The organism is Flavivirga sp. 57AJ16, from assembly GCF_028736925.1.
In the GTDB taxonomy this organism is placed as follows: domain Bacteria; phylum Bacteroidota; class Bacteroidia; order Flavobacteriales; family Flavobacteriaceae; genus Flavivirga.
This window is the reverse complement of the sequence record NZ_JAQZAT010000003.1, coordinates 57,672-115,342: the sequence shown is the minus strand read 5'-3', so window position 1 is coordinate 115,342 and position 57,671 is coordinate 57,672. Positions and strand designations below refer to the sequence as shown.

Here is a 57,671-nt window from a genome sequence, read left to right as displayed (position 1 = left end):
CCATAGTCTTTGAGAAGTTTCTTTTCAAGGTGCTTACCATCATCAAAATAGATTCGTCGTGGGTGTTCATCGTAATACTTGCACCTAAATGCTCTATTTCTTTCTCAAGTTCCTCAGGGGTTTTATTGGCGGTACCTTGCATCATCATATTACTAAAAAGATTTGCCATACCATTCTTGTCCTCTGGATCAAATAAGTGACCTCCATCCAGAACAATACTAAAATTCACGATTGGAAGTTCGTCTTTTTCTATACCATAAACCTTCATCCCATTATCTAGGCCCGCTGCCCAAATTTCAGGCATCTTCAATGGGGGAGCTTCACCTATTTCAGGAGCGTTACTCCGGTCAATCTTAGAGGGGGTCTTTTTAACCTCATTGGCACTATCCATTATAGCCGTCTGAACATTTTCAGTAATTTCTTCTTCAACTATAGCCGCTTTTTGTGAACCTGAAACAGCAAGTTCCAGTTTACCTTTTGGGACAAAACTCGTTACAACGTAAGGTTTGTCCTTTACATACTTATTATAAGCTGCCATAACGTCTTCCTTAGTTATGGCCATGGTATGTTCTAGATCTTTCTTGAAAAACCCGGGATCTCCGGTATAATCCGTATACCGGGCCAATGCATAGGCTTTACCCATAACACCCATGTAACCGGCATAAAACGCCGTTTCAAGACGGGCTTTAATCCCCTCAACTGCAGCATCTGTTATACCGGTTTCCTCAAACACCTTTAATGCATCTGTAATAGCCACCTCAACACGATCGAGATCGACGCCGTCATTCGCTGTAATTTTTATCCCGAACGTTCCCGCTATCTGGCCTGAATTACTTTGCGCACCTATAGCCGAAGTAAGCTTGCGGTTTTTGACCAAAATCTGATATAAAGGGGATTTTTTTCCATTAGAAAGTATCTCTGAAAGAAAATCAAGTGCATAGGAGTCTTTTGAATACTGCTCTACAGTGGGCCAAACCATATTAAGCTGTGGCGCTGTCGCGAAATTATCTTCGTGATAAAGTCTTTTAACCTTATTAATAGTTACATTTTGAGGTTTAAGACGCTTATTGGTACCATGTTTTTTTATTTCACCAAAATATTTCTCAATCATAACCTTAACTTGTGAGACATCAAAATCTCCGGCAATCACAAGGGTGGCATTGTTTGGTCCATAAAATTTATTGTAGAACTCCTTTACATCTTTTAAGGTGGCTTTCTTAAGATCTTCCAGTTCTCCCAATACCGGCCAACTATAAGGATGTCCTTCGGGAAAGATATTTTTGGCTATTACATAGCTTGTATGCCCATAGGGTGTATTGTCTACCCCCATGCGCTTTTCATTTTGAACAACCTCTTGTTGGTTAACAAAGCTGGACTGCGTTACCGTATTAATAAAATATCCCATACGGTCGCTTTCCATCCAAAGGACGGTTTCCAAGGCGTTCTTCGGAACTGTTTCATAATATATGGTGCCATCCTGTACGGTGCCACCATTTAAGCTTCCACCGGCATCCTGAATGGTTTTAAAGAATTGATCTTGAGGAACATGTTCAGATTCCTGAAAAAGCATGTGCTCAAATAAATGTGCAAAGCCTGTTTTGCCCAAAACTTCCCTACTGGAACCCACGCCATATTGAATGGCCACTGCTACTATAGGATCTGACTTATCTATATGAAGGACCACTTTTAAACCGTTATCCAATTCATAGTATTCGTAATCTATTGATAAGTTGGGCACCATGGTATTTGTGACCTTTTCATCGGTTTGACCGGTAACAAGAAAAGGAATCATAACCCACAGCATGAGCAATGGTTTATAAATTAATGTTTTCATAATTAAATTTTGATTTGGTGATTGTTAAATGTTAGAAAGCCGGTCAAGATTTGACCGGCATCTCTTTAACAATCGTGTAGTTTAATAGGATGGATTCTGATCAACCACATTGCCTCCTACTTGTATGGAATTGGTTTCTATGGGTAAGATATATTTATCCGGATTTGTAGCTGTGGGTTTCACAGTGGTTACATCGAAACCATCCACAAAATGATATCGTACCAGGTCAAACCATTCTTCGCCATTTTCTATAGCCAGCTCAATATATTTCTCAATACGTACCGCTTCAAGAAACTCACTAAAACTAATAGATTCCGGATAGGTTTCAAAGCCATCGCCTCCGGTACTTGTGGCTCCGGCTCTTTCACGAATGGCATTCAATGCATCCAGAGCTTCCGGTGTTACATTTTCGGCGGACCGTGCTGCCGCTTCGGCATAGATTAAATATACTTCGTCCATTTTTAAATGATAAACCATTTCGTATAAATCTGCAGAACCTCTGGTAATGTATTTGTTGGTATCTAATCCAAAGGCAGCTCCGGCATCATAAATGGTTGAAGCTATCCGGTCCCCATCATGTGTAATATTTTGACCATTAATGGTAGTAAAATCATTAGCAACCTGGTTCAGTGCTCCGGTGACAGACATCCAAAAACCAGTAAAATTACCTATACCCAGAATAGATTCACTCTTATCGCCTTTTGAACCAAAAAGCACTTCTGGGTTATCAAAGACTGAGGTGCTTGTATTGTCAAACTGATCCATATAATTAGCGGCAAGCATAAAATTAGAACCGGAATTTTCAATAACATCCTTCGCTAAAAGTGCAGCATTTGGATAATCGCCTTTGTATAAAAGAACTTTAGCCTTTAATCCTTTAGAGTAGGTCTTGTTAGCATAATATCTGGCTTTAAAGGTTGGTGCATTTGCTATGGCTTCATCAAGATCAGCGATAATAAGATCATAGGTTTCAGCAACGGTGTTTCTTGGCAAAGCTTTGTCTGATCTCACAGGTTCTGTTCTTAAAACAATGCCATATTCAGAATTAAGATCATAGAATTGACCCCATAAGCGTAAAAGATAAAAATGACAAGTGGCTCTGATGGCTTTTGCTTCTCCTAAAATTTCAGTTTTACGAGTGGGATTCATGAAATCTTCACCGCTCAAAAGATTAACTTTCTCAATCAACCAATTGCAACGATTAATAATTTCATACATTCTGGCATAGGAAGCAACATTGTATGTTGCATCCGTAGAAATAGGATTATTAATAACATAAGAGTCCATTTCCGGAGTATCGTTAAAAATGAGGTTAGGTGTTCCTGTACCACTTAATATGGATGGTAAGAGAAATATTTGCGGCATGCCCTCAACACTTCCCCTTTGTCTAAAACCTGAATAAACCCCTATTAATGCTAGTTCTGCAGTTACTTCGTCCACAATGGCTTTATCTGCATCCAGTGCGTATTTTGGGGTTCTATCTTCCAATTCCTCTGCAATTTGACATGAGTATATATTGAAAAGTACGATCTGGTATATAATTCCTAAATAGATATATTTTATAAATTTCATAGAAATAGATTTAAATAATTAAAAGCTGATATTCACTCCAAAAGTAATAGTTCTGGCTTGTGGATAAGACACACCGCTATCCGTGATAGCATCGGTAGTAAGTCCGGCTCTCTGACCACTAACACTCTCCGGATCAATCCCCGGATAATTAGTAATAACAAATAGATTATTCCCGGTTAAAGACAACTTAACGTTTGATATTCCTGAAGAATCAAGCCAGATTGGGTTTACATTATAGCTAATTGAAGCGGAACGCAGTTTTATGTAAGATGCATCTTCAACAATGCGGGATGTTGTGACATGAGTTCCTGAACCCATTCTCGCATAATAGGCATCTGTATTGTCCGGTGTCCAGGTATTGTAAATATTTGTAGTTTTATTCATATCTGCATTGACTGTCGAAAATTCATCATCTGCCCGTCGCCATTGCCGGTCAACACCTTTAACAAAGTTAAAGTTTAGTGAAAAATCCCAATTTTTATAGGATAACAAATTATTCCATCCCCCAAAGTAATCGGGATTAATATCACCTAGAGGTTCTTGGTCATCGGCCGTAATTTCACCATCACCATTTAAATCACGGAATATATAATCGCCTGGTTCGCGCAATGAACTAAAATAATTTCCATCTGGAGCAGCTGTGTTCAGCGCATCGATCTCTTCTTGGGTCTGTGCAATTTTATCTACCTGATAACCATAAATAAATCCAATAGGTTGCCCCTCCATAATACCAATACTTCCGGAGGCCGACGTGTTACCTCCATTTAAAGCATCCACATTATTATCTATGAACGAAATATTGAATGATGAATTCCAATTAAAATGCTTTGATTGAATAATATCGGCTCCTATCAAGAATTCCCATCCTTTGTTTGTTACGTCGGCTATATTAGCATTCCAAACAGATGCACCGGTTTCTGCCGATAGAGGTACAAGGAGTATGATATCACTTGTTTTCTTTTCAAAATATACGATTTCGCCTTGTAATCTATTACTGAAAAATCCGAATTCAACTCCTAAATCCAGTTGGTCTGTTTTTTCCCAACGAATTTCTGTATTAGGTACGCCTTCCACTACGATACCATTGATGCCATCGTAATTGGATTCCCCTAGGGGCAGGGCACCATAATATGACAAATAAGAGTATGCAGGTAAATTATCGGAGCCTGTGCGACCAAGACTGGCACGTAATTTAAGTTGACTAAAAAGGTTATTGTCTTTAAAAAAATCTTCGTTATGAACATTCCATGCGAGTGCAGCTGATGGGAAAAAACCATATTTGTTATCTGGTCCAAATTTAATGGAACCATCATAACGAGCAGTGAATGTGGCCAAATATCTATTATCATAATTATAATTAACCCTTCCAAAAATTGAGTTTAGAGCATTTTCATTATAGTCACTTCTATAATTGTATACACCTTGTGAAGAGCCTATATCTGTAAGAATATCATCATCTGGGAAACCACTATAATATTGTGCGTCCAGCTCAAGATTAGAATAATCGTATGAGATACCGGCAACCACATCAAACGTATGCTTTTGAGCGAATGTATTCTTGTAATTTAGTGTATTTGACCAGGATGAACTTATCCCTGTTGTATTTTGCACGGTTAAAAGTGCTCCGGTCGTTCCATAAGCTAATTCACTAAATTGGGAATCAAAGGTATAAGATGGTAAGAATACAGTACTTTTATTATCATTCAGATTCAGGCTTAACTGAGAACGAAACTTTAGTCCTTTAAAAAGTTCGTATTCTCCATAAATCGAGCCTAGCAAATTTTTTGAAATAGCCTTATCCCTTACCTTTGCTGCATCGCCTAATGGATTGTATTGCGGGAAACCGTAACGTGTAGAAATACTTGTAAAAGAGCCATCCTCGTTATAAACGGGTTGATCGGGCCTAAAAAACCCACCTCGGGATAAGTTTGTAAGAGCAGATTGTCTATTAACTGAATAATTATATGTTATGTTTGTACCAATTTTAAACCTTTCAGATATGTCGGCTTCAACACTGGAAGAAAAATTGTATCTATGGAATTTATTCCCTGCCATCAATCCTTCCTGATCACTTGCACGCGCTGAGACCAAATAGTTAACCTTGCTCGAACCTCCGGATACTCCCAGATAATACTCGTTCCAAATGGCATTCTTATTGGTGGTCTCATCTTGCCAATCTGTATCCGCATTTCCAAACGTTACACCACTGGCAAGCCCTTGGTCTATTAAAAAATCTTCAAATTGCTGCGCATTTAAAAGATCATATCTATTCAATGTATTTTGTATAGTGGTATTATAAGAAAAATTTAACCGGGGAGTTTGATTTCGTTTTCCTCGTTTTGTAGTGATTACAACAACGCCGCTTGCCGCACGGGAGCCATATATAGCAGCTGCCGAGGCATCCTTTAAAACGTCCACACGTTCTATATCGGCAGGATTGATGGATAATAACGGATTTTCCCTGTTACCACTAACCCCTAGGCTCGCTGCATCCGAAAATCTGGGATTTATGGTAATAGGAACACCATCAACCACATATAAGGGCTGGTTATCACCTATAATCTGACTGAGTCCACGTATATTTACAATAGCACCACTTCCCGGTCCGCCAGCTTGCGCATTGACAAAAACCCCAGGCATTTGTCCTATAAGAGCACCATCAACAGTCTGACTTTTTACTTCCTGGATTTGCTTGGAATCCACAGAGGATACAGATCCTGTTAAATCCTTTTTTTTAGTAGTACCGTAACCTACAACTATAACTTCATCCAATTCACTAAGGTTTTCTTTAAAGATTAAATTAATTACAGTTTGATCCCTAACTACAATCTCTTGTGTAACAAATCCCAAAGCAGAAAACACCAAAATATTTTCTGGGTTGGGAACTGTGATACTATAGCTACCGTCAAAATCAGTAGATGTACCTTTTGCGGTTCCTTTTATTAAGACTGTTGCCCCAGGTATGGGTATCCCTTTGTCGTCAATTACTTTACCCGAGACATTTATTTGCTGTATGGTTTTGGCTTCTTTTACTAAAATAGTATTATCAGTAGTAAGAATTATGTTTAGATTGCCATTAGAAATACTTTGTTGCAATAATTTATTAGTACTAATAATGCCTTTTTTCACATGCACTTCTGAAAAATTTTTAAAGATACCTTCAGGGTAAATAAATTTAAAATCGGTTTGTTGCATGATTAAATCGAACACCTCATCTACAGTTAGCGTGTTATCTGCTTTTATTTTAATTTTAGAATTTTGAGACACGATATTGCTTGGCGTTAAGCTAAATAGCGATACACAGTATAACAAAATGAATGTCCTCATAAAGATTATTAAATGTCGCTTTCTAAAGAAAAAATCGACGTTAGTTAATTTAATTTCCATAAATTTGAGTGTTATTAGTTAGTTAAAATATTTTAATTAATTGGTAATTGAAAAGGGGGATAGAGTTTTATGCTTTCGAAGGTTTAAACTTTACTCCCTTTGCTTTGTTATTTATTTATCATAGGCGGATTGTTATTGATTATTATTATTATTATCTGATTTAATTTATTTTAGTACAATTGTCTTATCGTGTATTTCATAATTGTTAATAACCCCAGTGCCTTTTATGGCCGAAAGAATGTTCTCGATGGCTTGATTTTTGCCTAACACGCCTTTAAATGGAATATTTTCAAGATCTGGGTTTTCATAAATAACATCCATATCATACCATCTTGACAATACTGCCATAATTTTTTTCAATGCTTTACCTCTAAAAATGAAAATACTATCTTTCCATGAAACCTCCATATTTACATCCACAGAGTGCACAGTTAAGTTATTGGTACTGATGTCTAAATTTGATTGTTGCCCTGGTACGAGTGTTTGTGTTTTGCCTTGATGATTGACAGTTACTTTTCCTTCAGCCAAGGTGGTGTAAACATGGGTTTCGTTTTTATAGGCCTTGATATTGAACTCAGTACCTAATACTTCAACCTCCTGATTGTTACTATAAACTTTAAAATGTGAGCCTTTGTGTTCTGTGCTGTTGGTCACTTCAAAGTAGGCTTCACCATAAACAAGCTCAACTTCTCGCGTTTTACCTTCTACAAAAGCTACAGGATATTTTAATTGTGATTCAGAGTTTAGCCACACTTGAGTGCCATCGGATAACTTAACAAAATATTGACCTCCTCTTGGAACGGTTAGGTAGTTATATTCAATTTCTGGTTTTGCTGAAGCCGAAGCCTTATATATTATTTCTTTACCATTACTTTCTAAATTATCTGCAATATATTCTTGCCCTTTTTCTAAAGTGATGACAGTACCATCTCCTAAGGTCAATTTTGCTTTATCAGTACCAATTTTTATGTTGTTATTTACTATTATGGGCTCAATAACTTTTGTATCATCTTTATTAAAAATAAATGTCAAAGAAATTAGGAGAACAACAGATGCAGCTACAGCATATTTAAAAATGTTTCTTTTGTAAAATGGAATTGCTTTAACTTTTGTTGGAGTCTTTAGTGTGCTGTTATATGCTTTAAGGGAGTCAAAAATCAAATCTTTATTTAAAGTGTAGTTTATTTCTAAGTATTCTTTAAAAGTGTTTAGGTTTTCTTTGTTCTCTAGCCATAGTACCAAATCGTTCAATTCTGATTCTGAAGACTCATTGTTTAAATATTTAATAATGATATGTTCTAAACTTTTTTGCGTCATGTTTCCTAATTATTTTTTCGTAAATTCAACTACTCTACAATGTAATGTCGTTTAGATTTATAAAAACCACCATTATTAAATTTATTTTTTTGGTTTGGTAAATTTGTTATTTATTTGTTTAAGTAAATAATATAAAAATTCTATGGTACTTGAAGTATACAGAAAAACAGCTTTTAAAAGGGCTAAAAAAAGGAAATAGAGAAGTATATAAGTTCATTTATATTACTTACTACAACGAACTTTGTATTTACATCCGAAACTATACTGATAGTCAATCGGCAGAAGATATCGTGCAAAATATTTTGTTAAAGTTATGGGAAGACAGAAACCAAACTAAAATACATACTTCATTAAAAAGTTATCTTTTTAAATCGGTTTATTATAAATTCTTGGATTCCATTAGAAAGGAGAAGAGAATAAATGAAAGATTAGAAGCTTTACGGTACAATACGTTAAATGATATTCATGAAGAAGACAATCAAATAAGTGAGCAACGACTTATAGCTCTAAGAAAAGCTATAGACGATTTGCCTCCCAGATGTAAAGAAATATTTTTGTTAAGTAAATATGATGGATTAAAGTATATAGAAATAGCAAAAGCTTTAGGGATTTCGATCTATACTGTAGAAGGTCAAATCGGTAAAGCTCTTAAAACTATAAGGAAAAAATTATATGACTCTAAATATATCAATCTTTTTATTGGTATCTTTAAATAAAAGTGTGTTGGTTGAATTATTTAAAATAACCTGTCAAACTTGGTAGATGAATCCAAATACAAAGAAATTATTGAATTCATTTATCAACAACTCAACCAATAGAACCTATAATAAACCGTTTACTATATAAAAAAATGCTAATTTTAGCTAAACCAATGTCAGTTTCTCGTTTACTACCTTCTGATTTTTTGTAGGAAAACACTTGTTTTTATGGTTGGATGCTAAGGACAATATTAAGTGAAAGTTTAAATGATTATTTTAATTATTAAACCTCTTTTTTAAATATAAAGCCTAACTATTTTAGTTATTCATTCTATATTAACGTGAGTTCGATTTAAAACCTGTCTGCCGATTAGGCAGGCAAGGGCGTTTTTAACAATAAAATCACTAATAAAGCGATTTGTCGCCTTGAGTACTTCGACTATAGTTTATCTTGAAGTCGAAAGGCTCAGCATAAACAAAAGTCGAAAGGTCATTAAAACCTGCTATTTAAATGGGTTTCGACAGAGCCTGTGCTGAGTTTACCGAAGTACTCAACCTGACAGTCAATATTAATTTATTGATAGTCAGCTCAATAATATCATACTTACATCGAACTCACGTTATATTAATGAATTGATGAATCTTACGATTTCATGGGAATGACAATCCTGCCTTTGCCGGCTACGGAGTACCCACAAATAAATAAACAAAATAATTATTATGATCTTTTTGCCATTGCCGCAAAAAGACCCAAAAAGGTCTAGGCTTACCAGGATTCTGTAGAAAATGCTACGGAGGCCCCAGCCACAGATAAAAAGAACTCGCCATGTGGCCTTTGTTTATTTGCTAGCCCTTTTGTTTGCCATAAATGCAGGACCACCAATGATCCAATGCCTGGCTCAAACAGCTTTTTATCTCAAGGCCTTTACGCTGACCCCTTGATTTTTAACAGAACCCTGGATAGGCCGCTGTACCAGCCCCGTGACCGTTCTTTTTTAGTGCGGTCAGGTCCCTCTGCCCATTGTCGGGAAAAAGCCATTGGGCTGTCCCCGACCTTTCGGAAGGATAAAGCGCAAAAGCTTCGGAGCACAGGAGCATTGGCGTTGGACATTGCGGTGGGGCGACGCGAAGTTTTGGGCTTGGTTCTTCTCAAGCGAGAGCGTGAGAAGGAATCCCTCACGAAAGGGCGTCTTTTCTTTTGTTACTTTTCTTTGGACGAGCAAAGAAATCGAAGATTCACGAACACCTATTTATCAAATAAGATCAGTGAGCTAAAAGTAAATAAAAAGGGAAATAATACCAAATAAATTTCAAAATAACAGGTTAAATCCGTTTAGCTCACTATCATTTATTTTTATAAAAGGAGTTCAAGAATCTTCGATTACAATTTCCTTTAAATTTCAATAAAAAACATAACTAGGCTATGCATATGTTTTTTATCACCTCTAAAGAAAATATAATTCAAATTTATTACCAATCATTTTTAAATTCATTTGGTATAAGCTTTTGTTCTTTATATTGAAAAAAGATGTGGGTACACCGTAGCCTTTGCCGGCAGGTCCGATTTAGAGCGTCGAGGAATTCTTTTCGATTAAGGAGGTAAGGAAGTCGCATTTTACAGCAATCTATAGCCACTTTCTTTTTTTAAAAAAGTAAATCATACAAACAAAAATGACCACCATAATACCCCATAGGATAAAGTATGAATATTTATATTTGAGTTCAGGTATATTTTCAAAATTCATTCCATAAATACCTGCAAGAAAAGTCAATGGAATAAATATGACCGAAATAATTGTAAGCAGCTGCATTACTTTATTCATTTTAAAGCTAACTTCTGAAATAAAGAGATCTTGTAAGCCATTCAATATATCCCGATAGGATTCTAATGTGTCCATAATCTGAACGGTATTCTCATACAAGTTCCTTATAAAAATACGGCTGTCATCATGAACAAAGCTACTTTCTGTTTTATAAAAATTAGCTATGGCTTCCCTAAGTGGTAATATAGACTTTCGTAGGGACAATAACTCCTTTTTTAAACGGTGAATTTTATTTTTAGTACTATGGTCTACATTTTCTATCATAGTCTCTTCTAAAGTTTCAATTTGTAGTTCAATATTCTCTAAAGCATTATAATAGTTGTCAACAGTTTCATCTATCAAGGCATAGGCGAGATAATCTGCACCGCGGGTTCTTATTCGGGATCTATCTACATTTATGCGTTTTCTAACAGATTCGAACAAATCACTTTCGTCTTCTTGGAATGTTGCTATAAATTGATCGTTGAAATATATGGCAATATGTTCTTTTTTTAATTCTAATTTTACTGGATCGAACACTAATGAGCGAAGCAGTATAAAATTCCCTTTAGCATATTCCTCAAACTTGGGTCTTTGATTGATATCAACGACTGCTTCTAAAATTAAGGGATGGATATCAAAAGTACTGCCAAAAAAACCGATCAGTTCTGTATCATGCATCCCTCTTACATCATACCAATCAATTAAAAGCTCATCAGATTTGATTAATGTTGATTTTGAATGGTTGCTTAAAACCCTTTCTGTTAGATTATTGCTATCATATTGTACGTGGTGTATAAGTACTTTATCAACCTTTCTGTTTCCAGTAAATACTATTGACCCGGGTGCAAGCCCTATTTTTTTCTTTAGTTTACTCATGATACTTGCTTTTTAGTAGTCGATTTTTTTTTTTATAAGTAATGATAGTTGGGTTTATATTTATTCTTTGAACTTATTAGAGGTTTTTCAATTGGCTAAAAAAGACTGATTTTCACTATCGTTCTAAAACTTTAAATGAGTTCCTTTAATTAAGAAACCTTTCTTTCATATTACTTTAAATATTTAATTCACTTTATCTGAAGTGTATTTAAATACTAAAGTAGGTGTTTCTATTTTATTTAAAAAACCTAGTATAGTGCTGGGATCAATTAATTTTTGCAAAAAAAATCTTTTATGAGTAGTTAATACCAGACAGTTATAATTTGGGTAAATATTAGAAGATTCTTGCTTTTTGGGTTCAACCTTTAGTATATGCAAACGTAGGTTTAGATCTCGACATAATTTAGATACATATCGTAGTAAAGAGACTGAGTTTCCATCTACATTTCCTATAAGTAATATATGTTTAATGGGTATGCCTTTTAAAAGTAATTAATCACTAAGATAATAATTTATTTCTAGTCATAATGTAGAGCAAAACTTATTTTCAAAGTGGCTTTAGAGTCTTTTATTTTTACAAAGAATTGCAATGGGTTAGTTATATTGTTGTTTGCACAAGATATAATTGACTTGCATATGAGGTTTTTGAGAGGTAGATAAGAATTTTTTTTATTGTCAGGAATTAACATTTGATAAGTTATAGGATTTTTTTTATTTGATTGTGTTATCAGATTTTACATGTTATGATTAAAAATCATGTATTAAATTGGTGTTTGGGAATAGCACTATTTCTATTATAGCTGTTCGGGTAGTGATCTGTACTTCTACAAGACACCATGCCCTTTGTGGTAAGATGGTTTTTTATATCTCACAATGGAAAAAGCAAAGCAAAGGGCTTTATTTACTAGAGCGACTTCAAACCTTAATTGATTTTTCAGGACTACTTAACCAGAAATGTAAAGGTCGACTTAATACACACATTAACAAGAGTCTTTATCTTATTTCTAAAGCAGTTGTTCGAATGAGGGTGTTAGTGTTTGTAAATACAATGTTATTAAGTTTAGTAGTAAAGACTATGATCCATAAATGATGATTTCTATCCGGGAGATGACTAATCATTGGGAGTTTTCATTTCAAGATAATGAGATGGGAGTAGAACTTACAACCTCAAAAAAATATTTACAATTTTTAAGCACTTACATCTTTAGCATGAATATACAAGCTAGATATTGCTCATTGTTTAAAAATAATTTATTTACATCATGTATCATTATGGATAAGGTCTAAAACCAATAATAATACCAATTATGAATTAAAATACGCTATTCAAACTCATTCATTAATTTGTTTTATCACTTTACTCGTCATTTCCATAGCTTAGGCTATGCAAATAACACGCAGCAGGCAAAAACAAATAAGCAATGTCGTTTTCTGTAGCTCATTTTAATTCATAATTGGTATAAGAAGTACGTTTCGCTTTACATGATCAAAGTCAAATTATAAAAAACTAAGAATATATGAATCGAAAATTAAATTGTATTCTACTCTACTCATAGATGATGATATGCCTACTAATTATATCAATCAGATTATAATTAAAAAATCTGGATGTGTATAAAAATGTGTTGCCCTAGAAAGAGGAAAAGAAGTGTTAAAATATTTGAGGTCCAGAGAAAATGGGGCGTTTCCGCAACCAGAACTTATCTTGCTGGACGTAAATATACCTATTATGGATGGTTGGGAATTTATCGAAGCTTATTTACAATTCAACAAAGAAGGACAAGATGAAACAGTCGTGATCATGCTAACAACGTCATTGACTCCTGAAGATAAAGAAAAGGCAAATAGGATTCCCGAAGTCAAAGGTCTTATAAGTAAACCTTTAAATGACACAGCACTTCAAGACATACAGGATAGTTATTTTGTTGGTCATAGATTATAACAGGTTTAAATTAAAAAAATACTTTATGTAATCGTTAAAAATGCTCTAATTGTTTTAACTATTTACAATTTGAATTACTGTAATATAAAATGAAACTGTAGCTATACCTCTCCTCATTTTCACTTCGCTGAATGATTTTCTTTTAACAATTTGTACCTATTACAAATCTTAATCCGTATAACCCTTGTCCCTGTTTGCCCTCTAAAACCATTTTTAGGTTTAATGGTTGATAAAATGATGATGGACGCATCTAAAAGAGACATGCTGATTATGCAACATATTTTTAATATCACCAAAGCAAATGGGAAAGGAAACTTTGGTTTCCAGAATGTTGGACTATGGAAATGAGAAATAGTATCGCTTAGCGATAAAAACTAAACATAGGAAGGAGCTTATTCAAAATAATTTCCTTTTTTCTACTTTTGTTCAAAGTCAAGTAAGTATAAACTCTAATAAAAACCTATAATTGATAGAAGAGCTGCACATTTCAGAATTAAGATTAAAAATTGAAAGTTATTTTCCGATTTCAGATAAATCTTGGTCTTTGATTAGATCTATAATAACTTTTAAAGCCTTGGAAGCAGGTGACATATTGTTAAGAAATGGGCAGATAGCAAAAAACGTGTACTATGTTTGTAAAGGTGTGCTAAGGGCTTATGTTACTGATTATGATGGAAACATTTATACCAAAAATATTTTTCTTGAAAATGATTTTGCAGGCTCTACGGTTTCATGCCTTTTAACTAAACCATCAGACTTTGCTTTGGAAGCTCTGGAGCAAACCCTGCTTATTAGTATTAACTACAAGAAATATAGGGAACTTATTGAAAACAATATTGATTTAAAAAATTTCTATATTGCCTATTTGGAAAGAAACTGGGTTATTGACAAAGAGCAAAGAGAAGTTTCCTTGGTCATGGAAAATGCTACCGATAGGTACATTAAGTTGCTTGATAAACATCCAGATATTGACAAAAGAATACAAAAACTACATATTGCTTCTCATTTAGGAATTACACCTACGCAATTAAGCAGGATACGAAAAAATATAAAGAAAAATACTTAAATCAACATATGTAAAGGCACAGCTTTACCGCTCATTTTATGTTTGCATCATAAATCAAAATAAAAAATAAAATGGGTTTAATAGATAATTTAAAGTGGCGGTATGCCACTAAAAAGTTTGATGCCACTAAAAAAATTTCTTCGGAAGACCTGAAAGAAATAAAGACCGCAATTCAACTATCCGCTTCTTCGTATGGACTTCAATTATACAAAGTATTAATAATTGAAGATAATGGGTTAAGAGAACAATTACGATTAGTTTCCTACGGACAAAAACAGATAACTGAAGCTGCTTATTTAGTTGTTTTTTGTAATTATACAACAGTAACAGAAGCAGATATAGATGCGTACTTCACCTTAAAATCCCAAATGGAGGGAACGGACATCTCTGCTTTACAGGGATATTCAGATTTTATTAAAGCAGATGTTATGAACAGATCTGATATAGAAAGGGACAAGTGGACTTCGAACCAGACCTATATCGCTTTAGGAAACTTATTGAATGCTTGTGCAGAACTAAAAATAGATGCTTGCCCAATGGAAGGTTTTGAAGTGGATAAGTATAATGAGATATTAAATCTTAAAGAGCAAGGATTGAATGCCTCTGTAATTGCCGCCATAGGTTACCGTTCGGAAGAAGACTATACGCAATACAAGAAAAAAGTTAGGAAATCTATTGAAAGGTTATTTGCATAAAAAAATATAAAACAAGCATTTTTAATAGAAATATGAATAACTATATTGTATTATTTTTGGCATTTATTGGCGGTGTCTTTTTAGCCGTGCAAGGTGGTCTGAACGCTCAATTAGGCGTTTTATTAAAAAATCCTTTATTAGCGAGCCTGATTGCTTTTTTAAGTAGCGCCATTTTTGCACTGTTCTTTTTTGTAATCAATCTTAAATCGTTGCCTACAGCACTGCAAATAAAGGAAGTACCGTTTTATTTATGGTTTTTAGGTGGATTTTTTAGCGTACTGGGTATCAGTCTATACTACTATACCATTCCTAAGCTAGGAATTTCAACCATGATCTCCCTTGGTCTTTGCGGACAATTGATTTTTGCAGTAATTGCAGGTAATTATGGTTGGTTAAATTTGCCTATAGAACCAATAACAGTAAAAAGAATTTTAGGGATGCTGTCAATGGTTTTGGGAATCACGTTAATTAATTTTAAATGAACAGTATAAAATCAAATATAGAGAACTTAACTTCACTTTGGCAGACCGTAAGTGAGCCGTTTCATGCTTATTTCAAGGAAAAAGATTTCGAATATAGCTTCGTTGAAAATTCCGAATGGCCCAATAGATTATGGTTTAATGAAGAAATAGACCAAGATCAGGTAGCTGATGCAAAAGATAAATTGAATTTTTTGGCTTCTGGTTTAGTGCTGCCTTATTGGGATATTTATCATAGCGATTCGTTCAAACTACTTGAGGAAAATGGCTTTCATCTTAAATTTGAACAAATAGGGATGTCATTAAAAGCAGATAAGGTATTTGCTGAATTGGGAAACTTAAAATTGATAAAAATCACTACTAAGAAAGCGTTTGAATTATGGTCTGTTTTATTCGAAAAGTCTTTTGGGTATTTCATTAACCCCAAATTATTGAACGCATCATATCAGTACATTCATTATTATATAGCCTATCACTATAATGAAGCTGTAGGAACGGGGGTTTTGTTTAACACAAACAAGGTTTCGGGAATTCATTCTGTTGGTGTCATACCAGAACAAAGAAGACAGGGTTATGCAGAAGATATCATGAAACTTTTAATAAATGAATCAATTAAAATGAATAGTGAATATATAACCCTACAAGCATCAAATATGGGAAAGAATTTATATCTTAAACTGGGGTTTGAAGAACAATTCAAGATTAAAAATTACATCATGTAATAACGATAGGTAATTTTATTAGGCTGTTTAAAATCATAACCGATTTTCTATAAATGAGTTCAATAAGAGAATACAAATGGCCGAGTGTTTAGCAAGAATCGGGTTTTATAGTCTTTTAAAGAGGGGTACTTTTGTACCATAAAATTCAAGGAAATGGCAGATCAAGAAAAAATTAATTATAATCGAATTGCTAAAGCAATTGATTACATTAGAAAAAACTTTAAAGAACAACCTTCTTTAAACAATATTGCGGAAAGTGTACATTTAAGCCCGCACCATTTCCAACGTTTGTTTACAGATTGGGCAGGCGTGAGTCCGAAAAAGTTTATGCAGTATATTAGTATTGAATATGCCAAGCAATTATTAAAGGACAAGCAGGCCACATTATCTGATACCGCCCACCAAACTGGTTTTTCTGGAACAAGTCGTTTGCATGATCTGTTTATAAATATTGAAGGGATGACTCCTGGTGAATTTAAAAAAGGAGGAGAAAACCTTGATATAAACTATAGTTTTGCCGAAAGCCCTTTTGGACATATTATTGTGGCATCCACTTCAAAAGGTATTTGTCATATGGCTTTCTTCGAAGATAAAAGGGAAGCATTGTCAAGGTTAAATAGCCGTTTCCCAAATGCTAATTACAATCAGGTTGTTGATATTGCGCAACAAAATGCGTTGTTTATCTTTCAAAACGATTGGAGTAAACTCAATCAAATAAAATTACATTTAAATGGAACACCGTTTCAATTAAAAGTATGGGAGGCACTTTTAAAAATTCCAATGGGAAATCTATCTACGTATGGCTCCATTGCAAAAATGATCGATAAGCCCAAAGCTTCAAGAGCTATAGGGACGGCCATTGGAAGCAATCCCGTAGCCTTTATAATTCCTTGCCACCGTGTTATTAGGTCAACAGGGGGTATTGGAGGTTATATGTGGGGAAATACTCGAAAATCTGCGATCATTGGTTGGGAAGCTGCTAAAATGGACATATAGTATGGAAGGTTTAGTTTCAAATATAGAAGCCATTGATTGGAATAAAATAGATGCAGATATGCACGAAAAAGGATATGCTGTGGTTCCAAAATTCCTTTCGGGTATTTTATGTGAAGTGTTGAAAAACTTGTATAAAAACCCAAAGGGCTATCGAAAAACAGTTGTGATGGAACGTTATCGTTTTGGTTTGGGCGAATATAAATATTTTGATTACCCACTACCGAGAACAATTCAAACTTTACGGGAACATATTTATCCTAAGTTAGTGCCAATAGCCAACCTATGGATGAAAGCTTTAAAAATTGACAAACAATTTCCAATAGCATTTAACGAGTTACAGCAACAATGCCGCGATAATAACCAACTAAAACCAACCGCCCTGATCTTAAAATATGGAAAAGGAGGTTTTAATACCTTGCACCAGGATTTATATGGGGATGTTTATTTTCCGCTTCAAACGGTTTTGTTTTTGAATGAGCCAGATGTCGATTTTAAGGGCGGGGAATTTGTGCTTACGCAACAAATACCAAGGGCGCAATCTAAAGTTACTGTACTGCAACCAAAAAAAGGGGATATGCTTATTTTTACTACCAATTTTAGACCGGTAAAAGGTGCAAAAGGTTATTACAGGGTCAATATGAAGCATGGTGTAAGCGAATTACATAGTGGAGAAAGACATACTATAGGCATTATTTTTCACGATGCCATAAGTTAGTAATGATAAAGCATAAAGATATTTTGGACACCGTTTTAAGAGCAAAAATAAAAACGAAGCAAATTCTTTTTGGAGGCCATAAGCATTTGAAGATTTATGGCCATTTGAATTGTAAATCGGGCAAGCGAATGAAACGAGAGAACCGTGTGTTCTTTTCGACTGAAGAAGAGGCATTAAAAAATAATTTTCGTCCCTGTGGACATTGTATGAAGGCGGCATATAAAAAATGGAAAAATGACGTTGTTTGATATGGAAATAGACGCAACAAAAAATCTGCTTCCTAAGGATGGAACAGTAAATTATTATGGTAAATTATTAGAAGAGCAGGAAGCAACTTATTTTTTTAATACGTTGCTAAATACTATTGAATGGAAACATGATGAAGCCATTATCTTTGGTAAAAAAATAATAACCAAGCGCAAAGTGGCTTGGTATGGCGAAAAACCTTTTGAATATACCTATTCCAAAACCACGAAGCTTGCATTGAATTGGACCAAGGCATTGCGGGATTTAAAAACCATGGTTGAATGCAGAACAGGAGAAACCTTTAACTCTTGTTTGCTAAATCTTTATCATCATGGAGGCGAAGGGATGGCCTGGCATAGTGATGGTGAAAAGGATTTAAAAAAGCACGGTGCTATCGCATCTTTGAGTTTAGGGGCAGAAAGAAAATTTGCTTTTAAGCATAAAAAAAGCAAAGAAAAAGTAAGCTTAATATTAGAGCATGGTAGTTTATTGGTCATGAAAGATACCACGCAAATTCATTGGTTGCACCGATTGCCTCCAACCAGATTAATAGATATGCCCAGAATAAATTTAACCTTTAGAACGATTGAAGTGCATAACAATAATAGTGTACTTGGAGGATAAGGTGTTGATTTTTAATAAAGAAAATAAAAGGAGCTAATGGCTATACTTTATTATTACAAGAGGCAAAAAGAAGATCAATTAAAAAAAGTTTAAGCCACTTCCATATAAACCAATCCATAAATGAAATCAATCTAAAGCATTTTTAGTAACAAACCATCTCCAACCAATAATGGCCATTTGTAGCTTATTTGCTTTTGCTAAATCCAATCGTTGTTTAGAATAACTGGGTAAAATTATTTTATTAACCTTCGCTAAAAATTTAAATACTTGCTTTTGCATTTTATAAAAATAGTAAAACTTATTCTAGACTAAGTTTTACATTTAGTGAAATTTATATAATTGAGATGATAATTAGTACAACATCAATTATAAGTTTGGCAAGTGTTATCATATTTTTAGGTTTTAAAGGTTATTAAATAGGTTTATTATATCAATGTTTTTTGAAGATATATATTTACCAATATGTTTACCAAACGTTTTTATGAAAATTGATGAAATTGAATACGAAATTGTAAGTGAAAAAATGTAATTGATTGCTGTTTTTGAGTGACTTTCTTTAATAAAGTTTTATTTTGTAATTAAAAATGTGGTTTTTTGTTTTTAAATGAAATAATTGTAGAGGTATTTTGGGTGCTTTTTTTATTACCAAGGGGCTATTTATTTAAAAAAAGATACTTTTTGCCAGTTTCATCTTTTTAAAATATTAAAGAACAAAAAAAGACACCCAGTATTGAGTGTCTTAAATTTCCATAGTTTGGTATCGTTTTTTACTCTTTTTTAGTCGTAATTTCTACAACGCCATTTTTTCCTTTGTCTCTATATTTTTCTATTGCTTTTTCACCTTTTAAAACAATTATGCTTTCTATGTGTTCGGCAGGAAGTTTTTCTACTTTTTTTAAAGTAGATTTTTTTCCGTCAACAAATATTAACCCGATATCACTTTCTTTAATGTTAAGTTTAGCGTGTCCATTCAAGGTGATGCTCCCAGTTTTTTCATCGATGGACCCCTCGGTTCTCTTGTTCGCATTATTCATTTCAAAGGTGTAGGTCTTATTTGAATTTAAAGGTGTTCCGACTTTAAATTCAGTTTTCAAATCATTTTTAGTTGTTATGATTACCACCCCGTCTTTAGCCTTATCTCCATATAAAGCGGTGCTGGATTTATCTTTTAAAACTGATAAAGAATGGATATTGTTTGGATTAATAACTTTCATGTCTTCTTTAGAAATCTGTTTGCCATCTAAGATATAAAGAGGGTTGGCATTTTCGTTATTGCCATAACCAGTAACAAATTTACTTTTTATAGTTTTGGTAGAATCTGTATATGTGCTAGAAGTAGATTCTAAATTTGATTTCTTTATACCAAAATAAATACTATCTGCCGAAATAGTTTTGTTGCCTTGGTGGAATTTTGGGGAAATGCTTTTTGAAATTGAATGAGCTTTTGAATTGTTAATTATATACAAGGTATCTTCTTTAACTAAAAAAACACTTGATTTTTTGTTTTTATTGTTTTCGCGGTCAATAACCGCCTTTGTGTTAGATAGAAGCCTTCCTTTTACAACCTTATTTTCTATTTCGGTACCGAAACCAAAACCTTCATCGTTTTGGTAATATGCAAATGTTTTTATGGGTGTGTTACCGTTTAAATTAAAATTCCCTGAGCCTTTACTGTTTTTAAAAGAAGCAGCGATACTGGTAATCTCACCATTTGAGTTACGTTTTATTTTATTGAACTTTAAAGTTGTACCATTATCCTTAGCTTGTTTAATTGTGCTTTTAAAATCGGCATCTGTAAAATCTTTGGTTATTAACACTTTAAATGTTACTATTTCTTGGATATCTGTGTTAAGTTTTGTAGGTATTTGTTTTACTTTATTTTTAGGATTTAAGTGGGGTAATTTCAGGTTTTTTAAAAGTGGGGACTTTTTGTCAACAGAGCTAAAAACCGTTCTTGCAAATACTTTTCCGTTTTTATTTTTTCCCACTTCAATATCAGGAATAGGTTTGTTTTCATTTTCCCATGTTGCACCAGCACTTCCTTGTTCATTTTCTACTTTTATAGTCAACTTAATTATTACGTTATTACTGTTTCTTGCAACATTGTCAATTAGTAAAGAGACGTTGTTTAACTTCAATTGTTTTTTTAGTTCTTCAAAATTGTTTTCTGTAAAATTTTTATTGATTATTAACGTTTGTAATATTTTATGACGGTTTTCGGTCTTATCTTCTGTTTTGGCCACATAAATTTCCTTAGTATTAAAACCCATCAGGAACACAGCAAGCAAGGGCAGTACTAAAGCATATTTAAACAGGTTGCATTTTTTTGATTTTGATTTGTGTAACATAACGATTCGTTTTTTGATTAATGAATTGTAAAAATTATTGGTTAATGCCATTTGATGAGAAGGCATACTTGTTTTTAGCAATGTGGTTTGATAACTTTTTTTGCAGTTAAATTTATGTTGTGCTTTTTGATCTGCTATAAACTCTAAATTTTGTTTTACATTTTTGATGTAGAACCAGATAAGTGGATTAAACCATAGCACAATACAAGTAAGCTGTGTTAATAGGATATCTATAGAATGGTATTGATGTACATGTACTTTTTCGTGTGCAATAATCTGATCTAACTCAGTTTTGTTAAATTGGTTCGGATTATAAACAACCCAATTAAAAAATGAAAATGGCGAAATATTAGTATCGATTTTTATAAATGAAAAACCATTTTTCTTTTCACTTTTATTTTTAAAAATTAATTTAGCTAATGAGACCAATTGCATAATAAAACGGCAGGAAAAGAAAAGAACACCTGTTACATAGACTAAAGGAAGATAGTCTATAGCACTAAAAGGTGCTTCTGTGCTTTCGAGTGCAATACCCTCGCTAAAATTATAATTTGTTAGTAAAGTAGGCGTGTATTCGATATATATGGGAATTACTAAAAAAGGAATAATAAAAGAAGTTATTAAACCCAACAAAAGGAACCCTCTGTTAAACCCGAAAAAGGTGTCACGTTGCAAAAAAACTTTGTAGGTAAAATAAAAAATAATGGATACGGCACTGGCCTTTAATAAATATTCCATGGCTAGTTGTTTTTTTCAATGAGAGCTATAATCTCTTTAAGCTCCTCTACACTAATTTTTTCTTCCTTGGCAAAAAAGGACACCATATTTTTATAAGAATTATTAAAATAATGGCCTATGGCCGCACTCATAAATTTTTTCTTGTAATCCTCTTTGCTAACAACAGGATAGTATTGGTGGGTCTTGCCATAGGCGTTATAAGCAACATAACCTTTATCCTCTAAATTCCTAATAATAGTAGAAAGTGTGTTATAATGTGGTTTGTCATCTTTAATTTCAGCTAATACATCTTTAACAAAAGCCTTTTCTAGCTTCCATAAAATATGCATGATCTCCTCTTCTTTGTTTGTTAATTTTTCCATTACTGACTAGTTTTTTCCATTTTTTGTTGTTACACTACGTTTTATAGGTATTGGGCTTTGGCAACCTGATTTTCATGCACAGAAATTTTCAACAGGTTAAAAGAGTTTGAACAAAATATTTTATCCTAACCACATTACAAACATACAACTATTTTTATAGTTATAAAACTAAAAATATAGTTATTTAACTAAATTTTAAGTTTTCAACTAAAAAAAATCACTTTTATCCTTTCAACTTTTCATTTATACTATCTTCGCAAAAAAATATTTTTATGAGTATACTTTGGGTGGTCCTTGGTTTTGCATTGTTGGTAATAGGAGGTGAGTTTCTAGTACGTTCGTCGGTCGCATTATCATTTAAGTTTAGTATCTCTAAAATGGTCATTGGTATGACGGTAGTATCTTTTGCTACTTCAGCACCAGAACTATTAGTAAGTTTGCAAGCTGCATTATCAGGATCGCCAGCTATAGCCATTAATAATGTAGTAGGCTCTAATATTGCCAATATCGGTTTGGTGCTAGGTGTTACTGCTATGATTGGTGTTATAGTGGTCGATAAGTCATTTTACAAGCTTAATTGGCCAGTTATGATGATTTTCTCAATAGCTCTATATTATTTTCTTAAAAATGATCATGTCCTTACGGCTATAGAAGGTGGCATTTTATTTATTGGTCTTGTTATCTTTTTATATATATTGATTAAAAAAGGAAGGAAAGACACAAATATAGAGGAGGTCGATGAAGCTTTAGCGGTCGTTTCGAGTTTTAAAATATTTATTTGGTTAGCTATTGGAGCGGTAGCTTTATATTTTGGAAGCGAATGGTTAGTAGAAGGGTCGAAAGAAATTGCTCGTTCTGTTGGGGTTAGCGAAGCTGTAATTGGGGTATCTTTAATCGCCATAGGTACTAGTGTGCCAGAATTAGCAGCATCTGTTATTGCGGCTGCCAAGCAAGAAAAAGCCATTTCGTTAGGAAACTTAATAGGATCTAACATTTTTAATATAACATCGGTTTTAGGTTTAACGGCCATGATAAAACCTATTGGGATTACCGAACCTCAAATATTGTCTCATGATATTTTTTGGATGTTGGGCTTTAGCTTTATTTTAATACCAATAATCTTTTTGCCAAGGAAATTGCAAATAAGTAGAAGAAAAGGGTTCTTTTTAGTGGTAGCTTATGGTATTTTTATGTTCTTAATATTCACCAAAAACTAATATTTTATTTTTTGACTATGTGAAAAATGGCTGTGTTTTATTAGTACCCGCTTATTGCGTGGGAAAAGTTGCGAAGCCATGTATTCAAAATAGATGGTAGGGCACATCTTAGTCGTGGCAGGCTAACCCCTTTTTTTCAGCGGGATCTCAGGTTTGACACCTTTATTTGAGTTGTTTCAATTTTGTTTTCCAGAAGCTTTTATTTTATCAATAAACAATTGTAGTTCTTTGCCATACTTAGAATTTTTAACTTTTGGTGTTAAGCTATTATTTATAGTATCTAATAAATGAACTCTGGCGTTATAAACTTCTGAAAGGGCAAGATAAGGAGCTACTTCGCTATCCTTGTTATTTAATGCAAAATTTACGGTATATAGGTATTTTCTTTTTAATACATTATCCGACTCTTTTTTAAGCGTGTTGATTTTTGCTGTGTCTTTGTTTTTTTGAGCTTCAAAATGCTCCTTTATGATATCCAAATTTCTATTGTTCATTTTAGATATCATAGCTTTGTATTTTTCTAACGTTTTTTGTTGAGCGGAACCGTTAATTTTTGCATCAAAAACAAAGTTTTTTAACGTGGTATTGATCTCTGTGATGCCTTTATCTGCAAAAAAAGTAATTCTATCTTTCTCTAAACTATTTTTGTCTAGATCCAGAAAGAATATTTCTGGGGATTCTAAATTAGAATGCAACTCGAATTGAGGATTACCATTTACAACTAAAGAATCGACAGTTACTAAAACTGTATCTTTAATTTTTTTAAGGTAAATAGTTCCTTTTTTTAAATCTTTAATAGTTCCTTTAACTGTTAAATCATGCTGTTTTTCATTACAGGAGATTATTAAAAAAACAAAAATTAAGAATGAGAATCTTTTCATTTTAAAATTAATTTGAGAGCGCAAATATCTAAAAATATTATTTAAAACTAACCAGCAACTGAAGCTAATTCCATTAGAGTCGCACAGAGCAAGGCAGAAAATGTACCAATGGCATATCCCACAACAGCTAGTAATACCCCAACTGTTGCCAATGATGGATGAAAGGCCGCAGCAACAACGGGCGCAGATGCAGCTCCACCGACATTTGCTTTACTGCCAACAGCTAAAAAGAAATAGGGGGCTTTAATAATTTTTGCAATAATAATGAGTAGAAGTACGTGTATGGCCATCCAAATAAGTCCTACTATTAGTAATCCAGGGTTTTCAAAGATAGATCCTATATCCATTTTCATACCAATACTTGCAACTAAAACGTAAATAAAGACACTTCCTAATTTGCTAGCTCCAGCTCCTTCGTATTTTTTTGCTTTTGTAAACGATAAAATAATTCCTATAACGGTTGCAATGGTAATCATCCAAAAGAAAGTAGAGGTAAAAGAAGCTAAGGCAGATGTTTTATCATTAAAAACCTCAAAATTAGTAGTTAAGAAAGTAGAAATTTTATTTGATCCAAAGTGAGCTATTGCAACTATAGTAAAAGCAATTCCAAACATAATCATATAATCTGTTAGATTAGGCGTTTTGGAAACGCTTTTTTCATAACTAATAACTTTTTGCTTCAGTTTTTCAATAGCGGTGTTATCGGCTTTAAGCCATTTGTCTATTTTATCTTTTTGTCCTATCCCAAATAGTAAAACGGCCATCCATATTTGAGCTACAACAATATCCACAAGAATCATAGCGCCATATTTTTCTGGATTATATTTAAATATTTCATACATGGCTGTTTGATTTGCGCCACCGCCAATCCAGCTTCCTGCTAAAGTAGAAAGTCCACGCCAGACAGCATCAGGGCCAGCACCTCCAACAGTTTCAGGGCTTACTATGGACACTAAAAGTATAGCAATTGGCCCACCAATAACAATTCCTATAGTTCCTGTAATAAACATTATTAATGCTTTGGGACCTAAGTTGAATACAGATTTTAAGTCTAAACTTAGTGTCATTAAAACCAATGCCGCTGGTAATAAATAGTCTTTGGAAATGTTGTAGACTTTTGATGCATTTGGTGAAATGAGCCCTAGTGAATTTAAAACAGCTGGAAGTAAATAGCACATTAAGAGTGCAGGTACTATGTTATAAAATTTAGCCCAAAACCCTTTTTTAATTGAAGAAGTGTAAAAAACCAATGCTAGCATAAGCATTAGTAATCCAAAAGTAATGGTGTCATTGGTAAAAAGAGGTTGATTATCCATAAAATAAGTTTAAAAGTAAAAAAATACAATATATTTAAAATTTAAAAAGAATTTATTTGAGTTTGGCACGGATGTTGATGTATATGAAATAATTATATTTAATTAAAAGTTTATTGAGTGGTTACTTTAAACTTCAAATGTAATTCATATTTTTGGTTAGTTAGTTAGTTAGTAAAAAAGCATCCTTTTTAGGATGCTTTTTTTATTTCATAAGACCTGTTCTTATATTAATGTTTGAAGATTAAGGTGTGTATTTCGTCGTTATTTATAATATTTTCATCTTTAAATGTTAAAATTTAGTGCATTTAATCGATTTTATTAGTGTTTTGTCGCTTGGAATGAATTATAAATTTTACTTTTGAAGTGTACTAAATAACACACTTTTTAGTTCAATGGATTAATTAATTAATATTTGCATTATGTGGTATGATATAGAGACCCTAAATCTAGCTTCATAATAAAAAAAGCAAATTGAAGGAAAACCGAGTTTGAGGGAACTCGGTTTTTTTGTGCTCAATTTTTAATACATCGATAATTTATTTACATTAGCTTATAGCTTAAATTATGAGAAGATTTTTTACACTTTTAATCATGTTCTATTATGCTTTTTCTTTTGGGCAATTAGAAGAAGGGTTTGTATATGTTCATGATATTATTCCAGATTTGGATGTGGAATTGAGATATTATACTTCAAATAATTTTGTAGGAAAACCAATTGAAGGTTACGAATCTAATAAACTCATATTGACAAAAGAAACAGCAGATAGGTTAAAATTGGTACATGAAGAGTTGCAAGAACAGAATTTGTGCTTAAAAGTTTATGATGGCTACAGGCCGCAACGAGCTGTAAATCATTTTATTATTTGGGCTAAAGATTTAAACGATACCATAACTAAGCACCTGTTTTACCCCGATATAAAAAAGAAATATTTGTTTAAAGAACAATATATAGCTTCTAGATCTGGGCATAGTAGGGGGAGCACAATAGATTTAACCATCATTGATGCCAATACGGGCAAAGTCTTGGATATGGGAAGTCCTTACGATTTTTTTGGACCGCAATCTTGGGTCAATTATGAAAAGATTACCAATAAACAGAAGGCCAATAGGCAATTACTACAAACTATTATGCTTAAACATGGTTTTAGGAACTACCCTAAAGAATGGTGGCATTTTACATTACGAGGAGAGCCTTATCCTAAGACTTATTTTGATTTCCCCATTAAATAAAAAGAGACTGCCCAAAAAGGTATTGAAAAGTTCTCGACTGTGCTCGAACAGATGTTCAAGTGCTTTTTAGATAGCCTCTTGATTTTTTGATTGATGAATTTATAATACTATTCTTTATCCAGGTTTTTTGTCATATTAAAACCTAAAAATAAACCAGTACCGGCCATTAAGAAAATACTACCTACATATAAAGGGGCTTCTTCTATGGTTGTATATTGCTCTAGAACAGAAGCAATGAATGTCCCTAGGCCTATTCCCATTAACAATAGGGATAGGTTTAATATTAATACTTTCCAAATAGGGGCTGTATAACTTTTACTTTTCCCTTTAACAAAAATAGCAGCATCTGCTCCTTTTTCTATAAGTGCTAAACGCTCTTTGTTACGTGTCGAAAAATATAAATAAAATACTCCGAAGATTGCACCAAATATAATTGGTACTATAATTAACTCTGATCCCATAATTGTTTGTTTTTAATTGATTAATTTTAAACTGTTCATAACTTATGACGACGTGTTCTTAATTTGGGTTACACTTTTTTAAAAATATTTTATTATGGAATGGGCTTAAACTTTTAGGGGTATAGCGAAAATTAGACATTTTGTGCCCGATTGAAGGTTTTTATTTATTGCATAGCATCGCCACGGAACTGATATAAAGACAAAAGAGGGGGCAAAAGAACCATTTTTGCCCATTATAAAAATTTAAATGGGTGCCTAGTGTAACCTTAAAAGGTATATAGCCGTCTTACCTTAAAATGACCACCAACGACCAACATTATATCAATCTAATTATTGATGGCGACACGAATGCTTTTGAAGTATTGGTGGAACGTTACAAGAATTTGGTATTTACTTTAACACTGCGTATGCTTAAGAATAGGGAAGAAGCCGAAGAAGTAGCTCAGGATACCTTTATAAAAGCATATAAATCGTTAAATAAGTTTAAAGGCGATTCTAAGTTTTCGACTTGGATTTATAAAATTGCCTATAATACGAGTTTGGATAGGTTAAAAAAGAACAAAAAATATTTTAATGATGTAGCCATTGATGAGTTTACAGAGCATCAAGTAAAAATGATTGATGATGCTTTGGATCATTTAGAGCATAAAGAACGAGAACAATCTATTCAAGAATGTATAACTTTATTGCCAAATGATGATAGTTTTTTGCTAACTTTATATTATTACGAAGATCAGTCTTTAGAAGAGATTTCCAAAACGATGGACTTAACACCCAATAATGTGAAAGTTAAATTGTTTAGAAGTAGAAAAAAGTTGGCAACTATTTTAAGAAAGCGATTAGGGCCAGAAATAATTGGACATTATGAACGAGAACGCAGATAAATATTTAGATAACATAACTAAAAAAGTAATTAAAGATGCTCATTTAGAGAGTCCGTCTTTTAATTTTACTGCTTCGGTAATGTCCCAAGTTAAGGAGCATCGTAGTATGACGGTATATAAACCTTTAATATCTAAAACAGGATGGGTTGTTATTTCGGTAGTATTTTTAACTCTAATGGCATGCATGTTTTTTGGTATTCAGGAAAAATCAATAAGCTGGTTTGGCTCTTTAGATTTGAGCTTGTTATCTAATAATAAAGTAGTAAATTTAATATCAGGGTTTTCGGTACCAAATACGCTTACTTATGCAATCGTACTTTTTGGGTTGATGTTATGTGTACAGGTGTTTTTTTTAAAGAATCATTTTAACCGGAGACTACAGAATTAAAATCTTGTAAAAGCGGTAATTAAATCTTTATGTTCTGGAAACTTCGAAATTAGCATGTCTCTTTTAGGAAGTTCAAAGTCATTAAAATCGAAACCGGGAGAGACCGTACATCCTACTAAAGTATATGAGTTTTTATCAAGAACTTCTGCAGCGAACCAATCTTTGGCTTTTACTACAAATTGGGGGTTTTGTTTTTTTTCTATATCATTTCCTATAATAACATTAGAATAGATGCCGACATTAGAAATTATATGAAGTTTTATAGGGGCCCCTTTATAAAAATGCCAAATTTCATCTTGCTTGATTCTATGGAACGCAGAAAAAGATTCAGACGTTAAAAGAAAGTAAATGGACGTAGCGTAGTTTCGTTGTCCAGAAAAGTCTTCCCCAAGGTTTTCTTTGTTAATAGTCCCTTCGCTTCTATAAACTTCTTTAAAATAACCACCTTCGGGGTGTGCTTGTAATTCTAACTGATCTATGATTTTTTGAATAGTACTCATAATTTAAGTCGTAGAAGGAATTAGTTCATTTTTTGTAGCTTGCTTTTCCAGCTTTTGTTGCTTTCTCATTTGTTTGATTGTTAATGTACTTCCATCATGACTCCATCCTGGAGGTCCAAAGGCATACATAAACTTATAATATAAATTGGAGGTTTTTTTCATGTCATTCCAAATATCTTTGTATTCATGGGTTAGTATAATCAAAGGGTTATGGGAATTTGGTGGTTTGGTAACGCCATAGGCGATATCAATATCATCATCTAATTCTTTCCATGTACCAAATAATTTATCAAATATATTTAAAAACCCACCATGATTTTTATCCATATACTCTAAGTTTTTGGCATGATGCACTTGATGCATGGTGTGGGTATTAAATACTTTTTCGATAATCCCCATTTTTGGAATATATGCAGTATGCAATTGAAATTGCCAAAGAGCTTCTACCCCTAAGCAAACGATGACCATTTCTGGAGGGAAGCCAATAGCTGGTAACCACATATAAAATAGGGGTTTGTAGAGGATGGTAAACCATCCATTACGAACAGCGGTTCCCAGATTAAAATTTTCAGAAGAATGATGCACTATATGTGCAGCCCATAAAAAGCGTACCATATGATTTTGTCTATGGAACCAATAATATGTGAAATCATCTAAAAATTGACAAATCAACCAAATGGGCCAGGTGTAGCCAAAAGATTGCCAACCCATAATATTTGTGCGTACACCATCAATTATTGGGTTGCACAATTCATATAAATAATTAAAAATTATAATAGCAGAAACAGTTTTGATTAGGGGCGCTAAAACTACGGATCCAATGCCCATGGTTAGACTCGACATCAAATCTTTCCACTTGTATAGATCTTGATGCTTCTTGTGTGTTTTGCTATAGGTAAGTTCGACTAAAATAAGCCCTAAAAAGCAAGGAATACCGTAAACTAATGGGTTTGTAAAATTCATTTATCTTAATTGAGAGATATCTTCATAAAATTATAAAGTCAACTTTATACCATTTCTATTATAAAATATGACATAATAATTCATTTATCTTCACTGTCCCAGCATTATAAAACAGGTGCTCGGCTTCCTGCCAGCTGGTAGGGTTTTGGTATAAATGATAGGCAATGGCTGTGCATGATTGATTTTTATGCTTAGAACTAGCAAAAACTAATTCAAGCTATCTTTTAACTCATTTAAAGTTTATCAATTGGCTAAAACCTGCCTCGCCGTCAGGCAGGAATCGCCCATTTTTCATCTATATTTCGCCTTTTTCGAATACCGTAGCGAAAAAAGACTTTATCTATATGAAAAATGACTGATTTCCGCTATAATTCTAAAAGTTTAAATGAGTTCTTTATATCACATTTTATAACAGAACTGTTTTGACCTTATTTTTGCGAAAGGTATATATTATATAACAGAATTTTAGACAAATTAGTACCAACGTTTCTTTTTCTTTTTGGAAGCTTCGCTTTTACGGCCCTTTTTATACTTGCTACCTGTTTTTTTAGATTTGTGGATAATTGGCTTTGCTTTTGGGTCTAAAGGGTAGGGGTGGTCTTCAATAACGTCTATTTGAACCTGAATAAGCTGCTGAATTGTTTTTACATAATTTTTCTCGTCTGCAGAACAAAATGAGTAAGAGGTACCTGTATTTCCGGCCCTGGCTGTTCGCCCTATTCTATGCACATAGGTTTCTGGTATGTTGGGTAAATCGAAATTTATAACAGCATCTAAACTATGAATGTCAATACCACGTGCAGCAACATCGGTCGCAATTAAAATATTAACGTTGTTTGATTTGAAATTTTTTAAGGCTTCTTGTCTTAAATTCTGATTTTTATCCCCGTGAATGCTATCGACCTTATAACCATTTTTTAATAATGTTTGTTCTAATTTTTCAACCCCAAACTTCGTCCGTCTAAAAATAAGGATGCTCCCTTTTATAGTGTTTCTTAGCAAGTGCAGACACAATTCAATTTTGTTGCGTTTTGGTACATAATAAAGAACCTGATTAACATTTTTTGAAGTTGAAGCGTTTGGAGCTACTTCAATACGTTCTGGTGCTTTTAAAATGGTATTCGCTAATTGTTCTACTTTATAAGGTATGGTAGCAGAGAATAATAAAATTTGTTTTTCTTTGGTGCAAAGACGTTCAATTTTTTTTACATCATCAATAAAACCCATATCCAGCATTAAATCGGCTTCATCTAATACTAAGGTTTCTACATAGTCTAGATTTGCAATGTCTTGTTTGTGTAAGTCGAGTAAACGGCCAGGCGTTGCAATTAATATATCTACCCCTTTTTTAAGGATATCTATTTGAGGTTCGATAGAAGTACCTCCATAAACTACAGTGCTTCTTAAATTAGTATAAGTACTATAGTTTTTAAAGTTTTCTCCAATTTGTATAGCTAACTCGCGAGTTGGGCTTATAATTAAAGCACGGATTTTTTTTCCTTTTTTTGAGGCATCTTGCCTATCAAACAACAACTGTAAAATAGGTAAAGCAAAAGAAGCCGTTTTCCCTGTGCCTGTTTGAGCAGAGACAATAATATCTTTTTTATCTAAAACTAAAGGGATTGTTTTTTCTTGAACAAGCGTTGGTTCTTCATAACCAGTTTCTGCAATAGCTCTTAAAATAGGCTTGTTTAATTGTAAGTCTTTAAATGACATGTTTAAATTTTATGCCACAAAGATACATCAAAATCCAACGCTGCTATTTTATGAGTTTTTTTATTTTCTCTCGTTTTCTTAATGGTAAAGCTTCATTGGCTATAGCTAACTTAATTAAGGCTTCATTTTTGTTTTTTGAAAATAATAAATCAAAAAGCTGCCACGTGGTTACCCTATTTTTTGCTGGCTCAATAAGCTTAAAAGTGTCACCGGTTTTTACGAATCCTTCTTTTAAAACACGCACATAAGTCCCTGGGAAACCGTATTCTATAAATTCTTTTAACACGTTTTGGTTTCCAAATTTAATACCGAATTTAAAACAAGGTTCACGGGGCTGTGTAACTTGTACTAAAGCATCTCCGACCTCATAAATATCGCCTATATAAATTTCTTTTTCGTTTAACCCCGAAACAGTGAGGTTTTCTCCAAACATGCCATAGTCCCAATCTAAATTTGGATACCGATTTTTCCAATAAGCGTAATGCGCTTCAGAGAATATATAACATGCCTTAAATATGCCACCATGTACTTTTTTATCTGATACTTCATCATCTTTTACGCCTTCTTTTCCTAAGTAAATAGGTTTGCTTATTGGCTTTTTATAGATACCTGTCATTTGCTCTTTTCCGTTCCAAATAATGGTCGTTGGTTTGGCGATGTTGGTAGAAAGGACTTTCATGTAAGTGTTTTGTTTTAAAGTAAAAATAACATAAAATGAATTATTAGGATTATTTTATATATTTTGATTGACCGCAATATGTCATAAACCTAAAAACATATTGATTTTGTCATCCCGAGGCAACGAGGGATCTCATTGATTATCAACAGATTCTTCACTTCGTTCTGAATGACCAAAATATCATTATGCATGATTACGGACATTCAGTTATTTTATTTGTTAATTGGTATTATATTAAACATACATTTTATTTTTGATTGTAGGGACATGACTGAAAATAAGCTTGAAGGTCAAATTTTCGATCTTCAAACTTTTCTTGTAGAATTTTAAAATGTTGTATCCTGTCTATCCTAAAAGCACGATAATCTTGTCGTAAGTGGCACCAGGCAATAAGGATCCATTTGTGTTGGATAGAATATATGGCGTAGGGTTCTATTTTTCTAAAGGAAACATGGGTCTCGTTTACTTTACAGTAATTAATTTCCGTATAATTAAAATTAGTAATAGCTAGTTGTATTTCTGATAGGGCATTGCTGGAAATATTCTCGTAAGTGGGGTTGAAAATATGAATTTTACTTTGTAATAATTCACTTTTTTCCTGAACAGAAGTCCTGAAAACAGATTTAATCTTGGTCAGGGCTTCATTAAAATCTTCAACAAATGAAGCGTCTTTTGATTGATTTATTAATTGTTCTGCCGTGATTAAAGCGTTGGCTTGTTTCTCGGTAAATTGTACGGGGGCAACAGAGTAGCCGTCCATTAAGGAATAGCCCCTGCCTTCAATAGTGGTAACTGGAACACCGGCTTCTTCCAGTTTTCTAATGTCTCTGTAAATGGTTCTTACGCTCACTTCAAACTTTTTAGCAAGTTCATTGGCTGTTAAAAGGCGTTTAGATTTTAACAGGGTTAGAATTGATATGAGTCTTGATAATTGAGGCATAATAACAAAGATAGTGAACCGCTTGGCAATCCACTATCTTTACACCATTTACGAATTGAGTTTATTATGATAAAACGTTTCTTTTTACTTTCTATTTTAAAAAGAAAAGTATGATAAATTCAATTAATAACCAGCATTTGTTTTAGATTGAATAAATTTTATACCACTTTCGCGATCTGTTTAGTATTACATCATAGAATGTAATGCTACTCGATTACCTTCGGTATCTAAGAACTGAGCAATGAACCCATTTTCGTCGATATCTGTTTTGGGCATGAGTATTTTACCACCATTAGGCTCTACTCTAGAAAGAGGCGTACTTAAGTCGTCTCCACCATTTAAATAGATAGTCGCACCATCTGCTGTTGGGTTTTGTCCTTTTCCCTGGATAATAGCACCCCCAACACCTTTGTTTTCCATATCGTAAGCAAAGACACCATACTTTATATGGTCTTCTGGCATAGGGTGGTCAATAATTTCTGTCCCAATAACAGTAACGTAAAACTGTTTGGCTCTCTCATAATCTTTTACTGGAATTTCAAACCAGTTAATTGCATTTTTCATTTTTTTAATTTAATTGTTAAACTTATATGCAAAGTTATACGGGGTTGTGTCATAGTGTGTCAGGGGTGTTTTTTTGTTTAAAAAAATTTTTTTGTGAGTTGATTTGCGGGTGTGTCTAGTGTGTTTGTATACGATTTTATATAGGGAATAAGTTTCGATTCACTGATTTTCAAAACCAGTAATTTTCGGGTTCGATGGTTGCGTCGAATACTTTTTCGGCAGGTTTAAAAATGGTGTCTTTAACCAAGATTAGCTTTAAAACCGTTAATGCTTACTTTTTATTGTTTCACCAAATGGATGGATGTTAGCGGGTAAATAAAATTAGCTTATTTATTTTCAATATCATTAATATGATGCTCTAAAGCTTTAACTGAAATTTGAATTTCCCAAATTAAAAAAGCTAAGGAAAGTATTAATAAAATAAGTGCTAAACCAAATACCCAAACTGCAATAGTATGCTGTTGTATGTAAATTAAGAACATAGTGAGTACACAAAATAGCAAACTGGTAATACCAAAAATTTGCATAGAGCGGGTTAAATATAAGCGGTGTTTTATATTTTTAATTTGTGCTATTAAAACAGAATCTTTTTCCTTTTGATATTTATCGTGCAAGTTCCGTATTATAGCTGCATAAGCTAAAAACCTATTGGTGTAAGCTAGCATGATTAAAGATATTGCCGAAAATAATAGAGCGGGAGTTGTTAAGGTGAGTTCTTCCATGAATAACAGGTTTTGTATAAAAAACTAAATTATTAATTCCATTTTATAATCGAGTGATTTTTACACTGGATTTTTGGGTATGAAAGAAGGTTTTTTATTGCTCACACTAGGTCAATATCATTAAGTTAAGGCCGTAATGTCAGTCAGAGCCTTTCGTCTTTCTGCCCGTCCGGCAGGCGGGCGCTCAAGACAGGCTAAAGTCGAAGACCAATTGGAGTTCTAGTTTTTATTAGCATTTCGACTTTAGTTTATGCTGAGCGCAGACCCGATAGCGCGGATTTAAGGTTGTAATCCGTGCCCTACTATATGTGCTCACAATTTTATACTTTGTAGAAAAAACAGAGAATGTCTACAAAGTACAAAGCAACAATGACCGACACAGGTTATTTTATAACCATAACTACAGTAGGTTGGGTAGATGTGTTTACCAGATTAAAACAAAAATTTGTTATTACAGATGCTATTAGGTATTGCCAAAAGTATAAAGGTCTGGAACTCTATGCCTATTGTATAATGCCCAGCCATATCCATATGCTTTGCAAAGCAAAGGAAGGTTTCTTGCTATCGAATATTATGCGGGATTTTAAGAAATTCACTTCCAAAAAAATCGTAGACACCATTGCCAATTACCCAGAAAGTAGAAGGGAATGGATGTTGGATTACTTCAAAAAGGCATGCGAACATTTAAAGCGAAGTCAGCAATTTAAGGTCTGGCAAGATGGCTACCATGCAGAAATATGCTCGTCAAATAAATTTATAAAACAGAAGTTGGATTATATTCATAACAATCCTGTAAAGGATAAGATTGTTTCGAATCCGGAAGATTATGTTTTTAGCTCAGCAAGAAATTATGCCAGTTTAGATAGTGAACTAGATGTTGTTATGTTGCATATTTTTTAAGGGGGGGTGGGCACGGATTGCAAATCCGCGCGATCGAGAGGATTATGTTTTTAGCTCAGCAAGGAATTATGCTAGTTTAGATAGTGAACTTGATGTTGTTATGTTGCATATTTTTTAAGGGAGTGGGCACGGATTGCAAATCCGCGCGATCGAGAGGATTATGTTTTTAGCTCAGCAAGGAATTATGCTAGTTTAGATAGTGAACTTGATGTTGTTATGTTGCATATTTTTTAAGGGGGAGTGGGCACGGATTGCAAATCCGCGCGATCGGGTCTGGAAGATTATGTTTTTAGCTCAGCAAGGAATTATGCTAGTTTAGATAGTGAACTAGATGTTGTTATGTTGCATATTTTTTAAGGGGAGTGGGCACGGATTGCAAATCCGCGCGATCGAGAGGATTATGTTTTTAGCTCAGCAAGGAATTATGCTAGTTTAGATAGTGAACTTGATGTTGTTATGTTGCATATTTTTTAGGGGTAAGTGGACACGTTGCAAATCCGCGCTATCGGGGGGGTTAGGGGTAAGTGGTGAGTGGGCACGGATTGCAAATCCGCGCTATCGGGGAGTGGGCACGGATTTTAGGTGCAAATCCGCGCGATCGGGTTTGAGAATTTTTATAAAGTTAACATGTGTGTTAAACAAAAAACCACCCTGCTTTCACAAAGTGGTTTTAAAATCTATATTAATTTAAAGTAATTTTATGAGATTAAGATAACCTCATGAAATTCCTGCCTTACTGAAACGAGTTCAGCACAGGTCGCAGGAATTTATTTTATCATCTCGTAACTACGCTTAATGAAGTTCGTTAACGCTTCCCCTTTTAAAAGCCCTTGGGATAAACGTGCCAAATCTAAACTTTGATTGATTAAACGCTCTTGTTTCTTTTTGGTTTTGGTGTTTAAAATCTCGCCAACCAATGCAGAGTTGGTGTTAACTATCAAATTGTACATTTCTGGCATGTTACCCATACCAAACATACCACCGCCACCTGTAGCTTGCATTTCTTTCATGCGACGCATAAATTCCGGTTGCGTAATAATAAACGGCGAGGCATCGCTATCCATAGCTTCTAGTTGTACCATAAATTTTTCAGAAGGAATTACTTCTTTTAACAACTCATCTAAAGTCTTTTTCTGATCCTCATCTAATTTAGAAATGGTGGTTTCTTCTTTCTTGATTAAATTATCAATATGGTCCCCATCAACACGTGCAAACGTGATGTTTTCTTTGGTAGATTCCAGTTTTTGTATTAAATGCGATACGATAGGAGAGTCTAACAACAATACTTCGTAACCTTTCGCTTTTGCAGATTCAATATAACTGTGCTGTGCATCTTTATCTGAAGCGTAAAGAATCACTAATTTATCGTCTTTATCGGTTTGTTTTGCTTTAATTTTATTGAATAGCTCTTCGTAGGTATAATAAGTACCATCAACGGTTGGATACAATGCAAAAGCATCTGCTTTTTCAAAGAATTTTTCTTCGGAAAGCATACCGTATTCAATCACGATTTTAATATCGTCCCATTTCGTTTCAAAATCTTCACGACTATTGTTAAACAGTGATTTTAACTTATCGGCTACTTTTCTGGTGATGTAAGACGAAATCTTTTTTACAGCACCATCGGCCTGTAAATAAGAACGCGATACATTTAACGGGATGTCCGGAGAATCAATAACACCACGAAGCATTGTTAAAAACTCAGGAACAATACCTTCAACATTATCGGTTACAAAAACCTGATTTTGATATAATTGAATTTTATCCTTCTGGATTTGCATGTCGTTAGACATTTTGGGGAAGTATAAAATTCCCGTTAAATTGAACGGATAATCTACATTTAGGTGAATGTTGAATAAAGGCTCTTCAAATTGCATAGGATACAATTCACGGTAAAAGTCCTTATAATCTTGATCCTCTAAATCTGCTGGCTGTTTGGTCCATGCTGGGTTAGGATTGTTGATGATGTTGTCAACAGTTATTTTTTTATGGGGTTCGGTTGTTTCTTTACCGTCTTTATCTTTTGTGGTTTTAGGTGTAAAGTCTGGATCGTTTACCTCTTTAGTTCCAAATTTAATTGGAATAGGCATAAACTTGTTGTACTTTTCAAGAAGGCCTTTAATACGTCCTTCTTCTAAAAACTCTGTAGAATCCTCTGCAATATGTAGAATGATTTCTGTACCTCTATCTGTTTTGTCTGAAGCTTCAAGGGTAAATTCTGGACTGCCATCACATGTCCAATGTGCTGCAGGAGCATCTTGATAAGACTTTGTGATAATCTCAACTTTTTCAGCAACCATAAAAGCAGAATAGAAACCAAGACCAAAATGCCCGATAATTCCAGAATCCTTAGCAGAATCCTTGTATTTGTCTAAAAACTCTTCGGCACCGGAAAATGCTACCTGGTTGATATATTTTTCAACTTCATCAGCGGTCATCCCTAAACCTTGATCTATAATGTGAAGTTTTTTACCATCTTTATCGATCTTAACTTCAATTTGTGGGTTACCATATTCAACCTTAGCGTCGCCAACATTTGTTAAATGCTTTAGTTTTAGAGTGGCATCTGTAGCATTGCTAATTAGCTCACGTAAAAAGATTTCGTGATCACTGTACAAGAATTTTTTAATGAGAGGAAAGATATTCTCTACCGAAACATTAATATTTCCTTTTGTCATAATGAATTGTTATTTTTTCTTTTCCGTGTAGGCGGAAAACTGTTTATATTTATTTAATGTCTTTATGCATTAGTCAAAAAAAGTACCAAGACTTAAAATGTGACAAACTGACACAACTTTTTCTAAAAAGGAATTTTCAAAACCCAAAAACTGAGACCGACAGTCCCTAATAATTAGGTTAACTTTTTAAATTTGGAATTTTTATTTATTCTGGCATTTTGGAATATGTGATTTGAGATTTGAAATTTAGTGGTAGTTGTTGTACTTTGTATTGCTTTAAGAAAAGATATTATGTATAATTCGAAAATAATAGGTTTGGGAAAGTACCTTCCAGATAACATCGTGACGAATGATGATTTGTCTAAATTGATGGATACTAATGATGCATGGATTCAAGAACGTACAGGGATAAAGGAACGTAGGTGGATTAAAAAAGGGACAGAGGACACCTCTGCAATTATGGGTGCAAAGGCAGCCAGAATTGCTATTGAACGTTCGGGGCTAACAAAGGATGACATTGATTTTATTGTATTTGCCACTTTAAGCCCAGATTATTATTTTCCTGGTTGTGGGGTACAAATACAAGATATGTTGGACATGCCTACCGTGGGAGCCTTGGATGTAAGAAATCAATGTTCTGGATTTGTATATGCCATATCTGTTGCCGATCAATTTATTAAAACTGGTATGTACAAAAATATTCTTGTTATAGGAGCAGAGTATCATAGTAACGGGTTAGATAAAACTACTAGAGGACGAGGCGTGTCGGTTATTTTTGGTGATGGCGCAGGCGCTTGTTTGTTATCCAGAGAAGAAGATAATACTAAAGGCATTTTGTCTACCCATTTACATAGCGAAGGAAAATATGCCGATAAATTAACGGTTACCTCACCAAGTATTGCGCACTGGGTACCTGAGATTTTAGCGTCTAAAGAGGAAGATATATCTTATTTTCCGTACATGGATGGCACTTTTGTTTTTAAGCATGCCGTTGTACGCTTTAGTGAAGTGATCATGGAAGGCCTCTTGAAAAATGGTTTACAAAAGGAAGATATAGATTTGCTCATTCCGCATCAGGCCAATTTACGAATAGCTCAATTTATCCAGAAGAAGTTTGCTTTAAGAGACGATCAGGTATTTAATAATATTATGAAATATGGTAATACGACAGCGGCATCCGTTATTATCGCTTTGACCGAAGCTTGGGAAGAAGGAAAAATAAAGGCTGGAGATCACGTCGTGCTAGCTGCTTTTGGAAGCGGATTTACCTGGGCTAGTGCTATTATTAAATGGTAACTTATCTGGAGCTCTTGGATGAATAAAGCATAAGTACGAAAAACCCGAAACCTAAATAGTTTCGGGTTTTTCTAGCTATTAATCAACCTCTAACACTAATGTGAAGAATCATATGTATTAGACGGATAAAGTCTTATAATATTGTGTGGGTTTTTAATATTTAACATTTTTTAACGTATTGGATAGAAACGAAAATTGATGGATTTGTGCCCAGATGAAAGCTTTTTTGAGTCGCATAGCAAGGGCTAGGGACAATAAAAAAGATGAAATTAAAATACGGGGAACAAAACAACCATTTTTTAGCCAAGTTGTAAAAGTTTAAACCATTTTAAAGAAAAAACTCGAAATAAAAATTACGAGTTTTTTAATAATACAAATCTTTTGTCACGAATTTTTTGTGTAAATAGACGACTAACTCTAAATAATTATATTCTTCGTTGTTGGCTAGATTGTATAATACGTCTAACGTTGGTTTTTTTTATTTATTGTATAAAAAATTAATATTTATTAAAAAATATTTTTTTGTAGAATTTGAACCCGTCTCGACTTTTAGTTTTTAATCAAAAACGTGTTGAAATTTCAGATGCGGCTATAGTATAGCTAAATCAATGTAAAAAACCGAATTTCTTCGTTAAAAATACTCGCCGTAACTAAGCTATGCCTGCGTTTTTTACCTTGAACTTCAATTTTTTATTTCTAAATATTCTATGCCATTTTATTTCGACTTAGTAGCTATAAAACCGTAGAAAAGTAAAGACCTAAAGCCCATCTTGGCTTTTTTTATAAAAAAACTTTTTGTACATCGGGATAATAAAAACAAAAAAGAAAAGTATTGAAAAACAAACCCCCAAAGCATTTGCTTTGGGAGTTCTTATTTAATAATCTTGCATACATATTAACCATCAACTATAGTGCAAGACAATTAAATGTTTTTAAAGGAAACCTCCACTTCCGGATTTTTCATTTTTATCGCGACGTTTACGAGATTTTGCACGGTGTTTTCCACCACCAAATCGATAGGATAAACCGGCAGAAACTGTATGGCTTTCCCAGTTAAAGAAAATCTCTTGTTGATAAGGCTTGGAGCCTTCTCCAGAGAAATGCATGGTATTAAATACATCGTTAAAATTTAAGTTAAATGAACCTTTTCCTTGAGCAAAGCTTACTCTGGCACCAAGGTTGATAAAAAACATGGGGTCTATATTAAATTGTATATTTTGATTCTGCCCTTTGTAAAAAGCAAATGCCGTTAAGCTTATTTTTTTACTAGCTTTAAAGCTATTGAACATTTTCAAGTTCCAAGCGACATTATCAACTTCATCGATATCTGTTACAATGTTATCTACAGTTGCTGTTTCAATAGGTGCATTCAGGCTCTCTGCAATACCTTTTTGAGTTTGGGAATAGAAATCAAAACTACCATTAATATTCCACCATTTTGTAGGACGATAGTTTGATGACACTTCTATACCGTAGGCAGAAGTATCGTCAAAGTTATCGTGAGTTAAAATAATTCTACCAGAACTAACATCACTTCTGTCAATAAACAAAGCTCTATTGATTTCATCAGAAATAGCACGATAAAATACACCTGCAGTAATGCTCCCTTTACGATCTTTTAAATTTCTTGTGTAATTTAATTCTAAAGAATTTGTAAACTGAGGCTCTAAGGATTGGTTACCAAATGAAGAAATAAGGGGCGTGCTCCATTCTTTTATAGGGTTTACTTGACCAATGCCTGGACGATCTACACGACGACTATAACTTAGCTGATAAGAATTTTTTTCTGAAGGCGTATAAGTAAGGAAGGCAGAAGGGTACACTTCAAAATAATCATTATTAAAGGCAATAGGTGTTGTGGTACTAGAGGTTACATCTGTTTGTAAAGCTAAGGCATCCACATTAACGCTTTCTGCACGTACCCCTACTTGGTAAGTCCATTTATCAAATTTTTTGCTAAAAGTGGCATAGGCAGAATAAATATCTCTTGTGTAATCAAATACTGTACTGGGTGTTGGCTCCAAGGTACCAGAATTATTATATGATTCCCCGGTTGAAGCAAAATCAATATCCGTGTTGAATAATCTGGCTTGAAGCCCAAGTTCCAATTTTGAAGTATCAGATAAAGGATTTACATAATCCAAATTAACAGTCGTACTTATTCTATCTGTTTCATTGAAGTCTTGGTAATCAGGTTGATTTCCTAAAAAGACCATGTAATCAATGGGGTTTTTCCCATCATAGATATTATGATCGACTTCTAGCTCGATATTATGCCCTTCTTTTTTAAAATCTAACTTATAATCTAAATTATATTGAGAGGTGTTATTCTTGTCATCACCGATAAGTCTTTGGCTTTGGTTAAAGGCATTATTGTTATTAAAAATGGCCTGAGTACTACTTGTGGTAATGTTCTTGGCAACATTTTGATTAGTGAATAAAGAAATCGTGTTTTTATCATTGATATAAATATCTATACCGACTTTAAATAAATGTGATTTATTATTTGTTAAGAACTCAAAAAATTGCTCTGAATCGTTCTCAGGCCTAAATACATGGCCGTTATTAATACCTTTGGCAATGTTATTACTATAATTAGTATATATATTAAACTTGCCCGTGCGATAATTTAAATTGATTGCGCTATTAAATTTTGCTTCTTCTTCATGAGATAGTGTCGTACTTATATCGCCATTAAAGCCTACCATCGTGTTTTTGTGTAAAATAATATTAATAATACCGCTCATGCCCTCAGGATTATACTTTGCAGAAGGGTTTGTAATTAATTCTATGGATTTTATGGCCGTTGAGGGAATTTGTTTTAATAATTGGGAGGTTGGGATATTAGATAATTTACCATCTACCATAACTCTTACGTTTTGGTTTCCCCTAAGACTGACATCTCCAGTTTGAGCATCCACACTTACAGATGGAATGCCAACCATTAACTCTGATGCAGTTCCTGTGGCAGCCAAATCTTTTCCAATAGTTATTACTTTCCTGTCTACCTTTTGTTGAATAGAAGATACTTCTGCTATAACGGTAACAGCATCTAAGCCTTCTGTTTCCTCTTCTAGCAAGATGTTTCCTAAGTTTACTCTGTAGTTGCCTTTACCTATAGTAATTTCTTTGTTATATGTTTTGTATCCTATATATTGAATACTTATAACGACATCTCCTTCCGTTACTTTTTCAATTTTAAAAGTACCATCATCTAAAGAGATGCCTCCAGTTAAGATTTTACCTTTGGTATTTTTAATAATGATGTTGACGTAAGGTAAGGGTTGGTTTAATTTAGCGTCTAATACTTTTCCGGATATGGTGCCGGTTTTATCGGCATTTTTTTCAGGATCCGTTGTATGTGCTTGTGTTGATATTGTACACAATAAAACACAAACTAAAAATAGTTTGTACATTGTTAATTTGATTTTTTGATTGATGATATATTTAACCTGGGTTCGATTTGATAATGATTGTATTTATATAAAAACCGTCATGTTATGTTGTAATGTCAGGTTGGGTCTTTCGACTTCGTTCAGGATAAACTAAAGTCGAAAGGTACAAGGTGGCAAGCAACAATATTAGTGAGTTTATCCTTAAAATGAATTTATTTTAAATAGAACTCAGGCTATTTAATAAGTAGACGCCTTTGTTCGATTTCTGTTACTATATTTTTTTATCTTAACATTTTTTTAACATATGAAAAAGAAAACACTAGTGCTTGGCGCATCTTTAAAACAAAATAGGTATTCCAATTATGCCATACAAAGATTGGTTGCCAATGGGCTTGAGGTGGTTGCTTTTGGTCTGAAAAAAGGGACCATTTCGGGTATAGAGATTGATAATGAGTTGCTACCATATAGAAATTTGCATACAGTCACATTATATCTGAGCCCTAAGAGACAGGAAGATTATTACGATTATGTGGTGTTGTTAAAACCGAAACGTGTTATTTTTAATCCGGGAACCGAAAATCCTGAGTTTTATAAAATTTTAAAAGAAAACAAGATCCCTTTTGAAGCAGCTTGCACCTTAGTTTTGCTTGCTACGAATCAATATTAGTCCCAGAAACGTGATCAACCCATTAATTATGAGAAGTTCGTAACCAATAACATAGCCTCCAATTTGTTCCGCAGGAATTTTTCCAATTAAATAGGACAGTATTACGGATATTAATGTTACAAGCCAAACGTATTTATCGATAATTTTAAATTTGGTAAAAATCCCAAAAGCAAATAACCCAAGTAAGGGGCCATAGGTATAACCTGCAACCTTTAAAAGATTATCAATAACGTTGCTGTCTAAAATGTATTTAAAAGCTACGATAACAAAAATAAGAATGATACTCATCAAAATATGGATGCGCTTTCGTAATCCTTTTTGTTTCGATTCATCAATTTTTTCTATTCCTAAAAAATCTACACAAAAAGATGTTGTTAATGATGTTAAGGCGCTATCGGCACTACTGTAAGCAGCTGCAATTAGACCTAATAAAAATACCACTGCCAACGAGGTGCTCAAGCCCCCATTCAATGCTATTTCCGGGAACAGTAAATCCGTTTTTATCTTACCGTCTAGCATAGGGGTTGCTATATTAAATTTATCTGCATAAATAAATAGAAGGGCTCCAAGTAGCAAGAAAATAAAATTAACAACAACTAAGACCAAACTAAAAGAAACCATGTTTTTTTGTGCGTCTTTAAGTGTTTTACAGGTTAAGTTCTTTTGCATCATATCCTGATCTAAACCTGTCATACAAATAGCGATAAACATCCCTCCAAGAAAGGACTTTACAAGATGGCTTTTTACTAAAAAGGACTCTGTGAAAAAAGTTTTATTATAGGTATTCAATGCATCGGAAGCCAAAAAATCTGAAAAACTCCAACCTAATTTATCGGTGATTAAAATGATGGCTATAATCACGGCAATGAGCATGAACAGGGTTTGTAAGGTGTCTGTCCAAACAATAGTTTTAATACCGCCTTTATAAGTATATAACCATATTAATAAGATTGAAATGGTTACAGTCCCCCAAAATGGAAACCCATAGGCATCAAAAACAAACTTTTGCAATACAATAGCGACCAGATATAATCGAAAAGAAGCTCCTAGAACTCTTGATATAAAAAAGAAAAAAGCACCTGTTTTATAACTAACCAGGCCAAAGCGATTTTCTAAATATTGATATATTGAAGTAACGTTGAGTTTGTAATATATAGGAAGCAATACATAGGCTATAACAAAATAGCCGGCTAAATATCCAAAAACAACCTGCATATAACTAAATTGAGAAGCTTCAACCCAACCTGGAACAGAAATAAATGTGACGCCAGAAAGTGACGCACCTATCATTCCAAAAGCAACAACAAACCAAGGGGATTGCCTTTTGGCCTTAAAGAAGGTTTCATTAGAATCTTCTTTGCCAGTTAAATACGATATAAGGATAAGTACTCCAAAATAAGCTGCTATAAGTAGCATGATTTGTGTTGCAGACATTGAATAAATTTTAAGTGTTGAAATTACAAATATTAAAACTCAAATTCCAAATGAAGTGTATGTAATTTAAAAGAGTCGTTGAAAATTAGCGAATTTCAGGTCTAAATAGTAAATTCGCGCAAATGGAATTTTCTTCGAAACTTTTAGAGCGTGCGGTAAACGAGATGTCTCAGTTGCCAGGTATTGGTAAACGGACAGCTTTACGCTTGGTATTACATATGCTAAGACAGCCAAAAGAGCAGACCATAATGCTTTCTGAGGCTTTATTGGCTATGCGTAACGAAGTTAAGTTCTGTAAATCGTGCCATAACATAAGCGACCAGGATCTCTGTGAAATATGTGCCAATCCTAATAGAAATGAAAGTATTATTTGTATTGTCGAGGATATTAAAGATGTTATGGCGATAGAGAATACAAGCTCATTTAAAGGGTTATATCATGTTTTGGGAGGTAAAATTTCTCCTATGGATGGTATTGGCCCTCATGACTTGAATATCGAGTCTTTAGTAAAAAAAGTTAAAGAAGGCACAATAAGCGAACTTATTTTTGCGTTAAGCTCAACTATGGAGGGGGACACCACTAATTTTTATATTTATAAACAAATTCAAGAATATCAAATTTTCACATCCACCATCGCTAGAGGGATCTCTGTTGGTGATGAATTGGAATATGCAGATGAAATTACTTTGGGAAGAAGTATTGTAAATAGAATTCCATTTGAAAGTTCATTAAAGTTATGATAGGTATTTGAAACTCTCAATTGTTATATTAAATTATAATGTTCGTTACTTTTTAGAGCTCTGTTTAAAAAGCGTACAAGCAGCTACCTTAGAGATCGATGCGGAAATTATTGTGGTTGATAATAATTCAGAAGATGATAGTTGCCAAATGGTAAGAACATTGTTTCCGGGTATTAAACTTATAGAAAATAAAACAAATTTTGGTTTTTCTAAAGGTAATAATATGGGCGTTTTACAAGCTAAAGGGGAGTACATTTGTATTCTAAATCCAGATACGGTTGTTGCTGAAGACACATTTTCCAAACTTTTAAATTTTTCAGAAAAAAAAGAAAAATTAGGTATTGTTGGCTGCAAATTAATTAATGGGGCAGGTGTGTTTTTGCCTGAAAGTAAGCGTAATATTCCTTACGTGAAAGTAGCTGTTAAAAAGATTTATGGAAACTCTAAAGATTATTATGCAAATGACCTGCAAGCGAATGCGTTGGGAAAGGTAGACATTTTAGTTGGCGCCTTCATGCTTTTAAAGCGCGACGTTTATAATGCTATTGGAGGGTTTGATGAAGACTACTTCATGTATGGCGAAGACATCGATTTATCTTATAGAGTTTTAAAAGCTGGTTATAATAATTATTATTATGGAGCGTCCAGTATTATCCATTTTAAAGGAGAGAGTACATTAAAAGATAAGTTTTATGCACGCCGTTTTTATGGCGCTATGCAGATTTTTTATAAGAAGCATTTTACGAAAAATATATTATTTGATATGTTGGTTTGGTTGGGTATTCGTTTGGTATATGTCTTTCGGGAAATACCGGTCAAACGGCAGAAAAAAACCAGTCAGTATATTTTTATTTCTGATGTAGCCAATGAAAAATTGAAAACAATTTTACCAAAGACGGTCATTTTCAAGCAGAAATTGGATAGCGTTGAAAAAAAAGCTGAAATTATTTTTGATGCGAATAGTTATAGCTACAAAAGCATTATCAAAATGATCGAGGATAATAAAGACCAAGCGATTACTTTTAAAATATTGCCTAAAAATTCTAATTTTGTATTGGGAAGTGATGATGCAATATCTAGAGGAGAGGTGATCAGTCTATAGTAGTTTGTTGTAAATAATTTAAAAAAATTAATGATTTTTTATTAATTTTGCAAACGAAATTTAAAAAATAAGCATTACATTATTAATATGGCAAAGTTCGAGCTTAAATTACCGAAAATGGGCGAAAGTGTTGCAGAGGCAACCATAACATCTTGGTTAAAGGAAGTTGGTGATACTATTGAAATGGATGAACCTGTTTTAGAAATAGCAACAGATAAAGTAGATAGTGAGGTGCCAAGTGAGGTAGATGGTGTTTTAGTTGAGAAGTTTTTTAATGTAGATGATGTTGTTCAAGTAGGTCAGGTTATTGCTGTTATTGAAATAGAAGGCGATGATGAATCAGAATCTGTTTCTTCTAGTGAAGAAGCGGAAGGGCAGGACCAAGAAGAGGTTGCTGAACAAGTGATGGAAACCATTGCAGTAACTAAAGAAACGGTTGCCCCCATAGTTTCGAATGGAGAGCGTTTTTATTCACCACTTGTTAAAAATATAGCAAAACAAGAAGGTGTTAGCCAACAGGAATTAGAGGCGATTTCTGGTAGCGGAAAAGATGGACGCGTTACTAAAAATGATATTCTAGGTTATATAGAAGGTAGGGGCGGTGCTACACAGGAACCCGTTGTACAAAATATCGAAACCCCTGTTGCTCCATCTAAATCTGTAGAGAGACCAAAAGCAACGACAGCTCCAGTAGTTTCTAATGGAGAAGATGAAATTATGGAAATGACCAGGATGGGCAAAATTATTGCACATCATATGGTCGAGTCTGTACAGACATCTGCACATGTGCAAAGTTTTATTGAAGCCGATGTTACTGCCATATGGAATTGGAGAAAGAAAGTTAAAGATGGATTTATGAAACGCGAAGGGGAGAATCTAACCTTTACACCCATTTTTATGGAAGCCATTGCTAAAGCGCTTCGTGATTTCTCGATGATGAATATCTCGCTTCAAGGCGATACTATTGTTAAAAAGAAAAATATCAATTTAGGTATGGCAGCAGCTTTACCTGATGGTAATTTAATAGTGCCAGTTATAAAAAATGCAGACCAACTTAATTTAGTTGGAATGACGAAGCAGGTTAATGATTTGGCAAACAGGGCACGATTGAATAAATTAAAACCAGACGATATTCAAGACGGTACTTATACCGTAACCAATGTAGGAACCTTTGGTAGTATTATGGGAACACCAATAATCAATCAGCCACAAGTTGGTATTTTGGCACTTGGAGCTATTAGAAAAGTGCCCGCGGTTATCGAAACCCCAGAAGGCGATTTTATAGGGATTCGTTATAAAATGTTCTTGTCACATTCATACGACCATCGCGTTGTTAATGGTGCACTTGGAGGACAATTTGTAAAAGCAGTAAAAGATTACCTGGAAGCTTGGGATAGCCATAGGGAAATATGATTTTTTAAGAAATAAATATATTTAAGAGGTTGTCTGAAAAGCACTTAGATATCTGTTCCGATGTAGTCGAAAACTTTTTAATATCTTGATTTTTAAGAACCTTCAGTTTTAGTTTATACTGAGTGGAGCCGAAGTGCTTGATGCGCAACTTTTAGTTTCTAATATTTTTTAGACGGTCTCTTTTGCTTCTACACCTTAGCAATTTAGTATCTTTGCGACTTAATAATTACTCAAATGCAGTTAAATCTAACTAAACCTATTTGTTTTTTTGATCTTGAGACTACGGGAGTTAATATATCAAAAGATCGTATCGTTGAAATTTCTATTCTTAAAGTATTCCCTAACGGAACAGAAGAAAGCAAAACATGGCTGGTAAATCCAGAAATGACTATTCCAAAAGAGGTTGTTGAAATTCATGGTATTGACAATGAAAAAGTTGCAAATGAACCAACATTTAAAGAACTTTCCAAAGAGATTTATAATATGATCAAGGATTCGGATCTGGGAGGATTTAATTCTAATAGGTTTGATATTCCTTTATTGGCAGAGGAAATGTTGCGAGCGGATATTGATTTCGATATGAAAAACTGTTTGGCTGTCGATGTACAAACTATTTTTCATAAAATGGAACAACGTACTTTGAGTGCCGCATACAAATTTTATTGTGATAAAAATCTTGACGGAGCACATAGTGCAGAAGCAGATACTAATGCTACTTATGAGGTTTTAAAAGCGCAAATTGCTAAATATGAAGAGGTGGAAAATAATGTTAAGTTTTTGGCCGAGTTTAGTTCAAGAAAAAAGTTTGCAGACTTTGCAGGTTTTATAGCGTATAATAAGGAAGGTGTTGAGTGTTTTTCTTTTGGGAAGCATAAAGGTAAGTTAGTTACTGAGGTATTGGAAAAAGAGCCGGGATATTTTGGATGGTTGCTAAATGCAGATTTCCCTTTATATACAAAAAAAGTACTAACAGGCATTAAACTTAGAAGCTTCAATAATAAGTTGGGATAATCTTGCCATGCCTGCCTTTCGTCTTTGCTCAAGATAAACTATGGTGAGACCCCACTTTTAAAGTCAAAACTCAATAATTAAATAGATTCCTGTCTTTGCAGGAATGTGACAGAAAACATGAAACTTATTTGCATCGGTAGAAATTACACCGAACACATTCAAGAATTAAAAAACGAAAAACCAACGGACCCAGTGGTTTTTTTGAAGCCCGATACTGCCATTTTATTGAAAAAGCAGCCTTTTTTTATTCCAGATTTTTCAGATGATGTGCACCATGAAGTTGAGGTTTTGGTAAAGATCAATAGGGTAGGAAAGCATATAGATAGAAAATTCGCACATAAATATTATAAGGAAATTAGTTTAGGAATCGATTTCACAGCTCGCGATTTGCAAAGTCGGTTAAAAGCAAAAGGCTTGCCTTGGGAAAAAGCTAAAGCTTTTGATGGCGCAGCAGTGATAGGTAAATGGCTGAAAGTAGATGATTTTGAGGATATTAATAATATTAATTTTTCATTACAAAAAAATGGAGATGTGGTTCAGAACGGTCATACCAGCTTCATGTTATGGAAAATTGACGAATTAATAGAATATACGTCAAAATATTTTACTTTAAAGATAGGAGATATTATCTTTACGGGCACACCAGCAGGAGTTGGCAAAGTATCTGCCAACGATAAACTAAAAGGTTTTATAGAAGATAAAGAAATGTTTTCAATAACAGTAAAATAATATGGAGCAATATTACAAATTATTTAGAGTACGGGAGTTAGCAGATAATGACGAGGAATTTATTAAAACTTTGGCCGAGACTTTTTTAGAAGAAGTACCAGTAGATGCAGAGCGATTAAAAAAGGCAGTAGCAGAAGGAGATTATCATAATGCTTATCAAGCGGCCCATAAAATGAAACCCACAGTCGATCTATTCGAATTAGGTATACTCGATATCTTAATTGAAGTTCAGGATTGGGGTAAATTCGAAAAACGGGATTTAGATATCACCTCTCAATTAGAAACTGTTATAAACGCAGTAGATTTGGCTATTGCAGAAATAAGATCAGATTTTAATTTATAATGCAGGCCGAAATAATTACCATTGGTGATGAGCTTCTCATAGGTCAGGTTATAGATACCAATTCGGCATTTATTGCAAGACAACTTAATAAAATAGGGATATCTGTTTATCAAATAACATCTGTACAAGATGATAAACCACATATTCTAAAAGCTTTAAGAGATGCCGAAAACAATGTAGATATTGTTATTCTTACAGGCGGTCTAGGTCCGACAAAAGATGATATTACCAAAAAGACCATTGCCGAATATTTTAATGACACTTTAGTCAAAGACGAATCTGTTTTAAAAAATATTGAATATCTCTGGAGGCATTATGTAGGAGGATCCCTTTTGCAAGCAAATAAAGATCAAGCCTTAGTGCCATCAAAAGCACAGATATTGATGAATAAATTAGGTACAGCTCCGGGCATGTGGCTGGAAAAAGAGGGCAAAGTTTTTATCTCGCTACCTGGTGTCCCTTACGAAATGAATGCATTGATAGAACATCAGGTCGTTCCTAAATTAAAGAGTACATATAATTGCCCTTTTATTTTACATAAAACATTGTTAGTGTATGGTCTAGGAGAAAGTGCCTTGGCCGATAGAATTGAATCTTGGGAAGATGCTTTGCCCAAATATATTAGACTGGCATATTTACCAAGTTTGGGTAAAATGAGACTCCGTTTATCTGCAAAAGGGTTTGATGAACAACAGGTTAAAGTGGATGTTCAAAAAGAAATCGATAAAGTATTACCTTTAATTAAAGATGAGTTTTTTGGTTTTGAAGAAGAGGAAGGTTCGGAAGAATTAACTATTGCCAAATACCTAACTAAAATTGGAAAAACATTGTCTATTGCCGAAAGTTGTACTGGTGGAACAATCGCAGAACGCTTTACTGCAAATTCTGGGGCTTCGGCTTACTTTAATGGAGGCGTCGTAACATATTCCACAGCATCTAAGGAAAATGTGTTGGGTGTTTCAAAAGAGGACATTAAATTATATTCAGTGGTTAGCTCTCAAGTGGCAGAATCTATGGCACAAAATGCCTTACGCTTATTCCAATCGGATTTTGCAGTAGCAACCACAGGAAATGCAGGCCCAACAAAAGGGGATTCAGATGCAGAAGTAGGAACCGTTTTTATAGGGATAGCTACAAAGAATGGTGTTTATTCCGAGAAGTTTAACTTTGGAAATCATCGCGTAAAAGTGATAAATAGAGCAGTAAATAAAGCATTGGAAATGTTGCTAAAAGAAATTTTTAAAAATTGATTAGAATTAGGTTGTTGTAAATTAAAGAATTTGTATATTTGCACCTCGATTTTAAGCAACAAAAAAATTAAAGTTATATATCATGTCAAGAGTTTGTGAACTTACAGGAAAGAAGGCAATGGTTGGAAACAATGTTTCTCATGCATTAAATAGAACAAAACGTAAATTTAATGCGAATTTGTTAAAGAAACGTTTTTATATTCCAGAAGAAGACAGTTGGATAACTTTAAAAGTTTCAGCGTCTGCTTTAAAAACGATTAACAAGATAGGTATATCTGCGGCAATTAAGGATGCAAAATCTAAAGGGTTTTTAAAATAATAGCCGTATTAGGATAAAAATATATTTACAATGGCAAAGAAAGGCAACAGAATACAAGTGATTTTAGAATGTACAGAGCATAAAGAGTCTGGTCAACCAGGAACTTCAAGATACATTACTACTAAGAATAAAAAAAATACGCCAGATAGAATGGAGATTAAAAAATTTAATCCTATTCTTAAACGTATGACCGTTCACAAAGAGATAAAATAATAAGTCATGGCAAAGAAATCAGTAGCATCATTACAAACAGGATCTAAAAGATTAACAAAAGCTATCAAAATGGTGAAGTCTCCAAAAACAGGAGCTTACATGTTTGTAGAATCCATTATGAATCCAGAACAAGTTAATGACTTTTTTAGTAAAAGCTAAAACAGTTACGTTTCAAGATAGATATTATAAGCTGCTTTCTTTTTAGAAAGCAGCTTTTTTATGTTTATATTTGATTTGTAAATAAATTCCTAAGATTTGTGAATTCATTGTTTTATTTTATAACAATGAATAAAATGGTGATCTACTGCCATAATTGCAGTAAAAATTTATGGTGCGAAATTTGACATGAACAGTTTGAACGTTACAACTAGAAATATTTTTTATTCGTGATTAATAATTTATAATAGAAATTCATCTTGACTTTATTATTTAACTTTTTGTTAAAACAATACCAATATAAAAAGGAGGAAATTGTAACCTTTAATACAAAACAATATAGAATAGAGCTAAACAACTCAACAAAACAGTAAACAATAATATGAGTTTATTTAAAAAAATATTTTCTTCAGAAAAAAAAGAAACCCTGGATAAGGGCTTAGAAAAATCCAAATCCAGTTTTTTTGGTAAATTAAGTAAAGCCGTAGCAGGAAAATCTAAGGTAGACGATGCCGTTTTAGATGACCTAGAAGAAATATTAGTGTCTAGTGATGTTGGTGTCAACACAACGCTTAAAATTATAGAACGTATTGAAGAACGTGTTTCAAGAGATAAATACCTGGGAACAGAAGAACTTAATACTATTCTTCGTGAAGAAATAGCAGGCTTGTTAAGTGAAACAAATTTGGGAGAGGAAACGGACTTTACCATTCCGCAGGATAAAAAGCCTTATGTTATTATGGTTGTTGGCGTTAACGGAGTAGGTAAAACAACGACTATTGGCAAGTTGGCCCATCAATTCAAAAAACAAGGATTAAAAGTGGTTCTTGGTGCAGCCGATACTTTTAGGGCGGCAGCCATAGACCAATTACAGGTTTGGGCAGATAAAGTAGACGTGCCTTTAGTAAAGCAGTCTATGGGCAGTGACCCCGCGTCTGTGGCTTTTGATACGCTGGAAAGTGCTGTTAAACAAAATGCCGATGTGGTCATTATAGACACAGCCGGACGTTTGCATAACAAAGTAAATTTAATGAACGAGCTTACCAAGGTGAAACGTGTGATGCAAAAAGTGGTAGACGATACCCCTAACGATGTACTATTGGTTTTAGATGGTTCTACTGGTCAAAATGCATTCGAGCAAGCAAAACAATTTACAGCGGCGACAGAAGTAACATCATTGGCCGTTACAAAGCTGGACGGAACCGCAAAAGGCGGTGTCGTGATTGGTATCTCGGACCAATTTAAAATTCCTGTAAAATATATAGGCGTTGGTGAAGGTATTGAGGATTTACAGGTCTTCAATAAGTTTGAGTTTGTAGATTCGTTTTTTAAATAGCCAATTCCTGCGCCCGCTTGCCGGGAGGGACAGGCAGTATAATTCTTATGTTGAATTTAGACGATAAGAAGACACTTCGAGTTCATGTCTAGAGTTTATTCTGCTATGAGAATTTTGAGTTATTTTACTGCTCTTATTCAATCATATTTCAATACAAACAGCCTTCTAATTCCAGACTATTTATTTTATTATATAGACTTTCCCTTCATATTTTTTCATTCCATTATTTAGCCTGATTTTATGGTACGCTATCTGGAGCCTAAAGAACCAAAAATATGATGGGAATTTAGTCTTTATAATTTTTTCATTTATGGTAGTCAGTTATTTTTTTGAAATTCATATTTATAATTTCGTTCAAAGCTTTAATCCATATGGCAAATAATACCAATTATTATTTAAAATGAGCTATAAATAATTTGAATTATATTTTGATCAGATAAGATAGAAAATTCAATCATAGCCTTAGTTATGGTTTTATACCCAGTCAAGCTGAGCACATGTTTTATATTGAAATATGAGCGAAATAGAAACAAATTATATGGGTTGTTTTGAGTAATAATTGGTATAATTAGTATATTTAGCTATATGAGCTATAATATTTACCATAACCTTATAATCAAAGCTTCTCCAAAAGTGGTTTTCGATGCTGTTTCATTACCAGGGCACCTAAATAATTGGTGGACATTAAAAAGCTCAGGAACCCCTGAGTTGGATGCTGTATACAATTTGAATTTTACAGATACTTATAATTGGTTCTGTAAAGTATCCAAAATTAAAAAGAATGCATCATTTTATTTAAAGATGACAGATTCGGACAAAGATTGGAACCCTACAACATTTGGCTTTGAATTAGAAGCAAAGGGGGCAGAAACTTTGGTTAAATTTGGTCATGTTAATTGGTTAGAAGATAATCACCATTTTAGACATGCTTCATTTTGTTGGGCTATGTTGCTAAATGGTTTAAAAAACTATTTGGAAAAGGGTGTTATTGTGTCTTTCGAAGAAAGGAACTAACTTCTAAAAAACGTGTGGCTTAATTAATAAATTAGTTTATTTATTTCTCCCCAAAGGTCATTGTCAAAACTAGAGGGACCGAGTAAAGATTCCCCAGCATCGCCACCCATTCTAATAATAACCAGGTTTTGGCTTGGGACAATGTACATTTTTTGGTCATTTTTACCCAAACCAGCAATCAAATCATCAGGTGCATTTGGAATTAGTTTTCCTTGAAATTCTACGGTCAGCCCAGGGCCTCTATAGCTGTCTTTTCCATTTAACCACCATAAATAGCCATAACTTTTATTGAGGTTTTGTGAGGTATTGGTCATAGCATCAAAATAATTTTCATCATTCAAGATGTCGACACCATTCCAAATACCTTTGTTTAAATTAAGTAGACCAAACCTAGCCATGCTTCTGGCGTTGCTGTAGTATAATTTATAATACCCAAAAGGAACCCAAGCACCTTGCATGCCAATTTTATTTTTTAATTTGGTATTGAAATAATTATTAAAATCGGTGTTAACAGCTCCAGAGACTATATCGTGAAGTATGGTGTAGGCGCCGTTATGGTAATACCAAAAGCTTCCTGGTTCATTTTTATAAATAAAACAGTCTGGGTCGGTACAATTGTTATCAATTACTGTATAATCCAATCCAGTTGTCATCGTTAAATGGTTCCGAACTTTAATATCCGATTCCTGCTCAGGTGTTAAGCTAGACCAACCATTGCCTAAATAATCTTTTGAAGCATCGTTAATATTTAAAAAACCTTCTTGTTGGGCGATGCCCGTTGTAAAAGCCACCAAGGTTTTTGCAGCAGAATTCCAAGCTAAATTAGAATTAGCATCTTCGCCGTTAGCATACCATTCTACAGCCATTTTCCCATTTTTTAAAATAAGAAAAGCTTTGGTGTTTTTGCTTTCAACATAGTCTAAAAGCGATTGTAGCACCGTTTCGTTCCAATTTAACTCGTCAAGGCTCAATGTTTCCCATGTATTGGAATTTATAGGAGGAAAATAAAGTTCGCTAGATGTTTGTGGGGTATCTGTAGAAGTATCGTTAGAAGCACAACTAAAAAAAGAAATAATTACCAAAAGTATGGGATAGGCCATCTTTTTCATAACATAAGTTTTTATTTAAGACGGTTAAATATATAAAAGGTTTAATCGAAAAAAAAATCTTCGAGGTTTTGTCTCGAAGTTTCCGCTGAAATTGTCATTCCCATGAACCTGCCTGCTGGCAGGAATGGGAATCTAAATAATAGCATTTTGATTTTTGACCGAAAAGGTCAAAATCTGTACTCAACTTCCTGCTGACAAGGCAGAGATTGGGTATGAAACTATTCTGTTAAATATTTAAAATTCAAGCTTAAAAAACACGCTTGACAATTCATAGATCAAGAATCGTTTATCATAAATGATTCCGTATCTTTGCGCCCTGAATGGACTGTCATTATTAACTAAAAAAATTCCCTTTTTCGTGGGAAAATAATATGCGCACAAAAACTCTTAAGAAAAATAAGATCAATGTAGTAACTCTTGGTTGTAGTAAAAATGTTTACGATAGTGAAGTGTTAATGGGGCAGCTTAAGGCCAGCGGTAAAGATGTTGTTCATGAAGAGGAAGGGAATATTGTAGTTATTAATACCTGTGGGTTTATTAATAATGCCAAAGAAGAAAGTGTGAATACGATCTTAGAGTTCATGCAAAAAAAGGAAGCGGGAGACGTGGATAAGGTATTTGTTACGGGGTGTTTAAGTGAACGTTATAAACCAGATCTGCAAAAGGAAATTCCGAATGTCGATGCCTATTTTGGTACTACGGAATTGCCTCATTTACTTAAGGCTTTAGGGGCAGATTATAAGCACGAACTCATAGGAGAGCGCTTAACAACGACCCCTAAGAATTATGCCTATTTAAAGATTGCTGAGGGCTGCGACAGGCCATGTAGTTTTTGTGCTATTCCCATCATGCGGGGAAAGCATAAGAGTACGCCTATTGAAGCCATTGTTATAGAGGCTGAAAAATTGGCTGCAAAAGGTGTTAAAGAACTTATTTTAATAGCCCAGGATTTAACCTATTATGGCTTGGATCTATATAAAAAAAGAAATTTAGCGGAGCTGCTGGAGGCTTTAGTAAAAGTTGAGGGCGTAGAATGGATTCGTTTGCATTATGCCTTTCCAACGGGCTTTCCAATGGATGTTTTAGACGTTATGAATCGAGAGCCTAAGATTTGTAATTATTTGGATATTCCGCTACAGCATATTTCTGATGCTATTTTAAAAAGTATGCGTCGAGGTACCACTAAAGAAAAAACCACCAAGTTGCTTAAAGAGTTTAGGCTGGCAGTTCCTGATATGACTATAAGAACAACCCTTATTGTTGGATATCCTGGGGAAACAGAAGAAGACTTTCAAACATTGAAGCAATGGGTTACAGATATGCGTTTTGAGCGTTTAGGTTGTTTTACCTATTCTCATGAAGAGAATACGCATGCCTATAATTTAGACGATGATGTTCCCGAAGATGTGAAAATAGAACGTGCTAACCAGATTATGGAAATACAATCGCAGATTTCATGGGAACTCAATCAAGAGAAAATAGGTAAAACCTTTAAAGTGGTTATTGATAGGAAAGAGGGGAATTATTTTATTGGACGTACCGAATATGATTCACCGGATGTTGATAATGAAGTATTGATCGATGCTACTAAAACTTATTTAAAAACAGGAGAGTTTACTACCGTAAAGATTATTGAAGCTGAGGATTTTGATTTGTATGGGGAGGTGGTTTAAAATGTTCGTC

Annotated in this window: 51 protein-coding genes and 1 pseudogene (1 of these 52 only partly in view); 30 read left to right on the top strand and 22 right to left on the bottom strand. The window is 33.7% G+C overall.

Going from position 1 to position 57,671, the window contains the following annotated elements; genetic code table 11:
* The 4 genes from PQO00_RS04475 to PQO00_RS04460 form a co-directional block, all read right to left on the bottom strand.
* On the bottom strand, nucleotides 1-1,834 hold the 5' portion of the coding sequence (locus PQO00_RS04475) for a pitrilysin family protein (protein WP_274183633.1). Its footprint begins 1,043 nt before the window's first position; 1,834 of the gene's 2,877 nt are visible here — the first part of the coding sequence; it begins with the start codon at nucleotides 1,832-1,834; its stop codon lies beyond the left edge, outside the window.
* Between the two features lie 81 nt (nucleotides 1,835-1,915).
* Nucleotides 1,916-3,406 (bottom strand): RagB/SusD family nutrient uptake outer membrane protein, encoded by a 1,491-nt coding sequence (locus tag PQO00_RS04470; RefSeq protein WP_274183632.1) that lies wholly within the window; start codon nucleotides 3,404-3,406, stop codon nucleotides 1,916-1,918.
* 18 nt (nucleotides 3,407-3,424) lie between these two features.
* Entirely contained in the window at nucleotides 3,425-6,733 is a 3,309-nt protein-coding gene (locus tag PQO00_RS04465) for a TonB-dependent receptor (protein ID WP_274183631.1), read from the bottom strand.
* A 225-nt stretch (nucleotides 6,734-6,958) separates the two neighbouring features.
* On the bottom strand, nucleotides 6,959-8,110 hold the full coding sequence (locus PQO00_RS04460) for a FecR family protein (RefSeq protein WP_274183630.1): 1,152 nt from the start codon (nucleotides 8,108-8,110) through the stop codon (nucleotides 6,959-6,961).
* Between the two features lie 149 nt (nucleotides 8,111-8,259).
* Here PQO00_RS04460 and PQO00_RS04455 point away from each other — a divergent pair, with 149 nt between their 5' ends.
* Nucleotides 8,260-8,826, top strand: a complete 567-nt coding sequence (locus PQO00_RS04455) for an RNA polymerase sigma factor (protein WP_274183629.1) — start codon at nucleotides 8,260-8,262, stop codon at nucleotides 8,824-8,826.
* Between the two features lie 1,607 nt (nucleotides 8,827-10,433).
* Here the strand turns inward: PQO00_RS04455 and corA are convergent.
* Nucleotides 10,434-11,489: a magnesium/cobalt transporter CorA gene (corA, locus tag PQO00_RS04450; protein ID WP_274183628.1), complete on the bottom strand. Its 1,056-nt coding sequence runs from the start codon at nucleotides 11,487-11,489 to the stop codon at nucleotides 10,434-10,436.
* 1,639 nt (nucleotides 11,490-13,128) lie between these two features.
* On the opposite strand from corA, the pseudogene PQO00_RS04445 reads away from it, so the two are divergent.
* The 9 genes and pseudogenes from PQO00_RS04445 to PQO00_RS04405 form a co-directional block, all read left to right on the top strand.
* A pseudogene (locus PQO00_RS04445) lies at nucleotides 13,129-13,431 on the top strand (response regulator); the annotation flags it as partial.
* Between the two features lie 544 nt (nucleotides 13,432-13,975).
* A complete protein-coding gene (locus PQO00_RS04440) occupies nucleotides 13,976-14,497 on the top strand; it encodes a Crp/Fnr family transcriptional regulator (RefSeq protein WP_274183627.1) in 522 nt (173 codons plus the stop codon).
* Nucleotides 14,498-14,568: 71 nt separating this feature from the next.
* A complete protein-coding gene (locus PQO00_RS04435; RefSeq protein ID WP_274183626.1) occupies nucleotides 14,569-15,192 on the top strand; it encodes an NAD(P)H-dependent oxidoreductase in 624 nt (207 codons plus the stop codon).
* Between the two features lie 32 nt (nucleotides 15,193-15,224).
* Nucleotides 15,225-15,674, top strand: a complete 450-nt coding sequence (locus PQO00_RS04430) for a DMT family transporter (RefSeq protein WP_274183625.1) — start codon at nucleotides 15,225-15,227, stop codon at nucleotides 15,672-15,674.
* A complete protein-coding gene (locus tag PQO00_RS04425) occupies nucleotides 15,671-16,393 on the top strand; it encodes an N-acetyltransferase (protein ID WP_274183624.1) in 723 nt (240 codons plus the stop codon). Before PQO00_RS04430 ends, PQO00_RS04425 begins: the two co-directional genes overlap by 4 nt.
* A gap of 153 nt (nucleotides 16,394-16,546) precedes the next feature.
* Complete coding sequence (locus PQO00_RS04420; protein ID WP_274183623.1) at nucleotides 16,547-17,389, top strand: methylated-DNA--[protein]-cysteine S-methyltransferase; 843 nt, start codon at nucleotides 16,547-16,549, stop codon at nucleotides 17,387-17,389.
* Between the two features lies 1 nt (nucleotide 17,390).
* A complete protein-coding gene (locus tag PQO00_RS04415) occupies nucleotides 17,391-18,104 on the top strand; it encodes a 2OG-Fe(II) oxygenase (RefSeq protein ID WP_274183622.1) in 714 nt (237 codons plus the stop codon).
* A 2-nt stretch (nucleotides 18,105-18,106) separates the two neighbouring features.
* Nucleotides 18,107-18,352 (top strand): Ada metal-binding domain-containing protein, encoded by a 246-nt coding sequence (locus PQO00_RS04410; RefSeq protein WP_274183621.1) that lies wholly within the window; start codon nucleotides 18,107-18,109, stop codon nucleotides 18,350-18,352.
* On the top strand, nucleotides 18,339-18,974 hold the full coding sequence (locus PQO00_RS04405; RefSeq protein ID WP_274183620.1) for an alpha-ketoglutarate-dependent dioxygenase AlkB: 636 nt from the start codon (nucleotides 18,339-18,341) through the stop codon (nucleotides 18,972-18,974). Before PQO00_RS04410 ends, PQO00_RS04405 begins: the two co-directional genes overlap by 14 nt.
* 126 nt (nucleotides 18,975-19,100) lie before the next feature.
* Here the strand turns inward: PQO00_RS04405 and PQO00_RS04400 are convergent, their stop codons facing one another.
* The 3 genes from PQO00_RS04400 to PQO00_RS04390 form a co-directional block, all read right to left on the bottom strand.
* Nucleotides 19,101-19,253 (bottom strand): SsrA-binding protein, encoded by a 153-nt coding sequence (locus tag PQO00_RS04400; RefSeq protein ID WP_274183619.1) that lies wholly within the window; start codon nucleotides 19,251-19,253, stop codon nucleotides 19,101-19,103.
* A 488-nt stretch (nucleotides 19,254-19,741) separates the two neighbouring features.
* On the bottom strand, nucleotides 19,742-22,060 hold the full coding sequence (locus tag PQO00_RS04395; protein WP_274183618.1) for a M56 family peptidase: 2,319 nt from the start codon (nucleotides 22,058-22,060) through the stop codon (nucleotides 19,742-19,744).
* Nucleotides 22,061-22,062: 2 nt separating this feature from the next.
* Nucleotides 22,063-22,422 carry a BlaI/MecI/CopY family transcriptional regulator gene (locus PQO00_RS04390; RefSeq protein WP_274183617.1) on the bottom strand — a complete coding sequence of 120 codons (360 nt, stop codon included), beginning with the start codon at nucleotides 22,420-22,422 and terminating at the stop codon, nucleotides 22,063-22,065.
* 272 nt (nucleotides 22,423-22,694) lie between these two features.
* On the opposite strand from PQO00_RS04390, the gene PQO00_RS04385 reads away from it, so the two are divergent.
* Nucleotides 22,695-23,639 (top strand): calcium/sodium antiporter, encoded by a 945-nt coding sequence (locus PQO00_RS04385; protein WP_274183616.1) that lies wholly within the window; start codon nucleotides 22,695-22,697, stop codon nucleotides 23,637-23,639.
* A gap of 176 nt (nucleotides 23,640-23,815) precedes the next feature.
* Here the strand turns inward: PQO00_RS04385 and PQO00_RS04380 are convergent, their stop codons facing one another.
* Entirely contained in the window at nucleotides 23,816-24,520 is a 705-nt protein-coding gene (locus PQO00_RS04380) for a DUF4369 domain-containing protein (RefSeq protein WP_274183615.1), read from the bottom strand.
* A 47-nt stretch (nucleotides 24,521-24,567) separates the two neighbouring features.
* The gene (locus PQO00_RS04375) at nucleotides 24,568-25,836 is read right to left on the bottom strand and encodes a DUF819 domain-containing protein (RefSeq protein ID WP_274183614.1); all 1,269 of its coding nucleotides are present in this window, start codon (nucleotides 25,834-25,836) and stop codon (nucleotides 24,568-24,570) included.
* A gap of 564 nt (nucleotides 25,837-26,400) precedes the next feature.
* Between PQO00_RS04375 and PQO00_RS04370 the strand changes: the two genes are divergently transcribed.
* The gene (locus PQO00_RS04370; RefSeq protein ID WP_274183613.1) at nucleotides 26,401-27,066 is read left to right on the top strand and encodes a M15 family metallopeptidase; all 666 of its coding nucleotides are present in this window, start codon (nucleotides 26,401-26,403) and stop codon (nucleotides 27,064-27,066) included.
* A gap of 107 nt (nucleotides 27,067-27,173) precedes the next feature.
* Here PQO00_RS04370 and PQO00_RS04365 read toward each other — a convergent pair whose 3' ends face one another.
* The gene (locus tag PQO00_RS04365) at nucleotides 27,174-27,527 is read right to left on the bottom strand and encodes a DUF6249 domain-containing protein (RefSeq protein WP_274183612.1); all 354 of its coding nucleotides are present in this window, start codon (nucleotides 27,525-27,527) and stop codon (nucleotides 27,174-27,176) included.
* A 296-nt stretch (nucleotides 27,528-27,823) separates the two neighbouring features.
* Here PQO00_RS04365 and PQO00_RS04360 point away from each other — a divergent pair, with 296 nt between their 5' ends.
* Together PQO00_RS04360 and PQO00_RS04355 are read left to right on the top strand one after the other, a co-directional pair.
* On the top strand, nucleotides 27,824-28,411 hold the full coding sequence (locus PQO00_RS04360) for an RNA polymerase sigma factor (RefSeq protein ID WP_274183611.1): 588 nt from the start codon (nucleotides 27,824-27,826) through the stop codon (nucleotides 28,409-28,411).
* A complete protein-coding gene (locus tag PQO00_RS04355; RefSeq protein WP_274183610.1) occupies nucleotides 28,392-28,799 on the top strand; it encodes a hypothetical protein in 408 nt (135 codons plus the stop codon). The genes PQO00_RS04360 and PQO00_RS04355 overlap by 20 nt, the downstream gene beginning before the upstream one ends.
* Here the strand turns inward: PQO00_RS04355 and PQO00_RS04350 are convergent.
* From PQO00_RS04350 to PQO00_RS04320, 7 genes are all read right to left on the bottom strand, one after another.
* Entirely contained in the window at nucleotides 28,796-29,299 is a 504-nt protein-coding gene (locus PQO00_RS04350; RefSeq protein ID WP_274183609.1) for a cupin domain-containing protein, read from the bottom strand. The two genes, PQO00_RS04355 and PQO00_RS04350, sit on opposite strands and share 4 nt — an antisense overlap.
* A gap of 3 nt (nucleotides 29,300-29,302) precedes the next feature.
* Nucleotides 29,303-30,262: a sterol desaturase family protein gene (locus PQO00_RS04345; RefSeq protein WP_274183608.1), complete on the bottom strand. Its 960-nt coding sequence runs from the start codon at nucleotides 30,260-30,262 to the stop codon at nucleotides 29,303-29,305.
* A 474-nt stretch (nucleotides 30,263-30,736) separates the two neighbouring features.
* Nucleotides 30,737-31,978: a DEAD/DEAH box helicase gene (locus tag PQO00_RS04340; protein ID WP_274183607.1), complete on the bottom strand. Its 1,242-nt coding sequence runs from the start codon at nucleotides 31,976-31,978 to the stop codon at nucleotides 30,737-30,739.
* 43 nt (nucleotides 31,979-32,021) lie between these two features.
* Nucleotides 32,022-32,657: an MOSC domain-containing protein gene (locus PQO00_RS04335; protein ID WP_274183606.1), complete on the bottom strand. Its 636-nt coding sequence runs from the start codon at nucleotides 32,655-32,657 to the stop codon at nucleotides 32,022-32,024.
* A 247-nt stretch (nucleotides 32,658-32,904) separates the two neighbouring features.
* Nucleotides 32,905-33,597: a YafY family protein gene (locus tag PQO00_RS04330; protein WP_274183605.1), complete on the bottom strand. Its 693-nt coding sequence runs from the start codon at nucleotides 33,595-33,597 to the stop codon at nucleotides 32,905-32,907.
* A 186-nt stretch (nucleotides 33,598-33,783) separates the two neighbouring features.
* A complete protein-coding gene (locus PQO00_RS04325) occupies nucleotides 33,784-34,161 on the bottom strand; it encodes a VOC family protein (protein WP_274183604.1) in 378 nt (125 codons plus the stop codon).
* A 326-nt stretch (nucleotides 34,162-34,487) separates the two neighbouring features.
* Nucleotides 34,488-34,883 carry a DUF2721 domain-containing protein gene (locus tag PQO00_RS04320; RefSeq protein WP_274183603.1) on the bottom strand — a complete coding sequence of 132 codons (396 nt, stop codon included), beginning with the start codon at nucleotides 34,881-34,883 and terminating at the stop codon, nucleotides 34,488-34,490.
* Between the two features lie 345 nt (nucleotides 34,884-35,228).
* Between PQO00_RS04320 and PQO00_RS04315 the strand changes: the two genes are divergently transcribed.
* Nucleotides 35,229-35,783: a transposase gene (locus PQO00_RS04315; protein ID WP_274183602.1), complete on the top strand. Its 555-nt coding sequence runs from the start codon at nucleotides 35,229-35,231 to the stop codon at nucleotides 35,781-35,783.
* 767 nt (nucleotides 35,784-36,550) lie between these two features.
* Here PQO00_RS04315 and htpG read toward each other — a convergent pair.
* On the bottom strand, nucleotides 36,551-38,461 hold the full coding sequence (htpG, locus tag PQO00_RS04310; protein ID WP_274183601.1) for a molecular chaperone HtpG: 1,911 nt from the start codon (nucleotides 38,459-38,461) through the stop codon (nucleotides 36,551-36,553).
* A gap of 291 nt (nucleotides 38,462-38,752) precedes the next feature.
* On the opposite strand from htpG, the gene PQO00_RS04305 reads away from it, so the two are divergent.
* Nucleotides 38,753-39,757, top strand: coding sequence for a 3-oxoacyl-ACP synthase III family protein (locus PQO00_RS04305; RefSeq protein ID WP_274183600.1), 1,005 nt, complete (start codon nucleotides 38,753-38,755; stop codon nucleotides 39,755-39,757).
* A 932-nt stretch (nucleotides 39,758-40,689) separates the two neighbouring features.
* On the opposite strand, the gene PQO00_RS04300 is transcribed toward PQO00_RS04305, so the two are convergent.
* Entirely contained in the window at nucleotides 40,690-43,173 is a 2,484-nt protein-coding gene (locus PQO00_RS04300; protein WP_274183599.1) for an outer membrane beta-barrel family protein, read from the bottom strand.
* Between the two features lie 283 nt (nucleotides 43,174-43,456).
* Here PQO00_RS04300 and PQO00_RS04295 point away from each other — a divergent pair, with 283 nt between their 5' ends.
* On the top strand, nucleotides 43,457-43,819 hold the full coding sequence (locus tag PQO00_RS04295) for a CoA-binding protein (protein ID WP_274183598.1): 363 nt from the start codon (nucleotides 43,457-43,459) through the stop codon (nucleotides 43,817-43,819).
* Here PQO00_RS04295 and PQO00_RS04290 read toward each other — a convergent pair.
* The gene (locus PQO00_RS04290) at nucleotides 43,790-45,253 is read right to left on the bottom strand and encodes a sodium:solute symporter (protein ID WP_274183597.1); all 1,464 of its coding nucleotides are present in this window, start codon (nucleotides 45,251-45,253) and stop codon (nucleotides 43,790-43,792) included. The two genes, PQO00_RS04295 and PQO00_RS04290, sit on opposite strands and share 30 nt — an antisense overlap.
* 122 nt (nucleotides 45,254-45,375) lie before the next feature.
* Here PQO00_RS04290 and recR point away from each other — a divergent pair, with 122 nt between their 5' ends.
* The 12 genes from recR to PQO00_RS04230 all read left to right on the top strand — a co-directional run bounded on the left by recR (nucleotide 45,376) and on the right by PQO00_RS04230 (nucleotide 54,879).
* Nucleotides 45,376-45,993: a recombination mediator RecR gene (recR, locus tag PQO00_RS04285; RefSeq protein ID WP_274183596.1), complete on the top strand. Its 618-nt coding sequence runs from the start codon at nucleotides 45,376-45,378 to the stop codon at nucleotides 45,991-45,993.
* A 7-nt stretch (nucleotides 45,994-46,000) separates the two neighbouring features.
* Complete coding sequence (locus tag PQO00_RS04280; RefSeq protein WP_274183595.1) at nucleotides 46,001-47,095, top strand: glycosyltransferase family 2 protein; 1,095 nt, start codon at nucleotides 46,001-46,003, stop codon at nucleotides 47,093-47,095.
* 87 nt (nucleotides 47,096-47,182) lie between these two features.
* Complete coding sequence (locus PQO00_RS04275; RefSeq protein WP_274183594.1) at nucleotides 47,183-48,508, top strand: dihydrolipoamide acetyltransferase family protein; 1,326 nt, start codon at nucleotides 47,183-47,185, stop codon at nucleotides 48,506-48,508.
* Nucleotides 48,509-48,742: 234 nt separating this feature from the next.
* On the top strand, nucleotides 48,743-49,519 hold the full coding sequence (locus tag PQO00_RS04270) for a 3'-5' exonuclease (RefSeq protein WP_274183593.1): 777 nt from the start codon (nucleotides 48,743-48,745) through the stop codon (nucleotides 49,517-49,519).
* 117 nt (nucleotides 49,520-49,636) lie between these two features.
* Nucleotides 49,637-50,248, top strand: a complete 612-nt coding sequence (locus PQO00_RS04265) for a fumarylacetoacetate hydrolase family protein (RefSeq protein WP_274183592.1) — start codon at nucleotides 49,637-49,639, stop codon at nucleotides 50,246-50,248.
* 1 nt (nucleotide 50,249) lies between these two features.
* Nucleotides 50,250-50,591, top strand: a complete 342-nt coding sequence (locus PQO00_RS04260) for an Hpt domain-containing protein (RefSeq protein ID WP_274183591.1) — start codon at nucleotides 50,250-50,252, stop codon at nucleotides 50,589-50,591.
* Nucleotides 50,591-51,841 (top strand): competence/damage-inducible protein A, encoded by a 1,251-nt coding sequence (locus PQO00_RS04255; protein WP_274183590.1) that lies wholly within the window; start codon nucleotides 50,591-50,593, stop codon nucleotides 51,839-51,841. Before PQO00_RS04260 ends, PQO00_RS04255 begins: the two co-directional genes overlap by 1 nt.
* Before the next feature lie 82 nt (nucleotides 51,842-51,923).
* Entirely contained in the window at nucleotides 51,924-52,160 is a 237-nt protein-coding gene (gene rpmB, locus PQO00_RS04250; RefSeq protein ID WP_274183589.1) for a 50S ribosomal protein L28, read from the top strand.
* A gap of 30 nt (nucleotides 52,161-52,190) precedes the next feature.
* Entirely contained in the window at nucleotides 52,191-52,373 is a 183-nt protein-coding gene (gene rpmG / locus PQO00_RS04245; protein ID WP_007648529.1) for a 50S ribosomal protein L33, read from the top strand.
* 6 nt (nucleotides 52,374-52,379) lie between these two features.
* Nucleotides 52,380-52,532 carry a DUF4295 domain-containing protein gene (locus PQO00_RS04240; protein ID WP_274183588.1) on the top strand — a complete coding sequence of 51 codons (153 nt, stop codon included), beginning with the start codon at nucleotides 52,380-52,382 and terminating at the stop codon, nucleotides 52,530-52,532.
* Nucleotides 52,533-52,911: 379 nt separating this feature from the next.
* Nucleotides 52,912-53,865, top strand: a complete 954-nt coding sequence (gene ftsY / locus PQO00_RS04235; protein WP_274183587.1) for a signal recognition particle-docking protein FtsY — start codon at nucleotides 52,912-52,914, stop codon at nucleotides 53,863-53,865.
* A gap of 585 nt (nucleotides 53,866-54,450) precedes the next feature.
* Nucleotides 54,451-54,879: an SRPBCC domain-containing protein gene (locus PQO00_RS04230; protein WP_274183586.1), complete on the top strand. Its 429-nt coding sequence runs from the start codon at nucleotides 54,451-54,453 to the stop codon at nucleotides 54,877-54,879.
* Nucleotides 54,880-54,902: 23 nt separating this feature from the next.
* Here PQO00_RS04230 and PQO00_RS04225 read toward each other — a convergent pair whose 3' ends face one another.
* Nucleotides 54,903-55,988 (bottom strand): serine hydrolase, encoded by a 1,086-nt coding sequence (locus tag PQO00_RS04225; RefSeq protein WP_274183585.1) that lies wholly within the window; start codon nucleotides 55,986-55,988, stop codon nucleotides 54,903-54,905.
* 371 nt (nucleotides 55,989-56,359) lie between these two features.
* Between PQO00_RS04225 and rimO the strand changes: the two genes are divergently transcribed.
* Nucleotides 56,360-57,661, top strand: a complete 1,302-nt coding sequence (rimO, locus tag PQO00_RS04220; RefSeq protein WP_274183584.1) for a 30S ribosomal protein S12 methylthiotransferase RimO — start codon at nucleotides 56,360-56,362, stop codon at nucleotides 57,659-57,661.
* Nucleotides 57,662-57,671 lie beyond the last annotated feature (10 nt).

Excerpts from the sequence above, each read along its gene's own strand:
- PQO00_RS04470 (WP_274183632.1), bottom strand. The coding sequence starts at position 3,406 with ATGAAATTTATAAAATATATCTATTTAGGAATTATATACCAGATCGTA.
- PQO00_RS04465 (WP_274183631.1), bottom strand. The coding sequence starts at position 6,733 with ATGAGGACATTCATTTTGTTATACTGTGTATCGCTATTTAGCTTAACG.
- PQO00_RS04460 (WP_274183630.1), bottom strand. The coding sequence starts at position 8,110 with ATGACGCAAAAAAGTTTAGAACATATCATTATTAAATATTTAAACAAT.
- corA (WP_274183628.1), bottom strand. The coding sequence starts at position 11,489 with ATGAGTAAACTAAAGAAAAAAATAGGGCTTGCACCCGGGTCAATAGTA.
- PQO00_RS04435 (WP_274183626.1), top strand. The coding sequence starts at position 14,569 with ATGGGTTTAATAGATAATTTAAAGTGGCGGTATGCCACTAAAAAGTTT.
- PQO00_RS04430 (WP_274183625.1), top strand. The coding sequence starts at position 15,225 with ATGAATAACTATATTGTATTATTTTTGGCATTTATTGGCGGTGTCTTT.
- PQO00_RS04425 (WP_274183624.1), top strand. The coding sequence starts at position 15,671 with ATGAACAGTATAAAATCAAATATAGAGAACTTAACTTCACTTTGGCAG.
- PQO00_RS04420 (WP_274183623.1), top strand. The coding sequence starts at position 16,547 with ATGGCAGATCAAGAAAAAATTAATTATAATCGAATTGCTAAAGCAATT.
- PQO00_RS04415 (WP_274183622.1), top strand. The coding sequence starts at position 17,391 with ATGGAAGGTTTAGTTTCAAATATAGAAGCCATTGATTGGAATAAAATA.
- PQO00_RS04410 (WP_274183621.1), top strand. The coding sequence starts at position 18,107 with ATGATAAAGCATAAAGATATTTTGGACACCGTTTTAAGAGCAAAAATA.
- PQO00_RS04405 (WP_274183620.1), top strand. The coding sequence starts at position 18,339 with ATGACGTTGTTTGATATGGAAATAGACGCAACAAAAAATCTGCTTCCT.
- PQO00_RS04400 (WP_274183619.1), bottom strand. The coding sequence starts at position 19,253 with ATGCAAAAGCAAGTATTTAAATTTTTAGCGAAGGTTAATAAAATAATT.
- PQO00_RS04395 (WP_274183618.1), bottom strand. The coding sequence starts at position 22,060 with ATGGAATATTTATTAAAGGCCAGTGCCGTATCCATTATTTTTTATTTT.
- PQO00_RS04390 (WP_274183617.1), bottom strand. The coding sequence starts at position 22,422 with ATGGAAAAATTAACAAACAAAGAAGAGGAGATCATGCATATTTTATGG.
- PQO00_RS04385 (WP_274183616.1), top strand. The coding sequence starts at position 22,695 with ATGAGTATACTTTGGGTGGTCCTTGGTTTTGCATTGTTGGTAATAGGA.
- PQO00_RS04380 (WP_274183615.1), bottom strand. The coding sequence starts at position 24,520 with ATGAAAAGATTCTCATTCTTAATTTTTGTTTTTTTAATAATCTCCTGT.
- PQO00_RS04375 (WP_274183614.1), bottom strand. The coding sequence starts at position 25,836 with ATGGATAATCAACCTCTTTTTACCAATGACACCATTACTTTTGGATTA.
- PQO00_RS04370 (WP_274183613.1), top strand. The coding sequence starts at position 26,401 with ATGAGAAGATTTTTTACACTTTTAATCATGTTCTATTATGCTTTTTCT.
- PQO00_RS04365 (WP_274183612.1), bottom strand. The coding sequence starts at position 27,527 with ATGGGATCAGAGTTAATTATAGTACCAATTATATTTGGTGCAATCTTC.
- PQO00_RS04360 (WP_274183611.1), top strand. The coding sequence starts at position 27,824 with ATGACCACCAACGACCAACATTATATCAATCTAATTATTGATGGCGAC.
- PQO00_RS04355 (WP_274183610.1), top strand. The coding sequence starts at position 28,392 with ATGAACGAGAACGCAGATAAATATTTAGATAACATAACTAAAAAAGTA.
- PQO00_RS04350 (WP_274183609.1), bottom strand. The coding sequence starts at position 29,299 with ATGAGTACTATTCAAAAAATCATAGATCAGTTAGAATTACAAGCACAC.
- PQO00_RS04345 (WP_274183608.1), bottom strand. The coding sequence starts at position 30,262 with ATGAATTTTACAAACCCATTAGTTTACGGTATTCCTTGCTTTTTAGGG.
- PQO00_RS04340 (WP_274183607.1), bottom strand. The coding sequence starts at position 31,978 with ATGTCATTTAAAGACTTACAATTAAACAAGCCTATTTTAAGAGCTATT.
- PQO00_RS04335 (WP_274183606.1), bottom strand. The coding sequence starts at position 32,657 with ATGAAAGTCCTTTCTACCAACATCGCCAAACCAACGACCATTATTTGG.
- PQO00_RS04330 (WP_274183605.1), bottom strand. The coding sequence starts at position 33,597 with ATGCCTCAATTATCAAGACTCATATCAATTCTAACCCTGTTAAAATCT.
- PQO00_RS04325 (WP_274183604.1), bottom strand. The coding sequence starts at position 34,161 with ATGAAAAATGCAATTAACTGGTTTGAAATTCCAGTAAAAGATTATGAG.
- PQO00_RS04320 (WP_274183603.1), bottom strand. The coding sequence starts at position 34,883 with ATGGAAGAACTCACCTTAACAACTCCCGCTCTATTATTTTCGGCAATA.
- PQO00_RS04315 (WP_274183602.1), top strand. The coding sequence starts at position 35,229 with ATGTCTACAAAGTACAAAGCAACAATGACCGACACAGGTTATTTTATA.
- htpG (WP_274183601.1), bottom strand. The coding sequence starts at position 38,461 with ATGACAAAAGGAAATATTAATGTTTCGGTAGAGAATATCTTTCCTCTC.
- PQO00_RS04305 (WP_274183600.1), top strand. The coding sequence starts at position 38,753 with ATGTATAATTCGAAAATAATAGGTTTGGGAAAGTACCTTCCAGATAAC.
- PQO00_RS04300 (WP_274183599.1), bottom strand. The coding sequence starts at position 43,173 with ATGTACAAACTATTTTTAGTTTGTGTTTTATTGTGTACAATATCAACA.
- PQO00_RS04295 (WP_274183598.1), top strand. The coding sequence starts at position 43,457 with ATGAAAAAGAAAACACTAGTGCTTGGCGCATCTTTAAAACAAAATAGG.
- PQO00_RS04290 (WP_274183597.1), bottom strand. The coding sequence starts at position 45,253 with ATGTCTGCAACACAAATCATGCTACTTATAGCAGCTTATTTTGGAGTA.
- recR (WP_274183596.1), top strand. The coding sequence starts at position 45,376 with ATGGAATTTTCTTCGAAACTTTTAGAGCGTGCGGTAAACGAGATGTCT.
- PQO00_RS04275 (WP_274183594.1), top strand. The coding sequence starts at position 47,183 with ATGGCAAAGTTCGAGCTTAAATTACCGAAAATGGGCGAAAGTGTTGCA.
- PQO00_RS04270 (WP_274183593.1), top strand. The coding sequence starts at position 48,743 with ATGCAGTTAAATCTAACTAAACCTATTTGTTTTTTTGATCTTGAGACT.
- PQO00_RS04265 (WP_274183592.1), top strand. The coding sequence starts at position 49,637 with ATGAAACTTATTTGCATCGGTAGAAATTACACCGAACACATTCAAGAA.
- PQO00_RS04260 (WP_274183591.1), top strand. The coding sequence starts at position 50,250 with ATGGAGCAATATTACAAATTATTTAGAGTACGGGAGTTAGCAGATAAT.
- PQO00_RS04255 (WP_274183590.1), top strand. The coding sequence starts at position 50,591 with ATGCAGGCCGAAATAATTACCATTGGTGATGAGCTTCTCATAGGTCAG.
- rpmB (WP_274183589.1), top strand. The coding sequence starts at position 51,924 with ATGTCAAGAGTTTGTGAACTTACAGGAAAGAAGGCAATGGTTGGAAAC.
- rpmG (WP_007648529.1), top strand. The coding sequence starts at position 52,191 with ATGGCAAAGAAAGGCAACAGAATACAAGTGATTTTAGAATGTACAGAG.
- PQO00_RS04240 (WP_274183588.1), top strand. The coding sequence starts at position 52,380 with ATGGCAAAGAAATCAGTAGCATCATTACAAACAGGATCTAAAAGATTA.
- ftsY (WP_274183587.1), top strand. The coding sequence starts at position 52,912 with ATGAGTTTATTTAAAAAAATATTTTCTTCAGAAAAAAAAGAAACCCTG.
- PQO00_RS04230 (WP_274183586.1), top strand. The coding sequence starts at position 54,451 with ATGAGCTATAATATTTACCATAACCTTATAATCAAAGCTTCTCCAAAA.
- PQO00_RS04225 (WP_274183585.1), bottom strand. The coding sequence starts at position 55,988 with ATGAAAAAGATGGCCTATCCCATACTTTTGGTAATTATTTCTTTTTTT.
- rimO (WP_274183584.1), top strand. The coding sequence starts at position 56,360 with ATGCGCACAAAAACTCTTAAGAAAAATAAGATCAATGTAGTAACTCTT.